The 57,671-nt window shown below is 45.4% G+C and carries 44 protein-coding genes and 1 pseudogene (1 of these 45 running past the window's edge); 17 read left to right on the top strand and 28 right to left on the bottom strand.

From position 1 onward, the window contains the following. The 5 genes in view from MHI27_RS01570 to MHI27_RS01550 are tightly spaced (at most 28 nt apart) and all read right to left on the bottom strand, a layout consistent with a single transcriptional unit that may run on beyond the window. Positions 1-647 carry the 5' portion of an ABC transporter permease gene (locus MHI27_RS01570; RefSeq protein WP_042184207.1) on the bottom strand. The gene continues 130 nt to the left of window position 1, outside the view, so the window shows 647 of its 777 coding nt (coding positions 1-647); its start codon is at positions 645-647; the stop codon falls past the left edge of the window. A gap of 18 nt (positions 648-665) precedes the next feature. After that, positions 666-1,442: an ABC transporter ATP-binding protein gene (locus MHI27_RS01565; RefSeq protein ID WP_405175430.1), complete on the bottom strand. Its 777-nt coding sequence runs from the start codon at positions 1,440-1,442 to the stop codon at positions 666-668. Positions 1,443-1,453: 11 nt separating this feature from the next. After that, entirely contained in the window at positions 1,454-2,485 is a 1,032-nt protein-coding gene (locus tag MHI27_RS01560; protein WP_405175429.1) for an ABC transporter substrate-binding protein, read from the bottom strand. A gap of 22 nt (positions 2,486-2,507) precedes the next feature. Continuing rightward, a complete protein-coding gene (locus MHI27_RS01555) occupies positions 2,508-3,962 on the bottom strand; it encodes an aryl-sulfate sulfotransferase (protein ID WP_339244383.1) in 1,455 nt (484 codons plus the stop codon). A 28-nt stretch (positions 3,963-3,990) separates the two neighbouring features. Further along, on the bottom strand, positions 3,991-4,536 hold the full coding sequence (locus MHI27_RS01550) for a MarR family winged helix-turn-helix transcriptional regulator (protein WP_042193136.1): 546 nt from the start codon (positions 4,534-4,536) through the stop codon (positions 3,991-3,993). Positions 4,537-4,942: 406 nt separating this feature from the next. On the opposite strand from MHI27_RS01550, the gene MHI27_RS01545 reads away from it, so the two are divergent. Genes MHI27_RS01545 through MHI27_RS01535 form a run of 3 tightly spaced genes read left to right on the top strand, consistent with a single transcriptional unit; the run spans position 4,943 to position 7,438 of the window. Next, complete coding sequence (locus MHI27_RS01545) at positions 4,943-5,686, top strand: metal ABC transporter ATP-binding protein (RefSeq protein ID WP_405176682.1); 744 nt, start codon at positions 4,943-4,945, stop codon at positions 5,684-5,686. Then, a complete protein-coding gene (locus MHI27_RS01540) occupies positions 5,679-6,521 on the top strand; it encodes an iron chelate uptake ABC transporter family permease subunit (RefSeq protein ID WP_405175428.1) in 843 nt (280 codons plus the stop codon). Before MHI27_RS01545 ends, MHI27_RS01540 begins: the two co-directional genes overlap by 8 nt. Beyond that, entirely contained in the window at positions 6,518-7,438 is a 921-nt protein-coding gene (locus MHI27_RS01535) for a metal ABC transporter substrate-binding protein (protein WP_340973781.1), read from the top strand. Before MHI27_RS01540 ends, MHI27_RS01535 begins: the two co-directional genes overlap by 4 nt. Before the next feature lie 54 nt (positions 7,439-7,492). Here MHI27_RS01535 and MHI27_RS01530 read toward each other — a convergent pair whose 3' ends face one another. From MHI27_RS01530 to MHI27_RS01510, 5 genes are all read right to left on the bottom strand, one after another. Beyond that, a complete protein-coding gene (locus tag MHI27_RS01530) occupies positions 7,493-8,962 on the bottom strand; it encodes a stalk domain-containing protein (RefSeq protein WP_339799822.1) in 1,470 nt (489 codons plus the stop codon). A gap of 34 nt (positions 8,963-8,996) precedes the next feature. Next, a complete protein-coding gene (locus tag MHI27_RS01525) occupies positions 8,997-10,808 on the bottom strand; it encodes a FecR domain-containing protein (RefSeq protein WP_405175427.1) in 1,812 nt (603 codons plus the stop codon). Beyond that, positions 10,805-12,565: an adenylate/guanylate cyclase domain-containing protein gene (locus tag MHI27_RS01520; protein WP_340973779.1), complete on the bottom strand. Its 1,761-nt coding sequence runs from the start codon at positions 12,563-12,565 to the stop codon at positions 10,805-10,807. Before MHI27_RS01520 ends, MHI27_RS01525 begins: the two co-directional genes overlap by 4 nt. A 16-nt stretch (positions 12,566-12,581) precedes the next feature. After that, entirely contained in the window at positions 12,582-12,800 is a 219-nt protein-coding gene (locus tag MHI27_RS01515) for a hypothetical protein (RefSeq protein WP_340973778.1), read from the bottom strand. 178 nt (positions 12,801-12,978) lie between these two features. Next, positions 12,979-18,834: an S-layer homology domain-containing protein gene (locus MHI27_RS01510; RefSeq protein ID WP_405175426.1), complete on the bottom strand. Its 5,856-nt coding sequence runs from the start codon at positions 18,832-18,834 to the stop codon at positions 12,979-12,981. 255 nt (positions 18,835-19,089) lie between these two features. On the opposite strand from MHI27_RS01510, the gene MHI27_RS01505 reads away from it, so the two are divergent. Next, the gene (locus MHI27_RS01505) at positions 19,090-19,479 is read left to right on the top strand and encodes a hypothetical protein (RefSeq protein ID WP_076299921.1); all 390 of its coding nucleotides are present in this window, start codon (positions 19,090-19,092) and stop codon (positions 19,477-19,479) included. A gap of 122 nt (positions 19,480-19,601) precedes the next feature. Here MHI27_RS01505 and MHI27_RS01500 read toward each other — a convergent pair whose 3' ends face one another. The 3 genes from MHI27_RS01500 to MHI27_RS01490 form a co-directional block, all read right to left on the bottom strand. Beyond that, positions 19,602-20,618 (bottom strand): AI-2E family transporter, encoded by a 1,017-nt coding sequence (locus MHI27_RS01500; protein ID WP_042184192.1) that lies wholly within the window; start codon positions 20,616-20,618, stop codon positions 19,602-19,604. A 168-nt stretch (positions 20,619-20,786) separates the two neighbouring features. Then, positions 20,787-21,971 carry a polysaccharide deacetylase family protein gene (locus MHI27_RS01495; RefSeq protein ID WP_052404114.1) on the bottom strand — a complete coding sequence of 395 codons (1,185 nt, stop codon included), beginning with the start codon at positions 21,969-21,971 and terminating at the stop codon, positions 20,787-20,789. 211 nt (positions 21,972-22,182) lie between these two features. Continuing rightward, entirely contained in the window at positions 22,183-22,740 is a 558-nt protein-coding gene (locus tag MHI27_RS01490; RefSeq protein ID WP_341059012.1) for a transcriptional regulator, read from the bottom strand. A 218-nt stretch (positions 22,741-22,958) separates the two neighbouring features. Between MHI27_RS01490 and MHI27_RS01485 the strand changes: the two genes are divergently transcribed. The 6 genes from MHI27_RS01485 to MHI27_RS01460 are packed head-to-tail and all read left to right on the top strand — an operon-like array spanning position 22,959 to position 28,152. Continuing rightward, positions 22,959-23,840, top strand: a complete 882-nt coding sequence (locus MHI27_RS01485; RefSeq protein WP_076285209.1) for a carbohydrate ABC transporter permease — start codon at positions 22,959-22,961, stop codon at positions 23,838-23,840. Positions 23,841-23,865: 25 nt separating this feature from the next. After that, positions 23,866-24,711 (top strand): carbohydrate ABC transporter permease, encoded by an 846-nt coding sequence (locus MHI27_RS01480; RefSeq protein ID WP_042184188.1) that lies wholly within the window; start codon positions 23,866-23,868, stop codon positions 24,709-24,711. A 34-nt stretch (positions 24,712-24,745) separates the two neighbouring features. Further along, on the top strand, positions 24,746-26,092 hold the full coding sequence (locus tag MHI27_RS01475; protein ID WP_405176681.1) for an ABC transporter substrate-binding protein: 1,347 nt from the start codon (positions 24,746-24,748) through the stop codon (positions 26,090-26,092). A gap of 14 nt (positions 26,093-26,106) precedes the next feature. Then, positions 26,107-26,895, top strand: coding sequence for an HAD family hydrolase (locus tag MHI27_RS01470; RefSeq protein ID WP_405175425.1), 789 nt, complete (start codon positions 26,107-26,109; stop codon positions 26,893-26,895). Then, entirely contained in the window at positions 26,892-27,233 is a 342-nt protein-coding gene (locus tag MHI27_RS01465) for a DMT family transporter (protein WP_405175424.1), read from the top strand. The genes MHI27_RS01470 and MHI27_RS01465 overlap by 4 nt, the downstream gene beginning before the upstream one ends. Before the next feature lie 52 nt (positions 27,234-27,285). Continuing rightward, the gene (locus MHI27_RS01460) at positions 27,286-28,152 is read left to right on the top strand and encodes a metallophosphoesterase (protein ID WP_042184182.1); all 867 of its coding nucleotides are present in this window, start codon (positions 27,286-27,288) and stop codon (positions 28,150-28,152) included. Positions 28,153-28,234: 82 nt separating this feature from the next. Here MHI27_RS01460 and MHI27_RS01455 read toward each other — a convergent pair whose 3' ends face one another. Then, complete coding sequence (locus tag MHI27_RS01455) at positions 28,235-28,831, bottom strand: TetR/AcrR family transcriptional regulator (protein WP_405175423.1); 597 nt, start codon at positions 28,829-28,831, stop codon at positions 28,235-28,237. 225 nt (positions 28,832-29,056) lie between these two features. Here MHI27_RS01455 and MHI27_RS01450 point away from each other — a divergent pair, with 225 nt between their 5' ends. Next, positions 29,057-29,890 (top strand): hypothetical protein, encoded by an 834-nt coding sequence (locus tag MHI27_RS01450; protein ID WP_042184178.1) that lies wholly within the window; start codon positions 29,057-29,059, stop codon positions 29,888-29,890. Positions 29,891-29,965: 75 nt separating this feature from the next. Here the strand turns inward: MHI27_RS01450 and MHI27_RS01445 are convergent, their stop codons facing one another. The 6 genes from MHI27_RS01445 to MHI27_RS01420 all read right to left on the bottom strand — a co-directional run bounded on the left by MHI27_RS01445 (position 29,966) and on the right by MHI27_RS01420 (position 35,887). Next, entirely contained in the window at positions 29,966-30,421 is a 456-nt protein-coding gene (locus MHI27_RS01445) for a hypothetical protein (RefSeq protein ID WP_405175422.1), read from the bottom strand. Positions 30,422-30,455: 34 nt separating this feature from the next. Further along, positions 30,456-31,376, bottom strand: a complete 921-nt coding sequence (locus MHI27_RS01440; RefSeq protein ID WP_143759515.1) for an ABC transporter ATP-binding protein — start codon at positions 31,374-31,376, stop codon at positions 30,456-30,458. Beyond that, positions 31,366-32,385 carry an ABC transporter ATP-binding protein gene (locus MHI27_RS01435; protein ID WP_405175421.1) on the bottom strand — a complete coding sequence of 340 codons (1,020 nt, stop codon included), beginning with the start codon at positions 32,383-32,385 and terminating at the stop codon, positions 31,366-31,368. The genes MHI27_RS01440 and MHI27_RS01435 overlap by 11 nt, the downstream gene beginning before the upstream one ends. 15 nt (positions 32,386-32,400) lie before the next feature. After that, a complete protein-coding gene (locus MHI27_RS01430; protein WP_042184173.1) occupies positions 32,401-33,246 on the bottom strand; it encodes an ABC transporter permease in 846 nt (281 codons plus the stop codon). Between the two features lie 4 nt (positions 33,247-33,250). Next, positions 33,251-34,201 carry an ABC transporter permease gene (locus tag MHI27_RS01425; RefSeq protein WP_042123467.1) on the bottom strand — a complete coding sequence of 317 codons (951 nt, stop codon included), beginning with the start codon at positions 34,199-34,201 and terminating at the stop codon, positions 33,251-33,253. A gap of 69 nt (positions 34,202-34,270) precedes the next feature. Further along, complete coding sequence (locus tag MHI27_RS01420) at positions 34,271-35,887, bottom strand: ABC transporter substrate-binding protein (RefSeq protein ID WP_405175420.1); 1,617 nt, start codon at positions 35,885-35,887, stop codon at positions 34,271-34,273. 329 nt (positions 35,888-36,216) lie between these two features. On the opposite strand from MHI27_RS01420, the gene MHI27_RS01415 reads away from it, so the two are divergent. After that, on the top strand, positions 36,217-37,857 hold the full coding sequence (locus MHI27_RS01415) for a glycosyltransferase family 2 protein (RefSeq protein ID WP_405175419.1): 1,641 nt from the start codon (positions 36,217-36,219) through the stop codon (positions 37,855-37,857). Between the two features lie 92 nt (positions 37,858-37,949). On the opposite strand, the gene clpB is transcribed toward MHI27_RS01415, so the two are convergent. The 4 genes from clpB to MHI27_RS01395 all read right to left on the bottom strand — a co-directional run bounded on the left by clpB (position 37,950) and on the right by MHI27_RS01395 (position 43,179). After that, positions 37,950-40,592, bottom strand: coding sequence for an ATP-dependent chaperone ClpB (gene clpB, locus MHI27_RS01410; protein WP_405175418.1), 2,643 nt, complete (start codon positions 40,590-40,592; stop codon positions 37,950-37,952). A gap of 149 nt (positions 40,593-40,741) precedes the next feature. Then, positions 40,742-41,089: a hypothetical protein gene (locus MHI27_RS01405; protein WP_405175417.1), complete on the bottom strand. Its 348-nt coding sequence runs from the start codon at positions 41,087-41,089 to the stop codon at positions 40,742-40,744. A 439-nt stretch (positions 41,090-41,528) separates the two neighbouring features. Next, complete coding sequence (locus tag MHI27_RS01400) at positions 41,529-42,536, bottom strand: DnaJ C-terminal domain-containing protein (protein WP_405175416.1); 1,008 nt, start codon at positions 42,534-42,536, stop codon at positions 41,529-41,531. A 175-nt stretch (positions 42,537-42,711) separates the two neighbouring features. Next, positions 42,712-43,179, bottom strand: a complete 468-nt coding sequence (locus MHI27_RS01395) for an Hsp20/alpha crystallin family protein (RefSeq protein WP_405175415.1) — start codon at positions 43,177-43,179, stop codon at positions 42,712-42,714. 342 nt (positions 43,180-43,521) lie between these two features. Between MHI27_RS01395 and MHI27_RS01390 the strand changes: the two genes are divergently transcribed. The 3 genes and pseudogenes from MHI27_RS01390 (at position 43,522) to MHI27_RS01380 (ending at position 48,181) form a co-directional block, all read left to right on the top strand. Beyond that, positions 43,522-45,165 (top strand): SWIM zinc finger domain-containing protein, encoded by a 1,644-nt coding sequence (locus MHI27_RS01390; protein WP_405175414.1) that lies wholly within the window; start codon positions 43,522-43,524, stop codon positions 45,163-45,165. After that, positions 45,162-46,178 (top strand): annotated as a pseudogene (locus MHI27_RS01385) (ATP-dependent helicase); the annotation flags it as partial. The gene MHI27_RS01390 and the pseudogene MHI27_RS01385, both read left to right, overlap by 4 nt. Then, positions 46,154-48,181, top strand: a complete 2,028-nt coding sequence (locus MHI27_RS01380; RefSeq protein ID WP_405175413.1) for a DEAD/DEAH box helicase — start codon at positions 46,154-46,156, stop codon at positions 48,179-48,181. The pseudogene MHI27_RS01385 and the gene MHI27_RS01380, both read left to right, overlap by 25 nt. Positions 48,182-48,283: 102 nt before the next feature. On the opposite strand, the gene MHI27_RS01375 is transcribed toward MHI27_RS01380, so the two are convergent. Further along, complete coding sequence (locus MHI27_RS01375) at positions 48,284-49,087, bottom strand: hypothetical protein (RefSeq protein WP_405175412.1); 804 nt, start codon at positions 49,085-49,087, stop codon at positions 48,284-48,286. 492 nt (positions 49,088-49,579) lie between these two features. Here MHI27_RS01375 and hflX point away from each other — a divergent pair, with 492 nt between their 5' ends. Further along, on the top strand, positions 49,580-50,845 hold the full coding sequence (gene hflX / locus MHI27_RS01370) for a GTPase HflX (protein WP_405175411.1): 1,266 nt from the start codon (positions 49,580-49,582) through the stop codon (positions 50,843-50,845). 111 nt (positions 50,846-50,956) lie between these two features. Here hflX and MHI27_RS01365 read toward each other — a convergent pair whose 3' ends face one another. The 3 genes from MHI27_RS01365 to MHI27_RS01355 form a co-directional block, all read right to left on the bottom strand. Continuing rightward, positions 50,957-54,739 (bottom strand): S-layer homology domain-containing protein, encoded by a 3,783-nt coding sequence (locus tag MHI27_RS01365; RefSeq protein ID WP_405175410.1) that lies wholly within the window; start codon positions 54,737-54,739, stop codon positions 50,957-50,959. A gap of 391 nt (positions 54,740-55,130) precedes the next feature. Beyond that, a complete protein-coding gene (locus MHI27_RS01360) occupies positions 55,131-55,859 on the bottom strand; it encodes a protein-glutamine gamma-glutamyltransferase (RefSeq protein ID WP_405175409.1) in 729 nt (242 codons plus the stop codon). A gap of 78 nt (positions 55,860-55,937) precedes the next feature. Further along, on the bottom strand, positions 55,938-57,197 hold the full coding sequence (locus tag MHI27_RS01355) for a CdaR family transcriptional regulator (RefSeq protein WP_283909837.1): 1,260 nt from the start codon (positions 57,195-57,197) through the stop codon (positions 55,938-55,940). A gap of 154 nt (positions 57,198-57,351) precedes the next feature. On the opposite strand from MHI27_RS01355, the gene MHI27_RS01350 reads away from it, so the two are divergent. After that, positions 57,352-57,492, top strand: coding sequence for a hypothetical protein (locus tag MHI27_RS01350; RefSeq protein ID WP_405175408.1), 141 nt, complete (start codon positions 57,352-57,354; stop codon positions 57,490-57,492). Positions 57,493-57,671 lie beyond the last annotated feature (179 nt).

Here is a 57,671-nt window from a genome sequence, read left to right as displayed (position 1 = left end):
GTCCGGAAAAACAATCTGGAATTCCAAATCAGATAACCTACACCTTCGTTCGAAGCAATCATTTCCGCACCGATAATCGCCATATACGAGGTTCCCATCGCTAACCGGATGCCTGTAAAAATATACGGTATCGTCGCCGGGACGATCACATGAATCAGAATTTGCCACTCACTGGCGCCCATACTACGGGCTGAGCGGATTTTATCCTCCTCTACGGACATCACACCGGTCAAGGTATTCAGCACCACAATAAAAAAGGTAGCGTACATAATCAATGCAATCTTCGACTGCTCCCCAATGCCAAACCACACTAAAAACAATGTAATGAATGCAATCGGCGGGATAAAACGAATAAAGTTCAGAAAAGGCTCTGCAAAGATACGAATTACATTCACCTTTCCAATAATCAGACCTACGGGAATCGCCATTAAACTGCCGAGTACCCAGCCAATTAGCACCCGGTAAAAGCTAATCCCGATATATTGCATCAAAGTTCCGTCTTCCAGAAGTTCCCGTCCACCCTTAAGCGTACTCCACGGTCCAGGGATCACATCAGGACCGTAGATCACTGCCCCAAGCTGCCAGACGCAGAGTGCGGCAATCCATAGTATGGATACAGAAACCCATTTCTTTTCCACCCATTTCATCATCTGTCCCACCCTATCCTATTCTTCGAAATGGCTCTGAATCTGGTTGTATAGCGAGTAAAATTCCGCTGAGGCTACGTCCCGTGGATAAGGCAGCGTATTGTCATAAATGTCCGTGATGTTAGAGGAAGGGCCTACAGACATAATGCCGATCCGTTCCCCCAACAGCAAGGCTTCCTGAATATCATGGGTTACAAAAATCACCGTCTTATGCGTCTGTTGCCAGATGTTGACCAGTTCGTTCTGCATCGTCCTCCGGGTCATCGCATCAAGTGCACCAAAGGGTTCATCCATCAGCAGGATCGCTGGATCATTGGCAAGCACCCGTGCCAGCTGAACACGCTGCTTCATGCCTCCCGATAGCTCCTTCGGGAACTTCTCCTCATGCCCGTTCAGTCCTACAAGTCCGATGAACCTATCCGATATCGTGCGCCGTTCAGCCTTTGCGATTTTCTTCATTCGCAGTCCAAACTCCACATTCTCTCGAACCGTTAGCCAAGGGAATAAAGAGGAATCTGCTTGCTGAAATACAACTGCCCGATCTCTGCCAGGCTTATTCACCTCTTCGTTATCCACCCGAAGGTTACCGCCAGATTTGGAAACAAATCCGGCGATCATATTCAGCAGCGTCGACTTTCCGCAGCCACTTGGACCGAGTAGAACGAAGAACTCTCCGCCTTTGATTACGAGATCCACATCTTTAATAATATAATGAACATCTCCAGCGGCTGGCTCACTGTAGCTCTTGCGTAGCCGCTCAATATGAATGGTGTGCTGCTTAGCAGGTAATGACATGCTGAACCCTCCTATTTCTTATACGTGACTTCTTCCGGCAAAGCTTTGGTAAGCGGTTCAAGATTCAGCTTGCTATCCAGATCGAAATCCTTCTCAATGATTCCAGTGTCGACCATATATTTCTTCTGCTTCGTCAGACTGTCATACGCCGCCTGTGTGAATCCGAGCGCCCATGGATTGTTCGGAAGATCTTTGATCGTCGATTCCTTAGGCTGCTTCACTTCCTCGTACATCAAATCAGCAACCTCATCTGGATGGGCCTGGGCATAGCCCCCTGCTTCATCCACTGCTGCGAGAAAGTTCGAGATCCCCTCTGGATTTTTTGTTACAAAATCATTCCCTGCTACAATGCCCATCCCTAACCGTACGGTTGTTTTGGACATATCCGTCAGCTCATGTACGCCTGAAAGGGCACCCAGCTTATCATTAAGAACTGAACCATAGAACCATGCACCATCCACAGCCCCCTGCTTCAAAGCGATATAAGATTCGTCAAAGGCTCCCTGCCCTATCAATTCCACATCACTGAGCGCGATGTTATGCTCTTTTAAATATTCATCCCAAAGGTACGGAATGAAGGTTCCACGAATAAAGCTCAGCTTCTTGCTTTTCAATTCCTCAGCTGTCTTGATATCATCCTGTACGAACAGCTTCCATTCTGTAGAAGCTTCATCTGTCGCCAGACCCGCAGAGGCGATGATAGCGTAATCTCCTTTCGACACTGCGTTCAACAAGGGAAAATCGGCCCCGAAAGCAACATCTACCTGTTTAATGAAGAGTGCATTTACACCTTCTGCCGGGGAACCAAAGTTGACTAGTTCGGTGTCTATCCCGTGTTTGGCGAAGATACCTTTATCTAATGCCACACGAAAGGTTGGATTCGTATTGATGTCAGCGATTTTAATCTTCAATGTCTCTTTTTTGCCGTTCAATGCTCCATCTTTAGAGGACGACGCATCACCTTTGGAGCTGCAACCTGATAATAGGATAACAACGGATAAGGATAAGAGCAGAAAGCTTGAGCTGATCCATGACTTTTTCACAACGACATCCCCCTCAAATGTATTAGTTGGCTTTGCGGCTACTACCTTCATCAGTCGTCGCCACACAAGCAGCCCCCTCAACAAACGGCAGGGTTGTTGCCACGTTCACTACCGAATCCGATCCCTTAGGTGCAGCTCCTGGTACTCTGAACTGCGTGACATCTATCGGCTCAATCGCTTGTTCTTCCGGCTTCTCCAGCTGCGGTACCCACGCATAAGGCACACGATAGGAACGGTAAACCATGTTTGTATTTCTGGAATCGTTATACGGCGAGATGTATTCCCAGACCAGTTCATGCTCTGGCGTAACCTCGAAAAGTCTACCGTTAGATCCTTCTGTAATTAAGGTGTTGCCATTCGGTAACCGCTGGGCTGAGCTAATATAAGGACTATAGAATTTATAAGAATCCGTCGGAACAGAGAATCCTGCTTCTGCCGCGGTATACTGCCATTCAATTTCGAGTGTCACTGGATTAATCTCTAGAATTCGAGAGTAGTCGCGAAGTGCATTTTTTTGCCCAAAGGGTGAAGATGGATTGGGAAGACCATAACCGCCCCAACCTCCGTTATCAAATACAAGCAGGTTTCCTTCTCCCGGCAAGCCCTTCGGAATGATGTGCGCATGATGCTGGCCAATGATCCAATCGATATGCTTCAATTCTGGCAGTGAGTAGTCTGGACCAATTCTCCACACGATGGCCCCGGTACGCTTATCTGTAATTGCGATAATATTCGCTTCCCGTGCATCCCAGATCACGTTATCTGGATGGAAACGCTCATCGCCTGCATCGTAAAACTTATTAGGTCCTACATACGAAGCTGAATTGATATGCAACCAGTCACCGACACCGCCCCCCAGATTCCCGAAGGAGCGTGAGTTAGGATCACGGAATAAGACGTTTTTCGCCGCTTCATCAAACCCTAGCTCTGCAAAATGTTCATTCGGGGCCCACTCCCAAACGATATTCCCTTCCCAATCCACTTCGATAATCGTGTCATCCAGCAGCTGCTTGTCGGAGATTTGGTGGTTGTAGATATTTTTGTGAGCGAGGATTAGGGTTTTGCCACCGTCTACCTTAGGCTCTAGCCCTGGTGCAAAATAACCCACCGGATTGCCTTCACGCTGATAGTCATGATGCTGGCGGGCATACCAGAGCGGTTCATAACCCGGATCTTCTATATGTTCATAGCTGTTATATTTCCATACGATGTTACCGTCCCAATCGACCTGCACCAGATCTACATTATCCTGAATGCCAAATTTGGGATCTCTCCTTCCTGTACTGCCTAGCACATAACCACCAGGGAAGATTTTAGCCGGAAACCCGAGCAGTCCCTTCCACAGATGCACTTCTTTACCGTTCATATCAATCAGTACAACACCTTCTTCACCCGCTTGAAATACGGTATAGCCACTCCACGCTTTGCTCGGATTAAATACGGTTGCTCCAGTTGGAAATATGGTTGAATGTCCCATCGTTCATCTCTCCTACATTTAATTTATTTTAATAGCTAAGATAATTACTTTTCTTTGTGACTGCTCGTGGCTTCTGTTCAAGGTTTGGAGAAGCTTCAGCCTCAGCATTCTCCTTCACCAGCTTCAGCAAGATGTCTGAGAATCCTTCGAGATTACTAATGATCCGCTGATAAAAGTGACTTTGCTGCACCAATTCCTCTTCCGTGAACCCCTCAAACAGAAGCGAAATACATCGTTCCCCAATGTTGCTGTTAAGCTCTGCCATCTTCCGGCCTTTGTCTGTGATGTCCAGCATCACCGTCCTGCGGTCCCCTTCCTTACGTCTGCGTACAGTAAATCCGCCTGCCTCAAGCTTATCGCTCAAAGCTGTGATCGCACCTGACGTAAAGTCCAGTTCATCTGCTAAATCCCCAAGCCGCTGTTCACCCTCGCGAATGATTTTATGTAGAATCAGCATGCCGGGTAAAGAGATGCCTGCTACTGCAACCTTATCCCGTTCCTTTACAAATCTGCGGACCATCTTGCGGAATACCCAGTCCGTCTCCTCCAGCTGTCTCCAATACGTATCGCTCATTCTTACCTCATCTCTCTCCATAGCCAACAAAAAAAGACTCCCAGCACAACTCCCAGGCAAGGGAAAAGTGCGGGAGCCTTTGGCGGTCCAATCGGCTCAGATAAATTATTTCACTGTTCATTTAATTAGTGTTTAAGTATTGCTGATATCATATAACCCTTTATTCCTACCTGTCAAGTATGTATTTTTAATTCTAAAAAAATTACCCCGATACCGGTGCAGATTGCATGCTTGTACTAATTCAAAATCAAATAAATTTTAAGCTTTTTCATTGACATTTTGCCCATTGTTAAATATATTGTACCTAAGAATAAATGTTTACCTAGGGAAACAAATTAGATAATTAAAATAAATGTTTCCAATAGGAAACAAATCAATAAATTTCAAGACGAGGAGCTTTTTAATGATTGAAATTAGAAACCTAAACGTGGATTATTTCGGTAATTCAGCGCTAGAAAATGTAAATATCGATATTCCCTTTGGGTATACCATCGGAATTATCGGGCCAAATGGTGCAGGAAAATCGACATTCATTAAGTCATTGTTAGAAGTAATCAAGAAAAGAAGCGGAACGGTGAGGGTAGAGGGAAAAGACATTTCTGAGTATAAACGGAAGATCGCATATGTACCGCAAAAAAATGATATTGACCTTACTTTTCCAATCACAGTGAACGATACAGTGCTAACTGGAACCTATCCAAACTTAAGAATCTTCCAGCGCCCCGGGAAAAAAGAGCGGCAACGCGTCGAGGAATGTATGGCCATGGTAGATATAAGTGATCTTGCAAATAAACAAATTAGTAATTTGTCTGGAGGGCAACTACAAAGAGTTTTTATTGCCAGAGCGCTTGCCCAAAAAGCGGATGTATTTTTTTTAGACGAACCTTTTGTCGGCATAGATCTAGTCAGTGAAAAAATTATTGTAAAACTGCTTAAACAGCTTCGCGAAGAAGGGAAAACCATATTGATCGTTCATCATGATTTACATGAAGTCGAAGAATACTTTGACAAAGTAATCATTCTCAATAAAAAGCTTATTGCTTTTGGCGATGTGAAAGACACCTTTACAGCCGACAATATCCTCAATGCTTACGGTGCTTCCTTAGGTAATCTTGTAATCAAAGGAATGGGGGACGCCGAAAATGATTGATTATTTCTCATCATTATTAAACATTCCGATCTATGCGCTTAACGCCGGATTGTCTGCTATCATTCTCGGCATTGTTTCAGGGGTTTTAGGAAGTTTTATTGTACTTAGAAAAATGTCATTAATGGGAGATGCTTTGTCTCATGCTGTATTACCAGGTGTGGCGTTATCTTATATTTTAGGGATCAACATTCTTGTAGGAGCTTCATTGTTTGGACTTTTAGCGGCCATCCTCATTCAATTCATAACAAGTCGCAGCAATATCAAAAGTGATACCTCGATCGGAATTATTCTCAGCTCATTTTTCGCTCTAGGAATTGTCTTAATCACTTTCGCCAAGAGCGGGCTTGATCTAACTCATATTTTATTCGGTAACATCTTAGCCGTCCCGCAGTCCGAGTTAATGCAATCATTTATTATCATGCTTGTTGTTATAGCCATCATTTCATTGTTGTATAAAGAGCTGTTAATTAGTTCGTTTGATCCTGTCGTCTCTAAGGCATTTGGTTTAAAAACGGGATTCTATCATTATTTATTGATGATGCTGTTATCCGTGGTTACTGTGTCCTCATTATCTCAAGTTGGAATTGTGCTTGTTATTGCAATGCTAGTTATTCCAGCAGCTACATCATATCTTTGGACAAATAAGCTGATCCATATGATTATCCTGGCTTCCACCATCGGCGCTGTATCTGGAATTATAGGTGTGATCATTAGCTTCAGATTCAATTTACCTACAAGTGCCACCATTGTTCTAGTAGGGGTAAGTTTGTTCGCTATATCATTTATTATCTCGCCCAAAAATAATTTTCTAAGAAAAGGGGTTAAAGAAGGATGAAAAAAACAATAAAGATGCTCTCTTTGACAATGTTCATCTTACTATTTACCGCATGTTCAAACGTTAGTGAGGGAGAAGCAGACCATGACAAGTTGAAGATTGTTGCAACCTACTCCATTATCGCGGATATGACCGAAAACATTGTAGGGGAAAAAGCTGAGGTCTATAGCATGGTTCCCATCGGAACAGACCCGCATATGTACGATCCATTACCTAAGGATACAAGTAAAGTATCTAGTGCAGATTTAGTTTTTTATAACGGATTGAACCTGGAAACAGGTAAGGGGTGGTTCCAAGACCTTCTTGATGTCACTAATAAAAAGGATGTCGCTTTTGCCGTCTCAGATGAAGTAACTCCAATGTACCTAACAGAAAAAGGCAAAGAAACTCAAGAAGATCCTCATGCCTGGCTTGATGTTCAGAATGCTATTAAATATGTAGATATCATCACTAAACATGTAATCGAAAAAGATCCGGACAACAAAGAATTTTATCTGAATAACCAATCAGAATATGTTAAGAAACTTAATGAATTGGATCAATATGCAAAAGAATCGGTAGAAAAAGTCCCGCAGGAGAAACGCATTTTAGTTACAAGCGAAGGGGCATTTAAATATTTTTCAAAAGCCTACGGATTTGAATCCGCATTTATTTGGGAAATCAATACCGATAGTCAAGGAACGCCAGAACAAATGAAAAATATAATTAAAATCATTGATGAAAATCAAGTGCCGGCTTTATTTTTGGAAACGAGCGTTAATCCGAAAACAATGGAAACCATCTCCAATGAAACGGGTGTACCGATACATTCTAAGATTTTCACCGATTCTTTAGCTAAGAAAGGCGAAGAAGGCGACACATACATTAAGATGATTAAATGGAATATTGATAAAGTCGTTGAAGGATTGTCGTCATAAAAAAAGGCTGTCGAGATTTTTCTCGACAGCCTTAACTTTTATAATAACGAACCATTATTGGCCACTTTCTAGCACAATTGCATGACTGTCCTCATCATAAACCTGCATAAAAGCTGAAACCGTCGGCAAATATTCAGCTGCCACATATAAAGTGCCCTTTATGTTTTGCACATTAAGGCTTGCATCTGGCTTTAGGGAAAGTGTCCACTCCCCTTTGCTAATCATCGTCTCTTTGCTTGCCGAATCCCAACGAATGTCCGCTCCCCATGCGCTAAATAGCGCTCTAACCGGTAAATAAATTTTGCCGGATTGCTCAAGTGATAGATTGTTAGTATTCAATTTCACCTGTACTCCGTCCAACCATACTTGCATGTCCTTACCCGCTGGTAGTAACGAGACTGCATCGAGCAGATCACCCTCGCTACGCAGTGGCTTAAGGGCTTGCAAATCGAGACTCAATACCTTCAGCTTGTTATTCAGCGTATCCGTCACATACAATTTCCCGGAAGCAAACGCAACACCGGAAGGCTGATTAAACATCACTTTATCCAATGCTCCAACTTGATCTCCCAAGGTGCCCTGCCCTGCAACTGTGATGACTCTTCCATCTTTCTGAATGGCCCGAACCCTATGGTTCAGACTATCAGCAATCAGCAAGACTCCATCGGCATAGGCCAGTCCACGAGGACGATTGAACAGCGCAGACAGACGATCTCCATTGTGGAACCCTCCAGCCATATATCCAGTCACTGGATCAACTGTCGTTGCTTTGCCCGCAAAGGTCTCAACCATATTGCCTTTAATCAATCGAATCATCTGATTCCCACTGTCAGCCACATAGAGATTACCGGTTTCATCGAACACAAGACCCACGGGCTCATTAAATTTGGCCGAAGCTACCGAACCATCTAAATAAGCACCAATATTACCCTGCTGACCTGCAAAAGTTGTCACAATACCTTCCGGTGTAACTTTGCGAATCACATGATTCAGCGTATCGGCTACATATACATTGTCATTACTGTCTATTGCCAATCCACCCGGCGCGTTAAACTGCGCGGTATTGGGTTGTCCATCTTTATAGCCAGCCGCTCCCGTTCCTGCGAAGGTATATACTTCTCCATTCTTAATTTTACGGATGACATGATTGTCGGTATCACTGATATAGATAATGCCTTTACTGTCAGCAGCGGTATACGTCGGATGATTAAACAAGGCCTTTGCACTCTTCCCATCGATATGTCCTTCTGCACCTTGTCCAGCCACTGTCTGCAGCTTACCATTACTCCACTTGCTGATAGTACTGCTTCCGGACTGTACGATAATGAGGTCATTGCTGCCAGATACAGCAGTCAATCCCCATGGCTGTTTAAGAGAGAGTACAGCGTTAGAAGAGATATTCTGATTTATACTCCCTTGAACGTTGCCGCTTACGGGTTGTACTGCCTCTGCGGTAACGATGCTAGATTGTACTGCGCTTATGAGCATAAATCCACAAACGATGGAGATGAGTTCCTTTTTCATTATGTTTGTTCTCCTCTCGAAGGTTATTGCGCCTTTAAAATAACAAAGATAATCTAATCTGGAGGTTGTCTACTACTACCTCTACAGGGCCGTTTTCTGTATCTTCAATCCTCACGAGAGGAATAGTAACGATATAAGGTTCGGGAAATAATCCATTCAAGAACTCCGGAGTAAGTTTAAGCACAAAAGTATTCTCACCGTTCCGCTCCAGTACATAATCTGTATCTTCTAGTGGAGATGGATCTCCTAGATCATATTCATAACGATATCTAATCTCCCCTACATCATAACCCAGCGAATGGATGATAAATTCTGGTGCTTCACCTTCACCTATAGGGCCAGTATGGTTAAAATAACTCGGAGTGATCATTCCCTTGTAGGTAAAACCGCCATCTGCTATCAGTTGATCCTCTTCCTGTACTTCACCCCCGGAAAGAGCATTCTTTAACAAACCGCCGTTTATCTTGATTTGAACGAAAGAGCTATAAGGAAGTGATTCACGCAGCTGAATGTGAAGCTTATTCTCTCGAATATATACCTCACCTAAATCGAGCTTGTCCTCACTTTGATTCAAAGTAACACTCACCCCATCCCTCGCAGCATTAGGATTAGAGTCATCTGCGATATTAAAGACTAACGGTGCTGTAAACGGCAAAACAATCTCATTATCACGGACGAGATAGTCATAGATATGTTCTCTAAATTCCTGCTGGTCTAGCTCAGGCGCACCTAGCGGATTAGGTGTTGGCTCCGGTGTTGGTACCGGCGATGGTGTTGGTGTTGGTGTTGGTGTTGGTGTTGGTGTTGGTGTTGGTGTTGGTGTTGGTGTTGGTGTTGGTGTTGGTGTTGGTGTTGGTGTTGGTGTTGGTGTTGGTGTTGGTGTTGGCTTTGGTGTTGGTGTTGGTGTTGGTTCCAGCGTCGGCGTTGCTGTTGGCTCCGGCGTCGGTGTTGACGTCGGTTCCGGTGTCGGCGTTGGTGTAGGTCTCGTCGGCGATGTTGGTCTCGTCATATCTAAGGGAGCTGAACTAGATAGATCATAGTGAATCTGAGGTGGAATTGTTGGAATAGGCGGACTTGAGTGAACGGGCATAGCGGCTTTTATTTGCTCGAGTAGTTGCTCGATTTTTTTCTTAGCCGATTCGAATTCTAATACCTCTTCTTCGTTCAGATATTTCAAATGCTGCTCTAGCGCAAATTGTGGTAATGCATTTAGGGACAACTGCGACTCTATCCATTGTTGATTCTCCATAATTAACTGCTGGGAGGCTGTTATCATACGCTCAATTAGCGTGGGATCAATAGTCGAAACTACATGAACTGTTCCTTCCAGAACTCCCAGATAATCGCCGTTATTCCCTATCCCATTATTAAGGACTACGTTACCTTGGCTATTAACGCTAACAAAAAACTCTGTACCCATAACACCCATAATAGCTGTTGGTGTCTCAATCTCAAAGCGAGAATCGCCATCCAGTTTCTTTTTCACCTTGATCAGGACTTGCCCGTTTTGCAGCTTCAGGCTTGTTTTCCCACCCAATGCCTTTGCGCTTTCTACTAATTGGCTAATGGTAAGCGTAGTACTAGCTCCGATCGTAACTTCTTTGTTAGCATCAAGATCGAGGCTAATTTGCCCATCATTGCCTGTTATAATCGTATCACCTTGGGTAATCGCCATTCCTTTAAAAGCGTTGAATTTCTTCGTTCCACCGCTCTTTTTCACTTCAGACTTGCCTGAGACCGCAGTTATTTTCCCAATTTTTACGCTATCCTTCGCCTCTGTGACAACTGCTGGCCAAAGAATACTGAACAATAGCATAAACGACAGTGTAAGCTTTAACGACCTCATCTCAATCCCTCCAGTTCATAGACACTGATTCCTTGTTCCTTGCCCTTTACCTTGATCTCTCCTAATGAAACGGCTGATACTCTATCTTTTACAAAAGCGTAGGTAGCCTCACTGATGAGGATTTGTCCAGGCTTCGCATTGCTTTCCAGACGGGCTGCCGTGTTGACGGTGTCGCCAATCGCTGTATAATCCATCCGGGTCTTGGAGCCGATATTCCCGAATACAGCTGGACCAGTATGCACCCCGATACCGAATTTCACTACAAGACCAAACCGTTCGAACAGCTTTTGTTCCACCGCAGCCGAGCCTTCCTTCATCGCCCACGCCGCCTTCACCGCTTGCATTGGATGATCCTCCAGCAGCAATGGAGCATTAAAGATCGCCATCGTGGCATCCCCGATAAACTTGTCCAGCGTGCCATCATACTTAAAAATACAACCCGCAGTCAGATCCAGATACTCATTCAGAATCTCAACAATCTCCTCTGGTTCAGCAGCCTCCGATAACGGAGTGAACCCGCGAATATCAACGAATAACAGGGTTAGCTCTCTGCGGCTTCCTCCCAGCTTCAGCCCTTCTTGACCGTTCTTGAGAATTTGATCGACAACCTGCGGAGCAACATATCGACCAAAAATATCCGTAACTCTACGTTTCTCCATCAGTTCTTCTAAATATTGAAAAGCTATTACGATAATACAACTAACGATTAGAAAGGGAATCACATAACCCAGTGAAATTACTATCCCTTGGTCATAGAAAAAACGACCTGCAAAGATAAGAAGTGCAATGATGACCACAATGACCGCGTAGGAATATAGCATCTTCACTTTACGGAATAGTAGATAGGCTAGGAGCGCAACAAAAAGCAACACTACCTCGTTCCACTTCCAATCCAGTACCCGCTTATAATTATCGTCCAGTAGAGATTGAATGATATTTGCATGAATTTCCACACCATATAACGTATTTTTTCCGCTAATTGGTGTTAGGAAGTCATCCTTAAACCCTGTAGCATAGGGCCCTATAAGCACAATTCTATTCTCAAAATAAGATGGTGGAACCTCTCCGCTAAGAACCGCCGAATAAGGAATCTCCTCAAAGTCGCCATTGCCACCTGAATAAGGGATATAAAAGCGCCCAAAGTCATCCAGTGGGAGTTTCTGCGGATCAGCAGTGCCCCCCATCGCCTCTCGATATTTCTGGTAGACCGTCCATGACAAGCTGTGAATAGACTCCCCTTCATAGTCAAAAGAATAAAGAGCCTTACGCACCACTCGATCAGTATCGGTAATAGTATTGATATGGGCGGTTGCAGCCGCGGCCTTCCGCAAAGCCTCAAACGGCTGGGATAGCTCCAGCGCTTCGATCTTTCCCTGCTCGGTATTTGGCGCAAATGTGCCATATACCGGCAAAACTACATTCCCCGCACGGGCCACAGCCGCAGCGAATTCTGTATCCGCCTCCGGGTCCTCCGAGCCTACAGGGAACGTAAGGTCAAAACCGATCACTGCTGGATGTCCCTCGGAGAGCGTATCTAACAGCTGTGCATGAACATTTCTGCTCCACGGCCAGCTGCCAAAGTCCTCCAAGCTCTGGTCGTCTATCCCGATGATAGCAATCGTTGTATCCACAGACCTCTCGTGCTGCATCACGCGGTCTTGTAACAGATGATCAATGGAGTCAAGACTCCCTCTATACAGTACAACCGCAAAAATTACCGTAAGTAGAAGCAAAATATGTGCTAACTTTACTCTCAAGGTTCGTTTCTCCAATCTATGTATTATGCAATGAGTCCGAGCCAGCGCTATAATAAGCGTTCAAATACGTTGGTAATTGATAAGCAAAGAAGAAGGGGGCAGTGGATAACAGAATAAGGAATACAAGCAATCGTGGATGAATACCCATTCCTGCGCCAATTGGAAGAAGTGCCGTAACAAGGAGAATAACTGCCGGATCATCGTGAATAACTAGTGTAACAACGAAAGATATCATTATGACTGCCAGCAGGAAGCTAGATTATGTCTATTAAAAATTTATTCAAAAATATTATATATGAAAAATCATATGAATAGTAAGAATTTCCTGCTTTGCTAGAAGAAAAGGAATATAGAGTGCAAAAAATGACAAAGGCAGGCCAGAGTTACCTCTGCCTGCCTTTGCCATACTATTCTTATAAATTGATTATTCCATATAACAGTTTTGCAATTTCAGCACGGGTTACTTTGCCACGAGGATCGAAATGATTGTCGCCCTTACCGTCAAGGATTCCCTTAGCTTGCAATTCACTTACCGCTTGCTTCGCCCACTCTGATACGCTGTTTATATCCTTAAAGCTTGCAGTAGCAGCAATGGAAGACTGCACTCCAGCTTTGTATTGTATCAATTTCTGCAGGACAACAGCCGCTTCTTCACGTGTAATTGCATCTTTAGGACGGAACTTGCCATCACTGCCTTGGATGAGTCCAAGCTGGACAGCTTTGTCTATTGATGATGCGTAATAAGCATCTTTTGATACATCTGCAAAAGCACCATTCCCCGTAGTTTCACTTGTCTCATTCAATCCGAGTGAACGAATGGCTAGTGTAACAAAATCTGCACGGGTTACATTCGCTTGTGGACCATAGTGCGTATCGTCGATACCCTTAATCACATGCTTAGCCGTCAGCTTGGAAATGTACAGCTCTGCCCAGTGACCAGCGGTATCACTAAATTGCTTATGGTATTCCAGTACCGCGAAGGAAGAGAAATGATCTGTTGTAAAAGTAACGGTATTGCCTTTAAACACTCCACCCAAATATTCCAAGGTACTGCCATTTACATAATAGACACCCGCAAAATCTGTATCAAGCTTAGCAAGCTGTTCCTTCGTCAGCGTCAGGGTAATCGTAACAGCACCTTTAAACTGATGAATAGCCGTTTCTTTGCCGCCTGCTGTGGTACTGAGGTTCAGCGTCACGGTTGCCTTGGATGGACTTATTCCAGCGACATTGCTTTGTACAGCTGTCGTAGTTGTATCAACGCTCAGCAGCAGCATTTCACTGCCGGCCGGGATCGCTGGTAAAGAGCTTGTTGGTACGCTTAATGTAACGCTGGAAGATACAATATTCAGATTCAGCTTCTTGTCGGCAGCCTGTTGGATGCTCGTTGCATCAAGTGCAATTCTAATCTGATCTTGAGCCGAGGTTGCCCCGCCTACGCTAATCTTTAGGCTTCCCCCTGTAGCAGCTTCCTCTATCAGCTTCTTCAAGGCTGACGGATCAGCTGTATACGTTCCATTACTTCCTAATGCCAGTTCAATGTTTCCTTTTCCCGCTCCAGGTGTGGCTGTAGGCGTTGGAGTCACTGTTGGCACTGGCAAAACTACTGGAGGTGCCGATGTCACCTCTGGTGCTGGTGTCGGCGTTACTTCTGGCGATGGCGATACCTCTGGTGTTGGTGTCGGTGTTACATTCTCTTTCCCAGTGTAGAAGCCCCAAATGTCTGAAAGCACACTACCAGAGTTATCATCCTCGACTTTTGTATACCACTGGTAGTAGCTTTCTGGATTTAGCTTACTCCAAGTGACCTGAGTCTCCGTACCGCTCTCTACTTGCTGCTGGGTCGCAATTGTCTGATCACTGTAAACCTTAACTCCAATGTAATCGGTAGCTACACGTTTGGTTACAGGCTGCAGATCGAGATCTAGTACGAACTCATCTTTGCCAGGGAACTCATTTTCATCATAATAATTATAATCATCCAAGTAAGGCGAATAAGTCTTCACACGAAGCTTGTTGTTAGCTACATCGAACTGAAGCAGACGAATATAACCAAGTCCACCCTCTTCGGCACCTTGATAATCTGCCAGCATTTGATATACACTGCGGTCCGCAATGCCATCTCCATTATCATCCAACTCATCTACCTTAAGCTCCGCATCATGATAATGACCGGATAAAGCTGCGATTACGTTCTTGTTAGGTTTTACAACCTTTTCAAAGATCGTATCGGCAATCGGTGCGCGGTTATTAGATACGAGCAGGTATTCATGAAGACAAAGAATCGCTTTACGTTCTGGATAACGAGCAACGACCTCATTCATCCATTCAATTTCCTCTTCAGCCAGTCCCCAGCCCATATATACGATAATGAAGTCATTTCCGTTCGCAGATACTAAATCATAATGGCCCCGGTTGTTGTCATAGGATCCGCCAAAGGTTGGCATGTCCTTAAATCTCCATTCCCCAAAGTATTGCCAGAATTTCGTGTAATCTCCGGTTTGATGGCCTACATCATGATTACCCGCAAGAACACCATATGGAATACCTGCATCCTCAAGTACCTTCATATCCCGATCGGCTTCTTGCCATTCATATTCCTGATAGGATTTGTCCACTACATCTCCGGTATGAATTACATATTTCAAGTTCAAATTATCCTTATTGTCGGCAATCCACTTTACATTTTTCTGATAAATGTAAGGGTAGCTTTGAGAATAATATTGCGTATCAGACATCCATACAAAAGAAAAATCATAGGTATCCTGCGTAACTGTAGGTGCAGTCTTAGTCGCGGACGCAATCTCATCCTGAACCATGACAGCAATGCTATCTCCGCTAGCGAATTCTCCAACAGTCACCGTAGATTTCAGTTCAAAATCCTCAGTACCAGCAATTAAATGATCCAGCTGTATCCACTTTTCTTCAGCAGGACTCCACGCGTAGAGACTTACTTTACGACCTGGAAGTGAATTACCCTTCCATTCAATATCCACACGATCTGAAGCCTTCACCGATTCATCCAGCTTAATTTCATAGCGCTGATATGGGAATTGCTCAACAGCATCGTTAATTAAGTACTTTCCGTCAACTGAACTTATTTTGCTGTATTCGTCACTGTTAAGGGCTTCTTCGCCCGCAGGAACGGATTGCTTCGGCGGTTCTGTATCGGATGCGTTCTTAAATCCAGTAAATCCTTGCTCTGGATGGTTACCATCGTACTTGAAGCCTCTATAGAAGGTAACATCCATCTTATCCTGGTTAGGATCTTCAACCTTAACCTTCAAGGTCGGATTCGTACCCACACCAATCTCCCAGTTCTGAGGTGAGATCAGGAGTGGTGCAAATGGATTTTCATTCGGTACATGGAATGTAATTACCTTTTCCACCTGATTACCTATCTTATCCAATGCGGTGATAGAAAGCGTATGGTCTCCACCGGACAACTTTCCGGATGTAGTAGCATAAGGCAGTTCAATAACATTGCCGTCCAGCTTCACGCTAACTTTATCTACACCTGCGTAAGTATCCTTGATCTCAGCAGTAATTACGAAATTACCACGATAAGTTTTTCCATCTTCAATCGATGCTTTAATGGATGGTGGCGTGTTGTCTACAACTACGTTTGACGATACCTTGGATCCACCTTCGGTCACTGTTACTTTATGTTCTCCGTCCGTTACTTCTGTAGTATTCCAGTTATAAGCCTTCGAACGGAACAAATCAGATTTCAGATCGAACCGGAAGCCGATGGATTCATGCTTACCTGCGCTGTCCCCCATCTTAATTTCTTTATCACGTTCTGCATAAGCAGGGTCCCAAACTTCAGTACCGTCTGCAAGTAATAGGCGCACATTCTTTACTTCAAAATCATCTTTATTCTCCTCGGGACGAGGGTCAAAAGGCGATGATTTAGAGCCCGCCCGAATGTAGATCACATTATCCTTGCCCACTTGCAAAGCGGCAGAGGAGATCGGGAAGGTCAATGTCGTATACGTAGTAATCGGGTCCATAAAGGTGTATAGAATACTCGCATCCCCTAATTCTTCTGGTCCCATGGTGATACCGTTTTTGAAATAATAATCTACATTCTTCGCATCAAATACAAAGTAAGCATCATTCTCAAGCGCGGCATATACCTCGTTATCGCCAAGCACCTTATTGTCGATGCTCAGGCCCACTTCATCAGCCTTTGCGGTAGCAGAGGTTCCTTTTACCGTCATAGAGCCATTAATGAATTGCCCATCCTTAACATTCAAACGAAGCGCTGATTGATCTGGGCCACCTGTAATTTTCACTTTCATTACCGGAGATTCAGTCTCATTTGTGCCATCGGAAACGACGAAATAATACTGTATTTCATTTCTGCCGATCAAATCAGCAGACGACAATTTATAATGATATAAGCTATCGTTAAAGTCTTGGGATAGATTATGGCTGACAAAATCAGGCTGCTTATCCGAAGCTACCCTTACTTCTACAGACGTAACGGCTTTATTGTCATCCGCGAAAGCCTTCAAATCCAGACTCATCGACTGATCAATCTCCGTTACAGCAGTCAGATCATTTACCGTCGGATTTTCGGTATCCGGATCCACATGGATCGGTGTGTTAGGAAGCAGTGCAACATCTACCTGCCCTGGTGACGGAACCGCTGATCCTGTACTAATCTTGAGCATTTTACTTTGCCCATTCACAGGATACTTGTATAGAAGGGCTTTATTTTCTTTGGTGTCGTCACCTTTAGCCCCACCATCATAGGTAAGATCAGCATCATAATACGCAGAGGAAATTTCTTTCTCGGTATTACTTTTGATTACGACGGCCCGGCGGCCAGAGTTCGCCATCCCATCGCTTTTGATTTGAAAGAGATTCGTGCCATCCATCAGATTAGTGTTGAATTCTGCGTTAAAATCACTAGCGTTGTATGTACTGTTAGCACTATTAATAACCCAAAACACTACGGACTGCTGTGCAGGAATTACAAAACTCTCTTTCGTAGAGGGCCACTTCACATCGGAAGCATTGCCTTTATCAGGATAGCGATAATAGATCTTGTAGTTTTTAAAATCAATCGGTGCATCAGTATTGTTATATACCTCAATGAATTCAAAAGCATCGCTGCTCGTTCCTTTTACATTCGTCGAATTGGGCAGCAGCTCTGTAATTAACAGCGGTGGCACATTATTCGAATCAAATGCAGGCAGGTTCACATGAACAGAATAGCTCTCTGTTACATTGTTTACACGAATGCTGTAGTGCAGTTCTGGTTCTTCCAGTGCAGCCGCAGGAATCACGGCCGTGTATTCCCCCTCACCTTTTGAGGTCATGGTGATTACCGTATCTTTCACCTGAGAAGGAGAGCCGTATTGCAACTTCACTACCGGTAGCGTTCCGTCTGGTCCAATCTCTAGGTTCGTAATCTTCGCGGTGACGGGAAGATCCGCTGGATCCACACTGCTCTGCGAGTGGTGTTCAATTACCGGTTGCTTGTCTCCAGGTACTAGCTCAGGCAGTTGCTCTGGATCTACGGTTCCTGGTGTAGCCGCAACCGTTCCCGAAATCGCCATGAGACTCATCATAGAGCTGTCGGATTGCGAATACTTATAGAAAATCCCGTTGTTTTCCTTCACCTGTTCTTTTCCATAAGAAGCAGAGACAATAAGAGCATCTCCTGCTTTACTTTTAATTTGTAAGTTGCGCGGAGAAGTGTTTGCCATACCACCGCCACCGTTAATACGGAACAGGTTTACACCTTCCTGCAGAGATGCTGAAGGATTAAAGTTTTTGATGAAATCTTCGGCAGGAACACTCAGATTATTGCCGTTCATAATCCAGAAGACGATATTTCCATGCGCCGGTATGACCGCATCGCCATTTGGTGTCCAAGTATCTTTGTCATTATAAAAGAAATAATAATCCTTAAAGTTAACCGGCTCGTCCGTATTATTGTAAACCTCAACAAATTCGTAACCATCTACAGAACTACCATCCGCGCCTTTTACATTTTTAGTATCTGGAACAACCTCTGTAATAAGTAAAGAGCCTGGATTGGTTGGTGTCGCGTATACATCTGTCATTACAGTCGGTTGACTTAAAAGCGTGTTGAGCTCAACCTGTTCATCAAAATGTGCTCCTAATTCGGAAGATGTCTGCTCTGTATCCGGCCGCTGTTCTTCCGCATATCCTGCTGGAACCATGATCCCCAACATCAAACTACTTGCAATTACGCTGGATAGAAAACGTTTAGCTTTTGCTGTTATTCTCAAAACTCCGAACACTCCCCGTAAGTTTGATTGTGACCCTTCTGCATAAATATGCAATTTAGATCATCTGGAAATTATACTAGGGGTATATTATCGCTATATCATTTCAATGTTAAATCTTTAGGTTATCTTAAATATTGTTTAAGCTTCAGCTCAGCTTTCCGGGTTATAATAGAAATAAGTTAAACCACAACCATCACAGACACTTTCAACAGAAACCATAAAACGTTATTCGTAAAATAAGAAAAGAGGACTCTAATGGATATAAAAAGAGTGATTATAGTAGGAACCGTAGTTATAGTAATGTCTTTCGGAAATGCTTGGAGTAGCCTTACTGCTAACGCAAGCTCGTCAACTCAATGGTCCACCACAAGTGTTGCGGATAAAGACGAATTATTATTGAAAGCCCTTAACCAACCCACAGATGATGATCTGTACGATGCCTTATATGACGGCAAATCACTTCAAGATATTGCAATAGAACAAAACACAGATATTGAAGATGTGATCGATCTACAGGTAACCCAGCTAACGGAACAGCTAGATTCACGACTAGCCTCTGGAAGCATTACAGCCGAGCAGTATGCAGCACACAAAGCGGAGCTGAGGGACATCGTTACGGAGAGTGTTCTCACTTCTTTCGGCTAAGAAAGATACATATAGTGGCCGTATAACATTTCTCCGCGCCAAAATAAAGAGGGTGATCCGAAAGCCATTGAATGGCTATCGGATCACCCTCTTCGTATATTCAACGCTATTTAACTGAATTCCTAAGTCTCTATCTTGTTATCTCTATTGATCTCCAGTATATCCAGGAAGAATACAAAAATTGGAATGCCGAGAATTAGACCCCATACACCCATATAGTGCTCAGAGAAGAGAAGTACGATAAAGGTGTAGAACATAGGCAGGTTCATTTTGGATGACATCAGTTTTGGATTTAAGAAGTAACCCTCGACAAAATGTAGTATGGCGATCATAACCAATACATATATCGTCATTGCTATGCCACCAATGTTGTAACCAATAATACAAAGTGGTATTAAGGAGATCACAAAACCTACAACTGGAATCAAACTAAGCAGGAAGATCATAATCGATAAGGCGAATAAATACGGAAAACCTAAGATCCAGAGTCCGATCACCGTAAAGCATGTATTAAACAGCGCGATCAGAATTTGCGCTTCGATCACTTTACCAAACGATGAGATGAATTTTCTACCGAAATACTCAAGCTCAACATAGAACCAAGAAATCTTGCTCTCTTTAAGACGGGCAGTGAAACTGACAATTCTGTTCTTCTCAAGGATAAAGACAAAGCTCAGAATGGTGGATAATACGAAGCTTGTGCCCCAATTACTTATTTTCAGGACGTATTCAAGACCATCTTTCACATAAGACTGGTAGTTCAAATCCTTAAGCTGGGCAAATAAATACTGCACGATTTCGTTCTGCGGAATGTTTGCAGGGGTTAAACTGGTCAGAAAATTAGTTAACTGCTTTATCTGTGTGAAGACCTTCGGTAAATAATTCACTAAGGTCACTACGATCAGAGCAATCAGAGCTAAATACAAAATAACAATAATGACTTTACTGTTGACCGCAACATATTTATTGATTCGCTTCGTGAGCAGCACCTGAAAGCTGTTCATTACATAAGCAATCAGAAATGTTAACAGTACTAAATTGAGCATATCTCTAATACTGAATAGCAGCAGGGCAACCAGCCCCAAAATAAAAAAACGCCGGACCGTTAAATTCGCGTAATAACGCTTAAATACTTCCATCTGTTCTCTCCATTCGCCTACCAATTAGTACTCTAATTATAGTCTACAGTAAGGAATTCACTTATAGCAACTAGTGATTCGCCCAAATTGGCGAAATTTCTCACTTTTTGTAAACTCCTAATGAACATAGGGAAAGCTGATATCCATTCCATACATTTCCTTAGCCGTTTATGAGCCTCCCGTTGTGTTCATTAACTTAACGATTCGACTCTTCTGATCGTAGTTAAGATCAATATGTAGATCCTTGCATAATTGTATAAACGGAACCATCAGGGTCCCTTTCCTCATTTCGGGCGCACTACCAATCAGAGCTACTCTTTGGTTATTCAGGGTTAATTCCATAGGCGAATCTATATGTTTAACCTGCTCAAGAGTTTGGACTGCAGTTAGACTCTGACTTCCCCCGTTGATCCGGGAGGCATTCCGGTCCGTTCTCGCATTGATCCCATCCTGGATTTTAAATGTTAGCGAAATTCCGAGTGAATCACATGCCGATAGCAATCGGTCATTGTATGATCCATAAGGAAAGGCAATCGCTGAATCGGTATTCCCCAGCTCTTCCTTCAGTCTTTGCTCCGCCTTGGCTAAATCACGAGTAACTCTGCTGTAGTACTCCGTATTCATTTCGTTTCTGTTCTCATCATCGATATATAACAAAGCACTGGCGGCTGGCCGCTCCCCACCCTCAGCATCTACGATACCATAATGGTGTAAATCGTACGTGTGACTATAGAATCCCATCCCGTCCCGCTTCATTTCCCGCATCTGCTCCCAATTGAGCTTCGGCACACTATTCGGATCTGGGTGATCAATCGTAGATACGATAACAAAATTCACTGCCGTATAGCCATATTTTTTGAGAATAGGAAAAGCCAACTCATAAAAGCTCTCATATCCATCATCAAAAGTCAGCAGCACCGCATTATCTGGAACCGTGCCGCCATTCAGCATAAATTCACGGTATTGTTCCATCGTAATCACGTGAAACCCTTCTTGCTTCAGCAGGTTCATTTGATCATCAAACCGATCGGCAGATAAGATCCAAGGAAACTGCGGCATTGGCTTCTCTGAAAGATGATGGTACATCAGCACAGCTACATGATCTCTATAGTAAATACCTTTCGGAAGTGCCCCCTGCTTCTGCCAGCCGATATGCATATTAAGGGCCTGTTCTGCTGCAGCCTTGGGAATCATTAGCTCATCAGGCGAGCCCGGATATGTAGCTACTGTCTTAATGATTTGACCGTTCACATCTATAGTAACTGCAGAAGACTCGTGTTGATTGTTGAAAATAGCAGCAAGACTTATTAGCAGAACAATGACTAAAAGTATCATATATTTTTTCGTATGCAATCTCTGAATCTCCTTAAAAAGATCTTTTATTCACTATGTAACTACATATTTGGTGACAGTTCCACCTACTTTTGGTTACATTTTCTTTTTTATTTTGTTTCTTATCATAAAAATAGGAGGCGAACCCTAAGCCTGAACTGACTTAAGGAACACCTCCCTCACATGGAGATCTATATATAATTATGTACATCTATGTGTAATTGTAGACGGTCTAGGACCTTCTCTTGTCTACAAAGTAATTATCTTCCCCTAGCTCGTCCACAAACTGCTGCAGCCAATCATAATATTGAACGGCATGCTCCAGCTTCTCCAGATCCTTCAGACAGAAGTGCCTCTCCTCCTCAGGCGTATCCACGGCATGAACCAATCCCTCCAGCTCAGGAATAACAACATCCAAGGCTTGCCTCATGACATCAATCTCCCGCTGCAGCTTCATTCCAAAAAAGTTCTTAAAGGTCTGAAAGAAATCTGTTTCCACTGCATACAGATCCTTTCGCTCCCGCTTCTCCTCCAGCTTGGTCACCATCTTGGAAGCCATCAAAGAACGAACTCCATAGCTCATATTACTCTTACTCATATTCATCACATTCTTCATCTCTTCAAGCGTCATCGGCCGGTCTTCAAAGAACATAATTCCATACAGCTGCCCGAATGAGTAATTGGCGCCATATAAGTCCATCGTCTGAGCAATTGCATCAATCATCGGACGCAGCAGCTGCTCGCGTGGAGATAAGTCTCTATTCTCTTCACCAAAGGCTACCTGTTTCATAGCTGCACCTTCATTCCACTTAGAATCTACTTTCTATTTTACACAAAATAGCAACTACTTTCTCTAATCTCTTAAATTTTTACATAATCTCGCATCGATCTTTACGCCCGCTTGACCACGCAGCTGCTCGATGAGTGTACAATTTTTTTTGAACGGAGGAGCTTTCCTCAGAATTATACCGCTAAAAACAGAAGATGGAATGGGGTATCGACAGAATAATGAAACGCACAAGATTTATAGGTGAGTTGAAACCGGTGCTCTTCACCTTGCCGGCAATGATTCCATTCGTGGTATTTTGGCTCGCGCCATTACTTTATGTATTTTATCTCAGCTTTACTGAATGGGACTTCATGAGCCCCGAGAAAACCTTTGTCGGACTAACCAACTATCTGGATCTGTTCAGCAATCCCGCCTTCTATAAAGCGCTAAGAGTAACCTTGTTATTCTGTGCGGGAAGTGTACTGCCCGTTATTCTGATCGGACTTGGACTTGCACTCCTGATGAATGGGAAGCTGAAAGGCTCCACCCTCTATCAGGTATTGCTTTTCTCCCCTTGGGTCACGCCGACCGTGGCGGTATCCATTGTCTGGTCCTGGATCTATGAACCTGAAATTGGCCTTGCTAATACTGTACTTGACCTCTTAGGTCTAGAAAAAATCGGTTGGCTTCAAGATCCTAAATGGGCACTGCTCGGCGTTCTGCTCGTGACGATATGGAAATCGGTAGGCTGGGCGATGATTTTTTACTTGGTGGCACTACGCAATGTCCCTACCGATCTGTTGGAAGCCGCTGAACTGGATGGAGCAAATGCTGTGCAAAAATTCAACCGTATTACTTTACCGCTAATCTCGCCAACGACACTGTTTCTGTTCATCGTACAGATCATTGGTGCCTTACAGGCATACGACCAGATTAACGTACTGACACAAGGTGGACCTTCGGGATCAACACGTACCTTGCTCTATATGTATTATCAGTCTGCCTTTGAAGCCTTTCAGATTGGAGAAGCCTCTAGTGTCGCAATGATTCTGGTATTTATATGTATGCTGCTCTCCGTAATCTCACTAGAGGTTAGTAAACGGACAACCCATTATCAATAACTACTGCTGTAAAGGAGAACGACTGATGAATGCAACGACCGTACGAGTGGGCAAACTGGCCCGCCATCTATTTTTTGCAGCTATTGCACTGATCATGGCCTTCCCCTTCTATTGGATGGTCACCAGCGCCTTAAAAACCAATGATGAAATCTGGCAGTCTCCGCCGACGATCTGGCCGAAAGAGCCGCTGTGGGGTAACTTTTCAGCCGCCTGGCACGAAGCCCCTTTCTTTAGATATATGGGCAATAGCGTATTTGTCGCCGTGTCGATTGTTATTTTGCAGGTGATAAATTCCGGGATGATGGCCTATGCGCTTACGCATATGAAATTCCGCTTCAGAGGGCTGTTCGCAGGTGTCATTCTTTTCGGCTATATGGTCCCTGCCACCGCCGTTTATCTTCCCGGATATCTGGTATTGTCCCAGCTTCATCTACTGGATTCATATGCCGGGTTGATTCTATCTAACTGTGTAAGTGTCTTCTCTATCTTTCTAATTCGGCAAGCCTTCCTTCAGGTTCCCCATGAGCTGGTAGAGGCTGGAGAAGTGGATGGTTCCTCGCATATGCGGATTCTCTGGACCATTCTTGTCCCCATTACACGGTCTTCCTTTGCTGTGCTAGCCCTGATCACCTTCATTGATCAGTACAATAACTATTTCTGGCCAATGCTCATCACCAAAGATCCTAATCTACAGCTGGTCTCGGCCGGTCTGCGTAGTTTCTTCACTCAAGGAGGTGCTTACGGATTGAAATGGCCGCTGATCATGGCCGCTAGCGCATTCACCATCGCCCCGTTGCTGCTAGTATTTCTACTAGCTCAGAAAACCATCATGCAAAGCGTAAACATGACCGCTGGTTCCAGCAAAGGATAAGCTAACTATTCTATTTAATAAGAGGAGAATGATGATGAACGTATTGAAGAGACTGTCCGCCCTATCTTTGGTTGCCGGATTTACAATGTTAACAGCTTGTGGAGGAAATGCGAGTACAGGTAATGTTACAGCGGCAAATGGAGCTTCTTCCTCCCCCTCCGCAGAGGCTGCGCCTACACAAAATGCACCGATAACGATTGAGTTCTGGTATGGTCTCGGCGGTAAGCTTGGTGAGAATATGGAGGCACTGATTCAGAAATTTAATGCCTCTCAGCAAGAGGTCATTGTCAAAGGTATCGCGCAGGCAGACTACACTGAAACCGAGCAGAAGCTGCAAGCGGCGATTGCTACAGGAAAAGTGCCTGCTGCTGCTCTCTCCTCAAACGTAGATTGGGCCCGCAAAGGATATTTCGCACCGATAGATGAGCTTATGGCATTGCAGCCAGATTTTAATAAAGAGGATTTTGTCCAAACCTTTCTAAATCAGGGCCAGGTTGATGGCAAGCAATACTTCCTGCCGATGTATGGAACAACACAGGTTATGTACTATCGCAAAGATGCTTTTGAGAAGAACGGAATTGATGCGAGCACATTGAAGACTTGGGAAGACCTAGCTGCCGCAGCTGCGAAAATGACCGTGAAAGACGGCGGCAAAACCACCTTCTTCGGTTGGGAGCCTATGTGGGGTTCAGGGAACATGATTGATGCCGTGCTCAGCAAAGGAGGCACTATTCTTAGCGAGGATGGGAAACAAGTCATGATCGACTCTAAAGAGTGGATCGAAACCTGGGATTTGTTCCGCAAATGGATCCACGAGGATAAGATCATGCGGATTCATTCAGGGGGGCAAGGCTGGGAATATTGGTACAAAACAATTGATGATGTAATGAAGAATCAATCCGCAGGCTACACCGGCTCCAGTGGCGATCAAGGTGACCTCGACTTTAGCATTGTTTCTGCTATGGAGCAGCCAGGCTGGGCAGGGATTGGCGAGGGCAAACCCGTAGCCCAAGCACTGATGGCCGGCATTCTATCTAAAGCTAGCGACAGTGAGAAACAAGCGGCTATGAAATGGCTAACCTACTTCACAAATGCCGAGAATACTGCCTCTTGGTCCATTAATACTGGATATATTTCGGTGCGCCAATCCGCATTGCAAGACCCGGCGTTTGTGTCATTCAGTGAAAGCAATCCACAGATTAAGGTTCCGTTGATGCAAGCTTCTCATGGCTCTGCACCATTCCAAGATCCTACTGGCGGCAAAATCAACGATGCGCTGAAAATCGCCGCTGATAAGGTGCAAATTGAGAATATTCCTGCAGCACAGGCACTTAAGGAAGCACAGGAAACGGCGCAAGCAGCGCTTGATAAACTAAAATAAAGGCGGTGGAGTTCATGTCTGAGCTCATCACGCCACAAGGCAGATACGCTGTAGCAGCTATTCTATTCGACAAGGATGGTACGCTGCTCCAGTTCGTATCCCTCTGGGGCAGCTGGGGCGAGTGTTTTTTAGAGCGATTCACAAAGGTTATGAAGCAAAGAGGACTACAGATTCCAGAAGAACAGCTCCCTGCATTAATGGGAACTATACACAATGCCCAAGGAAGCATTACCGATTATGATCGGAACGGACCCCTGGCTATGGGGACTATGAGTGATCTCTATGCCATCCTGTCATGGCAGGGTTATTTGCAAGGTTTATCGTGGGCGGAGTCCATGGAGCTTGTTCATCAGTGCCGTCTGGAAGCGGATGTTATGTTGGAAAAGAAACGCCCCGTTCACTCGTTGCCGGGTATTCATCGTTTTCTCGATGAGTGTGCGAGTGCTGGTATCCCTCTCGCCGTGGTGACCGCAGATGAAACAGATGCTGCAGAGAAACATCTCCAATGGCTCGGCATACGGCACTATTTCTCCGAGGTAATTGGAACAGACCTTGTGGATCAGGGTAAACCTTTCCCCGACATGGTGCAGCTTGCCTGCGAAAGGTTGGCCGTTGAACCCGCGCACACAGCAGTTATCGGTGATACTAATGGGGATATGCGAATGGCTAAAGCAGCGGGTGTGCAGGTAGCTATAGGTATCACTGAAAATGAAGACATTAGTGCTTCGTCGCATATTCTCCCGGATGCAGATCTCATTGTGCGATCTTACGCTGAACTTAGCATCGAGGTTACTTCCCTGTGAGAATAGAAGGAATATGGGCATGGATGTTTCTGATGCTAGCTATTGTGTTCGAACTCTCAGGGACCATCTCAATGAAAATATCTCAGGGGTTCACTCAGCTCTGGCCTTCCGTGCTCATGTTTCTGTTCTATGGAGCCAGCTTCACCTCCCTGAATTATGCCCTCACCTCTATTAAGGTAGGCGTTGCTTATGCGATATGGTCAGGGGCGGGAATCATCCTTATTTCTTTCATAGGAGCCCTGTTCTTCGAAGAAAAGCTAACCCTGTCCTCCCTACTATGGATAGCCGTTATCCTAACCGGGATCATAGGACTGAACATTAGCGGGAAGACGCATTAGTGAACAGCCACAGTATTTCATAGATTCGTAAGATGAAGGGGGATGCCTAAACATGAGCGCGAACACATTACCTGAAGAGAAGCCTGTTATTACCTTTCAGATCATCACGGATACGCATGTCACCGCTGACCGAAATCATGAGTACAATCTTAACTTTGAGCTGGCGCTCCGTGATATAGCTGCACATGGAAAAGGCAGCAGTGGGATTATGCATATCGGTGATGTCACAAACCATGGTTTTTCTGCTGAATATAAAGAAATGCTTCGTATCATTAATCAACATAAGGCTGACTTGCCCGACATTACTTTCACTTTAGGTAATCATGATGTAGGCCTCGGGATTTGGAAGTCTCGCTTAGGGATGTATACGTCACAGACTGGAATGTCTGGACCCTATCATGATCACTGGATTAATGGCTATCATTTTATTTTTCTAGGTACAGAAAAAGGATTGCCTAAATTCTGTCATCTTTCCTCTAAGCAGCTTGATTGGCTGGAGCATAAGCTTGGGGAGCAAGCTTCACCGGATCAGCCTATCTTTCTTTTCCTGCATCAACCGCTTAAAGATACAGTAGCTGGATCGTTAGAATCACAAGATTGGTATGGTGTCACTCAAGATAAGGAATTAAAAGAGATTCTTTCGAGACACCCCCAGACCTTGTTATTCACTGGTCACACCCATTGGGAGCTAGAGGTAGACAACACTATGCACCCTGGCCATGGAGAGATGGCAACGATGTTTAATGCTGCTTCTGTCGCCTACCTTTGGACAAACGAAGATAAGCATAAGACAGGCAGCCAAGGCTTCTATGTGGAAGTATATAGAGATAAAGTGCTTGTCCGGGGCAGAGACTTTAAGACAGGAACCTGGATTGAAGCTGCACAATATGAGGTTGCTTATACAGCAGTAAACGTATAATGAAACTCCCCGCAGCAAGCTGCGGGGAGTTTCATTCTGTGAATTACACGCAGAAGGATTAGCCGTACCGCCACGCTCTGTGTTATTCATCCCATGCTTCTAACAGCTTTGGAATGCCTTCTACAAGAAGCTTGTGGTATACCTCGGAAATATCTTCAATATCATCCGTATTCGCCACACCCAGCAGCGTCTGCATAACGATCCCGTCAATAGCTCCAATCAGCAATGAGGAAATGGCTTTATTGTATTTCCCGGGTTGTTTTTCGTACAAGCGTTGCAACAGCTCGTCGGTATGACCAATCCATTTCTTATACTTAACTTTCAATTGATTGGAGATTTCCTCATTCCCTAGTATCGCTTCCTGGGCAAGATAGAACTGCATTCGATTGTCATCTATTTTGTTAAAACGATCTTTCACATTCTCGCTGATTTGCTCAATAACTTCCCCGCGGCTATACTTCCCTTGCTGTACCTCCTCGGCAATTCTCGTAGATACGGATAGACTGCGATCCATCGCATCATAAAGAATCTCTTCTTTACTATTGTAATGATGATACAACGCCCCCGTGCTAAGCCCGGCTTCATCGGCAATTCTCCGCATAGTCGTACCCGCAATACCCATTCGATAGATAACACGATTCGTCGCCTCAATAATATGTAATTTTTTATCCTCAGACATAAACTCCCCGCCCAACTAAATCGCTTGTTGCGAATTATTTTTATATGAAAAGAGTACTGAATCTACTTTGTTTTTTGTGTGTTAATTAGCACAGACAGAACCAATTAATTCCTAATACAATAAAACCGAACAGTTGTTATGTTTATGAATTAACCAAGCTTTGTAGGGTTGAAGCTCAGTATCGGCAACAATTGATTACGCTTTCACAAAAAAAGGAGGTTTATCATGGATATTCCTGCATGGCAGTACGGCGTTAGTATGATCGGCTACATAGTTCTGCTTCTTATTGTTGTCAGTATCATGCGCAAGCATTATAAGTTTGCCCACTGGTTCTGGATTGCTTCTTTACTAACCTTTCCCTTATGGCTTATGGGCGGTGTCGAAGGCTGGTTTCGGTGGGCAAAGATTTTAAGTGTAATTCTTCCTACGATATTTGTTGGATTCATTCGTATTGCTAACTACGAGAAACGAAAAGGACCGTTCTGGAATGGGTTACAGAAGGATTGGGTATTGTGGTTCGTATATGGCGTTCTATTCCTTAATATCATGGAAGCGACCATTAAAGACTTTACGATGGGGAATACGTTCAATGCGCTTACCGGCCTCCTATTATGTATAACCATCCCTTTTGCGCCAAAATATTGGAAGATTTCTACAGAATCACACGGCGATCTCATTGCATATACGACAATCGGCTGGAACTTCCTCTATACAACTTGGAATGCAGCCTTCGTCTATGCCGAGAGTCCGAAGTTCTTTGCAAGCTCGCTATGCATTCTTCTCGCAGCCGAGCTCTATCCCATCATCAAACGCCGCCCAGAACTCTACATCATTGCGCGGGTCTATACATTAGCGGCACATCTACTTCTACGTGCCTGCTTCGTTAGCCTGTTCCCGACACTAATGGATGCTTCATCGTGGTACAATGCAGACGTCATGAACTATTGGGGAATCATCAACTTTATTATGATTGTTCCGTTTGTATTCTGGCATATGTGGCAGCTGCACACCGGCAAAGCAGAAATCAGCTTCCGGCGTGGCCGGATTGAAGTGAACTAACCAAGAACGCCCTTATCCTTTCCATGAGGAAAAGGTAAGGGCGTTCTTTCTTTATTTCTTCTCTGCTCGGAGAGGCTATCGTTGAATCGGCTCGATCCGGTAGCTTGCGTTAGCGCTGGCATCGTCTTCCACACCGGCTCCAGCGTGAATCTGCCAGCCGAATGACAGCACAGATTCCAGCCGGTTCTTCTCGGCTGTCGTCAATACTATTTCTATGGCTTCTCTACCCTCTTCAAGCTCCAACTCTGCCTCTTTACCAAGAACAACCCATATCCAGCTACGAATACCACGAATCGTGTTGTACTTGATCTGATAGCCTGTCTTCACCGCTTGCTCGAACAATTCTGGCTGCTCCGCTTGTAAAGTGGTCAACTGCTTATAATCAAATTCGTATTCACTCTCATCAACGGGCAAATCGCCCTCCGCCACTTTACGAAGAATATCCTCATTGGACCAGCCCAAAGCGCGAAGTGATTCTACCAGTAAAGCATCCCACTGGGATAACTTTACCCGGTTCAAACTGTCTGACATCCTGATTCCCCCCATACCTGTATATAGATTCTACTTATTCCGTGAAATCATAAGCAACATAATGACCCGGACTAACTTCCTGCAATGTAGAGGTCTCAGCCCTGCCGTACTCTGCCGAATATCCATCTAAAATAATTCTCTGATTAGCCCGCTTAGGGTCCGTTTCCAAAATCGAAGATAGCAGCGCCTTCGTATAAGGATGAATAGGGTTCTCGTATAGTTCGTCACTTTCGGCTACCTCTACGAGACGACCGCCATACATCACGCCAATCCGGTCCGAAATATGCCGTACCATCGACAGATCGTGCGCAACAAAGAGGTAGGTCAACCCAAATTCCGACTGCAAATCCTCCAGCATATTCACTACCTGAGCCTGAACAGATACATCCAGCGCTGAGATTGGTTCATCGCACACTACGAATTCAGGTTTCACAGATAATGCTCGAGCGATCGAAATCCGTTGGCGTTGCCCCCCACTGAATTCATGAGGAAAGCGATAAAGATGCTCTCTTTTTAAACCCACCTTATCCAGCAGTGCCGCAACAGCCTCTATACGCTCGTCGCCTTCGTGGATCCCGTGGATTTTCATAGGCTCACTGATCAGATCAAGTACATTCAGGCTTGGATTCAACGAGGAATATGGATCTTGAAAGATCGATTGAATCCGTCTGCGAAAAGGCTTAAGCTGCTTCTCTCCAAGCTTGCTCAGCGGCTGCCCGTCAAAAGACACTTCACCATCTGTATAGTCATACAATCGCAGCAAGCAGCGTCCAACCGTGGACTTGCCGCTCCCCGACTCTCCGACCAGTCCAAAGGTCTCCCCCTGACGAATCTGAAAGCTTACGCCATCTACCGCCTTAAGCACTGATGTATTACGTCCCCATATATCCTTGCCTTTGGAGAAATGTTTCTTCAGATTATTTACGTCCACTAGAATCTTATTATCACTCAACAGAACCGCTCCCTTCAACACCAGCTACGGCTGGAGTCTCCTGCACACCGTCTGCCAACCAGCACATCGAACGATGGCCAGGTGATAATTCGATGACTGGAGGACGTTCGCTGCAACGGGCAAAAGCATTAGGGCAACGTTCCATAAATGGACAGCCCGAAGGAGGATCTAGCAAATCCGGAGGTGTGCCTTCGATAGGGACAAGGCGTTCCCGCGACTTGCCGTCACGTTTTGGAATCGAGCGAAGCAGACCTTTCGTGTAAGGATGCTGTGGGCGATAAAAGATATCCTCTACCGCGCCCTCCTCCATCACAAGTCCACCATACATTACGATAACCCGTGTACATACCTGTGCGACCACACCCAAGTCATGGGTAATGAGCGCTACAGCTGTACTGGTATTATTTTTCAAATCTTTAAAAAGATCGAGAATTTGTGCTTGTATTGTTACATCGAGCGCAGTTGTCGGCTCATCCGCAATCAATAGCTCTGGCTTACAGGAAAGAGCCATGGCGATCATGACCCGCTGGCGCATCCCGCCGCTGAATTCATGCGGATATTGCTGCAGCCGCTGTTCAGGATTATTAATACCAACCTGACGCAAGATGCTTGCTGCCTCTTTAAGCGCTTCTTGCTTATTTAAACCCCGATGCCGACGGATGACTTCCGTAAGCTGCTGGCCGATTTTTTTTACAGGATTAAGAGAGGTCATGGGGTCCTGAAACACCATTGCTATACGATTGCCGCGTAGCTTTCTCCACTCTTTTTCCGAAAGGTTCGATAAATTCTCACCACGAAAATTAATATTTCCACCGATAATTTTACCCGGAGGTGTAATTAACGACATAATCGCCTTGGCAGTTACACTCTTCCCACTACCAGATTCTCCGACGATTCCTACCGTCTCACCAGCATCTATATGAAAGCTAACGCCGCGAACTGCTTGATTCTCTCCGTCCCTTGTATGGAACGAAACCTTCAAATCCTCGACAGACAATAGCCGTTCCGTCATGATGTCTTCACACTCCTATCTTCGGATCAGCTTCGGTTCAAAGCCTACCCGCAAAATATCACCCAAAACATTAAAGCTCAGTACCGTTAATAGTATCAATAATCCAGGGAATAAAGCCAGATATGGCGCTTGAGCGATATATCCCTGCGCATTGTTAAGCATACTGCCCCAAGTCGCATTCGGAGGCTGTACCCCGAACCCGAGGAAACTTAGGGACGACTCCATCATTATCGCCGAAGCGATATTATTCGTCGCACCTACAATGACAACAGGCACTAGCCCCGGAAGAATATGACGCCAAATAATTCCGAAATTGCTCTGTCCGGAGGCTTTTGCATAGAGTACATATTCGCGTTCCTTAATCGTCATCGTCTCTGCCCGAATGACACGGGCGATATTCATCCACATTAATAGAGCAATAATAATGATGATATTCCCAACACTCGGCTTCAGAAATACGCTAAGCAGCAGCAGAACTAAGAAAGAAGGAATGGACAGCACTACATCAAGCATCCGCATGAGAAGATTATCAACCCATCCGCCAAAGAATCCACTGATTACGCCTACCGTCACACCTATACCTGTAGCAATGATCATTGAAGCAAAGCCAACTAGCAGTGATACCCGGCCACCATACAATGCGCGGGCAAAATAATCCCGGCCATAGTCATCCGTCCCGAACCAGTGATCGGCTCCCGGCGATTTCAGACGTGCCAGAACATCCATCGCATTCGGATCATGTCCAGATAAAAAAGCAAATATAGAGCCCAGTGAGAAGATGATTAAAGTAATGAGGGCTGCGACGCCCAATTTATTCGTAAATAGCTCATCTCCAACACTTTTCCATTTACTGCGATTCATGAGGTCACCTCGTTAATTTAATTCGTGGGTCCACGAAGCTATATAGAATATCCGCGACCAGATTACCGATGATCAGCATTAAAGAGGAGAATAGAGTAATTCCCATAATCACGGGGTAATCCATCCCTTTAACTGCAGTCATCCCCAAAGAGCCAATACCTGGCCATGAAAATACTGTTTCTGTAACAATTGCGCCTGCCACCAGATCACCCATAGACATCCCGAGCAATGTAATTACAGGAAGCAACACATGCTTCATTACATGACGGAACAGAATCGTTGTCTTGTTAGATCCAAAAGCATATTGAATCTGCACGTACTCTTCTTTTAGCTGTCCAATGGTACTAGAGCGAATGTATCGCACATAACCAGCCAAGAATCCAAAAGCAAGCACGGTGCAAGGCAGGATACCATGCTTGAATACATCAAACGCCGATTCCACACCAATCGTTCGCATCCCCATAATAGGAAGCAGATGCAGCTTAATCGCGAATAAGTACATTAGTAAGATGGCAAGCCAAAACAAAGGCACGGATATTCCGACATAGGATAAGAAATTAATCAGCTTATCTACCCAGCGGTTCCGGTTTGCTCCAGCAATAAGACCGAGTGGAATCGCCAGCAAAACAGCGAGACCGATCGCAGAACCCATCAAACCTGCCGTTGCAGGAAGGCGTTCTAGAATTTGATCCAATACTGGCTGATGATTCACTAGGGAATAACCGAAATTCCCCTGTAATATTTCTTTAATCCAGATTAAATATTGAATGTAGGCTGGCTTATCCAGCCCAAGGTTATGCCGGATGCGCTCAATATCATCTGCGTGCATATTCGGCGTAACGAAGGATAATACCGGATCCCCCGGAGCCAGCTTAATCATCGCAAAGCACACAACCGAAACAAAAAACAACATCGGCAGGGTTTGCAGTAATCTTCGGACGATAAGTTGTCTCATACGTTTATTCTCCCAGTTCTGTATCGGTAAAAAAGTAAGCTGGATAACCCAGCTTACTTTTTCCCGTTTTTATTTAAGGTAGATTTTCGATAAATCTTCAAAAATAACGACAGGCTTCAAGACTGCTTCTTCTAGACCGCCGTAGTTCTTGGAGACAGCTACAATAGTCTTAGTATTAGCAATTGGATAAATCGGTGCATCGTCAGCAATGATCTCTTGGATCTTCTTATAGATCTCACCACGTTTAGTCACATCTGCTTCTCCTGCACCTTCATTGAACAACTTATCGACTTCAGCATTATTATAATGCGAGTAGTTAGAGTCAGCAGTAGAAGTATACAAAATTCTGTAAGCATCAGGATCGTAACCCATAATATAACCTGCAATCGCAAGTTCAAAATCTGTTGAATTCATATCGCTGAACTTCTGACCATATGCCGAGGCATCCATATTTTGCAGTTCAACTTCAGCGCCAATGGCCTTTAGCTTTTGCTGCACGTATAGTGAAATGGCTTCCTGAGCTTTATTACCGCTCGATACAATCAATCTCAATTTCAGATCGCTAACCCCTGCCGATTGCAGAAGCTCTTTCGCTTTTTCCACATCATTATCGAAAGAAGGTACGTCATTAGTATAGAACAATGCATCCGGAGTCAAGAATGACTTCGCCGGGTCAGCATACTCGCTAGAGGAATAAGCAGCCTGAATGATTTCATCACGGCTTAGTGCTAGAGACAAGGCTTGACGAACTTCTTTTTTAGCAAGAGCACCTCTATCGCTGTTCGCGTTGAACAACAGGTACGACAATCGGCCTTCACTATAAGGAAGAATTTCGAAATTGTTCGAAGCTTCAATCGTTCCAACATCCTGTGGATCTAGATATTTAATGTTGATCTCACCACTCTGAAGTGCGAGATTCGCAGCATTCGTATCTTTAGCAATCCGGTACGTTACAGAATCAAGATGTGGCTTGCCGCCGAAGTAGTTATCAAATCTTTCTAATGTAACATATTCGCCCGCTTTATATTCCTTAAATTTAAATGGTCCAGATCCAACAGGATTAGCATTCTTGGTGCTTTTCTCTAGATCCGTCTCATTCTCAAAAATATGCTTTGGAATTGGAAATACTTGCACTAGTGTAGCTTCAAAAGCTGGGCTGACCTGCGGAAGCTTGAACTCTACGGTCAGATCATCCACCTTAACGGCCTTAACGGGTTTATCACCGATGAATAAGTTCGCTCTCAACATGCTGTTTTGCTTCTCATCGAGGATACTATCAATCGTGAACACGACATCGTCAGCAGTAAGCTTTTCTCCGTCATGCCATGTCAGTCCGCTTTTCAGCTTCAACGTATAAGTCAGGTTATCTTCTGAAAGGGTCAGGCTGTCTGCCAAGTAGAAGGTCTTCTTACCATCATTTACTTGGAACAGTGGAGCAAATAGCGCTTGGTCAATCGTAAGACTGACACGGTCACCCGCGTAGTTCGGATTTAGAATAACAGGATCAGCAGCGACTCCAATAATCAAGTTGCCTCCATCTTTTATCTCAGTGCTTGCTGTCGTTCCATCATTAGTAGCAGGTGTCTGATTTGTATTTGTAGAAGTGGCGGTGTTCCCTCCGGAGCACGCACTAATCAAAAATGTTAACAAAATCAAAGTAATAACTCCAGATAATCCTTTACGCATAAGTTTCTCCCCCGTATTCTATGTTCTGCGTTGCTTGTGTTTTTTTATATTGTATATCGGAATACTAGGAATTACAATGGATAGCATTTCACATTAATGTAATATTGAGGGAATCGATTGATGGTTTATCCATAGCGCTCATCCTTTGCTGTTCATATTGTCATCTAATTATTCGGTTATTGTACAGCAGATCGTTACGAATTAATACATCTAATACTCATTTACTTTACAGAACTTTGAAAAATAAGGATTATTGCCGCTCTCCTGTAAATATATTGAGAACATAAGGATCATCCAAGGAAAGAGGGGCGTTCCCCAAGGAGGCGGCAATGACGGAAAACAAGGTTCGCGTATTGATTGGCAGTCCAATCCACCAGAAGCCTATGGTTTTAAAAGAATTTCTGAATTCCCTGCTTCGTCTGAATATTGCCGATATTGAGCTGGATTACCATCTAGTTGATGATAATGATGATGAGGAGTCAAGTCGGCTGCTCCAGGAATTCCAAAGCATGGGTGATCATATTTATCTTCAGAGCTCCGGCTTTCACGATGCGTATATTCGCAATGATACTACCCACTTTTGGAATACCAACTTAGTCTGGAAAGTAGCCAATTTTAAGAATCTCATGATCAACCGCGCCCAAACCTTGAACTATGATTATTTATTCCTTATTGACTCTGATCTCATTCTCCATCCCGATACCCTCAGACATCTAATAGGTACGAACAAGGATATTATTTCAGAGGTATTCTGGACGCAGTGGCAGCCCGAGACTATGTTTCAGCCGCAGGTATGGATGCACGACGAATACAATCAGTGGGAGCTACTGCCCGGTGAAAAACTGCAACCAGAGGAGATTAATCGCAGATTTCATGAATTCATAGCAAAGATGCGGATTCCCGGAATCTATGAGGTGGGCGGACTCGGGGCTTGTACATTGATTAGTCAGCATGCGATAAAAGCTGGAGTTAGCTATAATCAAATTCGCAACATTTCATACTGGGGAGAAGACCGTCATTTCTGCATTCGTGCCGCAGCCCTTGGTATTCCCTTGTTCGTCGATACCCATTATCCGGCGCTACACTTGTATAGAGACAGTGATTTGAGTAAAGTAGAGGATTTCATCAAAGAAACTACGGAGACCAAAGCTGAAGCCACTGATACTGAGAACAGTTCATCTACGGACGAAGTACCTGCATCAGTAATGCCGACACCCACCACAGACAACCCAGACAACGAAAGCTCCAAGGAGACAGTCCCCCCAGCCAGAAAGCGGCCCAAGCTAACCCTCACCATGGTTGTGAAAAATGAAAGTGGACGCTTTCTGCGACAGGTTCTGGAAGAGCATCGCAAATACATCGACGAGGCCGTCATTATTGATGATGGCAGCACCGATAATTCAGCAGCTATCTGCCTGGAGGTGCTTGAAGGCATTCCCGTTCATCTCGTGCACAATACCATATCCAAATTCAGCAATGAAATTGAGCTGCGAAAGCAGCAATGGGAAGAGGTTCTGAAGACGAAGCCCGAGTGGATTCTGAGTCTGGACGCAGACGAAATCTTTGAAGCGAGCTTCGCGGCAAATATCGAACCCCTGCTGTACGCTGACGAGGTCGATTTATTCTGTTTCCGTCTCTATGATTTATGGAACGACACCCATTACAGAGAAGATATTTACTGGCGCTCTCATTTGAATTACCGTCCGTTTTTGCTTCGTTATAAAGAAGACTTCAACTATGTATGGAATGAATCTCCACAGCATTGTGGGCGATTCCCGGAGAATGTCTTCGAGCTTCCCCACCAGCTAAGCAACTTGCGACTCAAGCATCTAGGCTGGTCGAAGGCAGAATTCCGCTTAGAAAAATATCTGCGTTACATGCTCCTTGATCCCGATGGCCAATACGGCTGGAAGGAGCAATACCTGTCCATTCTGGATGAACACCCTCATTTAATACCTTGGGTGGAATGAGTGTAATCATAAAAAGGACGTTCACAAAACCTTAATGGCTTTGTGGACGCCTTTTATTTTTACATAGTACGATTCGTTTTGCTAACTTCTTCTTATTCAGTACGCTGTGGTTCATCGAGATCTGGTTTCATAATGCTCACCGTCAGGCCGCCGCCGAATTCGTCTACTTGAATCACCGTACCTTCTGTGGCTTCACCAGCAATGATCGCACGTGCCACACGGGTCTCCAGACTTCGCTGGATGAAGCGTTTCAGCGGTCTCGCCCCATACACTGGATCAAAACCTTCCTTAGCGATAAAACGTACCGCGGGCTCAGTTAACTCAAGACCAATCTCCCGGTCAGCAAGACGCAAACGTAATCCGTCCACCAGTTTGTCCACGATTTTTTCGATCTCACCCAGGGTCAACGGCTTGAACATCACAATATCGTCAACCCGGTTCAGGAACTCTGGACGAAAATGACCAGTTAGTTCCTTCATTACGCTATCCTTGGCAGCCTCCGTAAGCTGACCCTTCTCATCGGTGCCTTGAATCAGATGTGGTGAACCGATATTTGAGGTCATGATAATGATCGTGTTCTTGAAGTCGACCATCCGGCCCTGCGAATCGGTCAGACGTCCATCATCAAGCAGCTGCAGTAGAATATTAAATACATCGGGATGCGCCTTCTCCACTTCATCGAGCAGCACTACTGTGTAAGGCTGACGCCGTACAGCTTCTGTAAGTTGGCCGCCCTCCTCATATCCAACGTATCCCGGAGGTGCACCGACTAGGCGAGAAACACTGTGCTTCTCCATATACTCCGACATATCGATACGGATCATGCCATCTTCGCGATCAAAGAGAGAGACCGCGAGCGATTTGGCCAGCTCCGTCTTCCCTACCCCAGTCGGACCGAGGAACAGGAAGGAACCGATCGGCCGATTCGGATCTTTGATCCCGGCTCTTGCCCGAAGCACGGCATCGGCCACCAAGCTGACAGCTTCATCTTGGCCCACAACTCGTTCATGCAGCGTTTCTTCCAGACGCAGCAGCTTATCCCGTTCGCCTTCAACCAGTCGGCTAACCGGCACACCCGTCCAACGTGACACAATATCTGCGATCTCCTCCTCGGTTACAGCTTCACGCAATAATCTTGTATCCTGATCCTGCTGTGCCGCTTCTTCCGCTGCCTTCAATTGACGCTCCAGATCAGGAATGATGCCATAGCTCAATTCGGCTGATTTATTAAGATCGTATTCCTCCTGTGCATCGACCAGATCCTTGCGGGCTTGCTCCAGCCGTTTTTTGAGGTCGCGGATGCCTTGAATCGCTGACTTTTCCTTCTCCCAACGCGCCGTCATCCCAAGCTGCTTCTCCTTGAGATCGGCGAGTTCACGTTGTAAGATCTCCAGACGGCGTTTGCTGGCGTCATCGGTTTCTTTTTTGAGCGCTGCTTCTTCAATCTCCATCTGCATCAGACGGCGGGTCACTTCATCCATCTCACCCGGCATGGAATCAATCTCTGTACGGATCATGGCACAAGCTTCATCTACTAAGTCGATCGCTTTATCCGGCAAAAAACGGTCCGTAATGTAGCGGTTAGACAGAACGCCTGCAGCGACGAGGGCGCTGTCATGGATTTTGACTCCATGATGGACTTCGAACCGTTCCTTCAGACCGCGTAGAATGGAGATCGTATCCTCTACATCCGGCTCGCTGACCAGTACCTGTTGGAAACGGCGCTCCAGCGCAGGGTCCTTCTCTATATACTTGCGGTATTCATCGAGCGTTGTGGCACCGATACAGTGCAGTTCGCCGCGAGCCAGCATCGGCTTCAGCATATTGCCCGCATCCATCGAGCCTTCAGTTTTCCCTGCACCTACAATCGTGTGCAGCTCATCAATAAAAAGAATAATACGGCCGTTACTTTCACGAACTTCCCTCAGTACCGCCTGCAGGCGTTCCTCGAATTCACCTCGGAACTTCGCGCCTGCTACAAGGGAACTCATATCCAGCGAGAAAATCGTCTTGTCCTTCAGCCCCTCCGGTACGTCTTTGCGTACAATCCGGTGAGCCAAGCCTTCCACAATCGCTGTTTTACCTACACCTGGCTCTCCGATCAGCACAGGGTTATTCTTCGTTTTACGGGACAGAATTCGGATCACACGACGTATCTCAGCGTCACGTCCGATGACTGGATCGATCTTACCCGCGCGAACCTCTGCTACAAGATCACGTCCGTATTTCTCCAGCACCTCATAAGTAGCCTCCGGCTCCCGACTCGTTACACGCTGATGCCCACGAATCTCAGCAAGTATAGACATCAGCTTCTCGCGTGTTAATCCACGACTGACAAAAAGATCACGCAGCTCACGATTATCCCTGCTCGAATCCGACACCATGGCCAGCACGGCATGCTCCACCGAAACAAACTCGTCTTGCATCTTCGCCGCTTCTTTCTCCGCCTGTTCCAGCAGATGAATCAGCGATTGCGAGGCATAACGCCGTACTGTGCTTGCCCCTGATCCGCTTATGCTCGGCTTGCGCCCAAGCAGTTCATCCGTGCTGCGCAGCAGCTCAGCTATGGGGACGTTCATCTTTTGCAGCAATCTTGGCAGCAAGCCTTCTTGCTGCTGGAGTAACGCTTTTAAAAGATGGAGATTATCGATCTCCTGATGTCCGCTTTCTGAAGCCAGCGACTGCGCCGCAGCCACTGCTTCCTGCAGCTTTTGAGTAAGTTTATTGAAATCCATAGCTCTCTCACCTTTCTATTTAGGACTGATATATAGGATCGGCCGTTTTGGCCGGGATAGATTAATTTAGCGGGATTAATACCGCTGAATTGGGCGGATGGGCCGTATTTGGCGTTATCTGCGGGATTAATACCGTACATTTCGGGTGATCAGCCACATTTGGCGTAATCTACGGGATTAATACCGCACATTTGGACGGATGAGCCGCATTTGGCGCTATCTACGGGATTAATACCGTACATTTGGACGGATGAGCCACATTTGGCGCTATCTACGGGATTAATACCGCACATTTGGACGGATGAGCCGCATTTGGCGCTATCTACGGGATTAATACCGTACATTTGGACGGATGAGCCACATTTGGCGCTATCTACGGGATTAATACCGTACATTTGGACGGATGAGCCGCATTTGGTGCTATCTGCGGGATTAATACCGTTCATTTGGACGGATGAGCCGCATTTGGCGCTATCTGCGGGATTAATACCGTACATTTCGAGTGATCAGCCAAATTCGGCCCATTCTGGGGTATTTTTACCCCTCTTTTCACTCATCGAGCCCAATACGACTCATTCTGGGGCATTTTTACCCCTCTTTTCGCTCATCGAGCCCAATACGACTCATTCTGGGGCATTTTTACCCCTCTTTTCGCTCATCGAGCCGAAATCGGCGCATTCTGGGGTACTTTTACCCCTCTTTTCGCTCATCGAGCCGAAATCGGCGCATTCTGGGGTATTTTTACCCCTCTTTTCGCTCATCGAGCCGAAATCGGCACCTTTAGAACACTTTTACCCTTCCTTTTCCCGACACTTCTCACAGTTCTCTACTATAGTTAGTTTCTAATTAAGTTACTTTTCTACTACTAGCACTCTATTCACCATATTCACCAGCCAAAATCGATCACGAACATACAAAGTTACCTCTACCTACCTATTAATTACCCACTTTTGCCTTCGGGCGCTGCGCACTAGCGCTTTGACGTTTAGCTCTAGCCTCGAAATGGCTGGATTCAGCCAGTTTACGGTACAAATTCTTCTCCGCTTCGCTGGTTGGCTCAGGGACAACAATCTCAATACCAAATAAAATATCACCGTTCGCACCATTCTCACGCTTCAAACCTTTGCCTGGGATGCGCAGCGTTTTACCACTTTGAATTCCTGCAGGAATCTTCAATTTCACAGCACCGCCACCCGGTAATGGAACCTTCACCTCACCACCCAATACCGCTTGCCATGGAGCAACTTCAACTACACCGTATAAATCGCCAGCTTGAAGCTCGTATATATCATGAGGAAGAATATGAAGTGCCAGCAGTATATCGCCACCCTGAGCTATGCCACTCTGAGTGGTTCCTGCGATTTTTAAAATCGTGCCTTCACTAGATCCCGGCGGAACTTGAACGTCCACAGTTTTATCACCGATCTGCACTCTTACAGTTGCTCCCTTATAGGCCTGCTCCAACGTAATATCCAGCTGCGCCTGCGTCGTACTGCGCGCCTCACCCCATGGATTGCCGTTCGCACGCCCACTACTACTACTAGAAAAGAAATCAAAGCCAGCGCGATCCGCCGATCCCCGATTCCCAAAAAACATTCCGAACAAATCTTCCTCCGAAATGCCAGAACCTCCTGCAGAATAAGTCCCACCGTTCCAGCTTCCACCATAGTTTGAATCCCACGAAGAGGCTCCGCTCGACGCACCTCCACCAGCTCTACCACGCTGAGCCCCATAAAGCAGCTCCTCATCGTAAAGCTTGCGTTTCTCCTCATTGCCCAGCACTTCATAGGCTTCAGCCGCTTCTTTGAATTTCGCCTCTGCCTCAGAAGCTTTGTTGACATCGGGATGCCACTTCTTGGCCAGCTTTTGATAAGCCTTTTTAATTTCCTGTTTAGTTGCTGTTTTGCTCACGCCTAAAGCATCATAATAGCTTTTGTTAGCCATTCGGATTCCTCCTTTCAACGCTTTATTAAATACAACTCATCGTACGATTCCGAGAAAAGACGCACCATAGCCGGAATCCTCCACTACAATGCGCCTTTTATTCATAACACTATATTAAAAGCTCGCTGCCAATCTCTAAGATGCTGAGCGGAAACTATTACCGCCTAAATTATGCTTATTCAGACTGCGATGCGCTAAAATCTCCGTCTTGAATCTCAATGCGTTTCCCTTGTGGTTTTTGCTGTTTTGGAACTTCCAGCTTCAGTAATCCGTCTTTCAAAGACGCGCGAATCTCTTCCACTGCAATATCCTGAACATAGAATCTGCGAACATATTCACCATATCGACGTTCTCTACGTACAATTTGATGATCCTTGTTCTCCTCCGCATTCTCTTCCTTCCGCACCGCTTTAATCGTCAAGTAAGGGCTGGCATAATCAATGTCGATTTCTTCTTTTTTAAAGCCAGGAAGTTCAGCTTCAATCAGGTAAGCCTGCTCACTCTCGCGAATATCCGTTCTGAAGGACATCGTCGAGCTCTTGATCGGTACAAAAAAATCATCATTAAAAACATCATTCAAAGACTTAGCCAGCATACCAAAAGCATCATCTCTACGTTTACCAAAAGGAACCAAATCAAACATTATCCATTCTCCTCTCATTGACTTTGACTTTATTTGACCTATGACCTTATTATAGTCCCCTATCAGAGGAATAACAAAATCGATTTAAGCCAATTTTCAGTCAAATTCAGGCAAATCAGCTGATTTAATGCTACAAATTTTAATGTTTTTAATGTTTTGACCTTTTTTGACCTTTATTTGATCTATCCTTCAAATTTCAGCACGATTAGTATATGTTTAGGCCCCACGTTCCATACAAGCCAGCATTTTCGCTTTCATTACAACGCCAAAACATCCTACTCAAAAAGAAATGATATAATGAAGGTCAAATAACGACCATTTTTCTTACGGGAGACCAATTGTATGCAACCAACCTATACTATGGATGATACGCAGTGGAGTAAGCTCATCCAGAATGTCGCCTATTATTTCGATGACCTCACCCTCAAACGAGGGTTCCAATATTATAAGCAAAGCCGTATTCGTTCGTTCACTATGACGGAGCCATCTAAGATCAATGCCCTTGTTGAAGGTAGAGAGGATTACCGCGTTACTATTGATCTGGACAGCTTCACGCGGTGCCATTGCAACTGCCCAGTTTCAGGACATTGCAAGCATATGGCCGCCGTGCTGCTCAGTTTTGCTGAACAACAGAATAGGTCTGTACAAGTTCTAGCTAACGCCAAAGCCGCATCTTTTCTCCCAAAAACATCTAGTAGTTCACCTGTCGGAACCGATGGAAAGCACCAGCAGCAGCTAAAAGAACATGCCAGCCGGATCGCTGACGGAGGCATCACGGAGTGGCGCGAGTATTTTGCGTTCTGCATCACGCCTCTGGCACATACCACTCGGAATCCTGAATATGTGGATCGGGCATTGTCTTCCATTACTAAATTTAAGCCGAAGTTATCACCGGAAATAGACAAGTTATTTACCCTGCATGCCCATCTTTTTCTTCTAGAAAAGCTGGCTAAGCCTTCCGCCAATCTACCCGGTCAGGTCGCCTTTACCTCATCACTCGGCTATTACACGCAAGTAGCGGTCTCTGAACTACAGGAAGCAATCACACGTCTGTTAAAAAGCACACTCCCGCTGTCTCCCGAGCAAGAGCAGGAATACGATCTGTGGCCGCATATCGTCGAGACCCTCTCCTACTTGCGCCGTGAGATGTTGACGGAGTCGCGCGATCGCTTGCGGGATCAACCCTCTTTTTCACTGTGCTATGACCTGCTGTGGAGAAACTGGATTTATCCGAATACAGGCGGAACTAAGCTTTATCTGGATGAAATCAAACAGCTTCAGCAGGCAGAAAGTGAATTAGGCGCTTCCCTGTCACGCCATGCGTGGCTATTAGCCCAGAGCCGCATGTATTTTTATCTGAAGGATGACCCAAAGGCTTGGGAATTACTGAATAAGGCTGCCGAGCGCCCAGGTCTCCATCCTGATGAGCTTATGAGCTTCACCTCCCCGCTTCTGGATGCAGGTGAATGGTCACGCTTGGTGGGCTGGCTTGCTCAGATCGGTCCACTGCTGAGTAGCAGACTCTATAATCTGAATAACTATTCGAACAGATGGGAAGAGGCCGTTCGCCACCTTCCTGAAGCTGAGCCGCAGATGTGGAATACATTAGCCACCATGTTACCTATCTCTGGAGAAGTATACGAAGAGAAATTAATTACCTATGAAAAATGGCAGACATGGATGGATTATCAACTGTCCATCGGTAAGCTGCCTTCCGAATTTCGTGTTACAGACCTCCAGCCTATGGAGAAAAACGCACCCGAAGTTCTACTCCCTTTCTACCATCAGGCCGTCGAAAGATTTGTGCTGGATAAGAATAGACATAGCTACAAGGCGGCTGTGAAACTATTGAAGCGATTATCCAAGCTGTATAAAAAAATGAAACAAGAAGAACGGTGGGAAGAGTTCCTCATTGCCTTCACCACAAAGCACAGCAGACTCCGTGCGCTGCAAGAGGAGCTTCGGAAAGGAAAGCTAATACCATGAACATGCATTTGCGCACGTTGACCATCCGGCTTACATTAAGCCAGTATGGCGACGCTTTAATATATGGAATGAATGAAAGAGAAGATCTCGTGCCCGGCTTGCAGCTTAAGCAGCGGTTATTCGCCTGGCATGAGGCGTCTTTTTATGGAACCGAGTTAACAGTTCAACCAGCTGGCGAAGGTGTAGAGCTAGTGATTCTACCTGCGGAGCAGGTCATCCCTTTCTTTGCAGAGCAGAAGCTGCTGGCGCATATCGAATGGAACTGGGAGGGCGATGCGGCCCATCTCACTGAACTGGTGCCACTACTGGCTATATGTCTGGAGAACAAACAGTATATTCCCGATATCTCCGCTTATCGTGCCGGGAGGTTGCAATGGACCTGGGATGAGGGCGCTTTGGCGCAGGTGGCAGTGGAGAATGACACTGCCAAAGGGGCCCTTGAGGCGCTAAATGGCGGCAGCGAATTTAGCCGCGGGTTACGCGCGGCGTTCTCCGCCGCCGTATCGCAGAGGTATTACAGCACGGAGGCCGAGGCAGGCGACCTCCGGAGCGAATTCCCGCTTCTATTCGATAGAAGCGGGGCCCTTGCAGCGGGCATGGATACCGCTGCATGGCTTATCGCCATTGGCTGGAAGGCGGATACCGCGCCTTTCCGGCCTGCACTTCAGCTGCTGGAGCCGGAAGGGGATGAATCCCCTTGGCGGCTGCAGCTGATCCTTCAGGACAAGCGCGATGAATCCGCGCTTGTTCACATCAGGCTCGCCGATGATGGCGAGCCGCACGGCTTGTGGCCGACAGCATGGTCGGCCCACGTGCACGAACGCGCCGCGGGATGGCTGGAGCGCCTCCGCGGCAGCCTGCCGCCCGAGCGCTTCGCGGCGGGCGGCGACGTGCTGACCGAACCGCTCAGCGATGGCATCGCTTGGCGGTTCTTAACCACCGAGAGCCAGCGGCTGCTGGAAGCAGGCTGGCAAGTGCTGCTGCCGGCGTGGTGGGAAGCCGCCAGCCGGAAAAACCGCGCCTGCGCGCCAAGATCAGCTCCGGCGAGGACAAACGCAGCGGCGGCGAGTCGCTGTTCGGCCTCGATTCGATCATCGATTTCGATTGGCGAATCTCCATCGGCGACGTCGACCTCACCGAAGCTGAATTTGCCGAGCTGGTCGCAAGAGGGGAACGACTCGTCCGCTTCAAAGGCAAATGGGTCTCGCTCGATCCCGCACTGCTGGCGCAAATCCAAAGAGCCATGGCAGGTATGGACAAGTCGCAAGGCTTGTCTTTCCAAGATGTGCTTCAGCTTCATTTGCTGCAAGCGAGTGAGGAAGCTGAGGCTGAGGCTACAGAAGAGCAGCTTCAAGAGGATGCGGCGCGCCTGCGGCTCGAGGTAGAGCTAAACGAGCATTTGATCAGTCTCATTGGTCAGCTCGGCCAGCGCTCACAATGGCCGAAGCCTCCAGTGCCCGCAGGACTCCAGGCAGAGCTACGCACCTATCAGCATGAAGGATATGCTTGGCTGACTTTCCTGCGTCAATTCGGTTTGGGGGCTTGTCTAGCCGATGATATGGGGCTTGGCAAGACCGTCCAACTCATCGCATATTTACTTCATATCAAAGAAAATACCGATCCTAGCTCATCCCGTCGCCAGACCGACCCTCCGGGTTGGCCTGCTCTGATCATCTGCCCTACCTCCGTGCTGGGCAACTGGCAGAAGGAATTGCAGCGCTTCGCGCCTTCTTTGAATGTGATGCTTCACTACGGAAGTCGCCGTTTGGACGCAGGATTCTTCTATGGCGCTGCGTCGCAAGCTGACGTGGTTCTCACCTCTTATGCGACTGCAGCGCTTGATCAGGAGTTGCTGAAGGAATTCACTTGGGCGGCGATTTGTCTGGACGAAGCACAGAACATCAAGAATGCTCAAACGAAGCAGTCGGTAGCTGTGCGCAGCTTCCCCGCTTTACACCGGATTGCGCTGACAGGAACACCTATAGAGAACAGATTATCCGAGCTGTGGTCCATTTATGATTTTATAACCCCAGGTTATCTGGGTAGTGCCAAAGCCTTTAACGACCGATTCAGTAATGCCATTGAGAAGGAACGTGACGAGAAACGTACAGCGGACCTACAGAATCTCGTGAAGCCGTTCATGCTACGCCGTAAGAAAAAGGATCCTAACATTCAGCTCGATCTTCCAGATAAAAACGAGATGAAGACCTATGTCCATCTGACAGCTGAACAAGCTGCGCTCTATGACCAGACCGTAAACGGACTGCTCGACCGTATGCAGAAGTTGGAAGGTATTGAGCGTAAGGGCGCCATTCTTGGGGCTTTGACCGGACTTAAGCAGTTATGCGATCACCCGATGCTTGTGACTAAGGAGGCCCTCCCTGAAACGGATTCGGACAACAAACTGGATACCAGTCTACTCATTAACCGTTCCTCTAAACTTGAAAGACTGCTGGATATGGTTAAGGAACTGCGTGCAGAGGATGAGCGCTGTCTCATCTTTACGCAATATGTTGGGATGGGAAAAATGCTTCAGGCTGTTCTACAGCAGGAGCTTGGGGAGCCTGTCCTTTATTTGAACGGAAGCACCTCCAAACAGGCGCGTGACCGAATGATTGAGCGATTCCAGACGCCTGCACCTTCCGCGGACGAAGGGTCCAGACGTCCAGATGCACCACCGTCTGATCAGCCGAATGTATTCATCCTTTCTCTCAAAGCCGGAGGTGTCGGTCTGAACTTAACCGCAGCCAATCACGTATTCCACTTCGATCGCTGGTGGAATCCGGCCGTTGAGAATCAGGCGACAGACCGCGCCTATCGGATGGGCCAGACGCGTGATGTACAGGTGCATAAGTTCATCGCTCTCGGGACGCTCGAAGAAAAGATTGATGAGATGCTGGAGAGTAAGCAGCAGCTAAGCGATAATGTCATCTCCAGCTCCGAAGGCTGGATTACCGAGCTGTCTACCGAGGCTTTGAAAGACCTATTTACATTACGGCGAGGCTTAACAGACTAATCTTAACGCTTGCAACGACCATCAAAAGGAACATTCGCATCTACGCGGATGTTCCTTTTTTCAATCACTAGAATTTATCTTCAGTACTGGATTAAAGAACGCTCACCATTGCTCGGACATCTTAAAGGTGACTGCGAGATCATCATCACCTGAAAGTGAGTTAACCACCAAAGTAACCGGCTCATTCTGAAGCTCGTAAGAGAGTCGCTCGTTAAGCAAATTAACAGCCAAATTCGCATAAGCACCGGAGATTCCCGATCCTGTACCTTGCATAATCACCTTTCCACCCGTGACCGTAGTGCAGGTGTAATTCACCAGCAGTGCCGTGTCCGTGGCAGGAATATCCGTAGTTGGCGTTGGGAAATTTTCGAATGTCCCATCCAGAATACCACCTGCGACGACCATATATCGCACAGGTCTTTTGGATAGAATATCTAAAGCCGCCGGTCTAATCTCAGCCGCAAGACCTTGTGGAATAGTAAAGGCAGAACTCCTCATAAAGCTAATTGCCGCGAAGTCAGTCGATGTAACCGATACGTTATCACGGATTTCCGAGGTTATACGGCTTACTTGAAACACTTCCAGATTAACAGCCGTCCAGACACCGTTCACATCCACAAGAAAAACCTGAATCTTCAATTGGTCCTGTGAATACACAAAATTAAATTGGAATAAATCCTCTACAATCGTGTAGGTCTTGCTTGACGTTTCCCGATATTGCAGCTCAAATAATTCTTCAATAAAGACTGTCTGAGGACTTGCACTATTGGCTAAACCCGTTAAATAACAAGCCGCGCCAGCTGATCCATTGTTAACCACTTTGATCACAACTTGATCTATTGGACGAGTACCGTCGACAGGTAAATTAATGATGGTGTTTGTAGAGAGGACAGGCAATGTCTTCACACCTCCTATTCATATCAAATTATATATATATGGTATGCAATCATTTTTTAGAATCCTTGGATTGATATTAAAATAGAGATGTGCTCCACCGAGCATAAAATACAGATTTGCCACCAAATAAAGGATGTGGTAAACTCGACTTAACTTTTTATGAACGGAGGGTTACGTGTGATAGACTTTATCCGAGTTAGAACTTTGCGCGGCTAATTGAATAGCGCTAAAGCTCTGCCCATGTGCAGAGGACTCAGGATAGGTCTACCCATTTAACTCCATAGAAGCCAATAAACCAACTGCTGCTCGTAAGGGATTAGGTTATCATTTCCCTACGCCCCAGCCGTTGTTTAATTCGATATATCTATGGAAGACCCTAATGTCGTAACGGAGATTTCTCCTTACACATTTGTTCTGACGTCCTCTAACGAACCGTAAGCACAGGCAGATGTCCTGTGTTTTTTTGCGTTTACTATTTACTATTGGAGGATGAATAAATATATGGAACAACTACGAGAAAAAGCTATTATAGTCGGTGTTCAGCTACAAAACGAAACAAACTTCGATTATTCGATGGAAGAACTCAGTAATTTGGCAGCTGCCTGTGACCTAGAAGTTGTCGGAGAACTTAGTCAGAAGGCAAGCCGGATCAACCCTTCCCACTATATCGGCACAGGCAAAATCCAAGAAGTATCTGCGCTCTTAGAAGCGAATGATGCTCCTATTGTTATTTTTAATGATGAGCTGTCTCCTTCACAGATTCGCAATTTGGAGTCTTCTCTAGGCCGTCAGGTCATTGATCGAACGATTCTGATCTTGAATATTTTCGCAGAAAGAGCGAAAACCAAAGAAGCACAGCTGCAAGTAGAAGTAGCCAAGCTGCAGTATATGCTGCCCCGCCTGACAGGTCTCCGAGAATCCCTCGGAAGACAAGGCGGTGGTGCTGGGCTGAAGAACAGAGGCGCTGGTGAAACGAAGCTGGAGCTGGATCGCAGAAGAATAGAAGAACGCATTTCAGCGTTACAAGTTGAGCTCCAACAGCAAGTAGCAAGGCGCCAAATTCAGCGAAAGCAGCGGCATAAGAATGAGGTTCCTGTCGTCTGTCTCGTCGGCTATACAAATACCGGCAAGTCCAGCTTAATGAATGTGATCGTGGAGACGTATCATCCCGGCTCTAATAAGCAAGTGTTCGCCAAGGATATGTTATTCGCTACGCTGGAGACATCCGTTCGGAGCATTGAGCTACCGGATCACAAAACCTTTTTATTAACAGATACCGTCGGATTCGTCAGCCAGCTTCCCCATCATCTGGTCAAAGCCTTCCGCTCCACGCTCGAAGAGGTGACCGAAGCTGACTTATTGATTCACGTAGTCGATATTTCCGATCCACAGCATGAGCAGCATATGGCCGTCACTGATGAGACTTTGAAAGCGCTCGGCGCGGACCAAATTCCAACGGTTTATGCCTACAACAAGGCTGACCTAACTGACTTGCCTTACCCTCACCTTGAGGGTGACAATGTCTATCTCTCTGCCAAACAAAATAGTGGGGTAGCTGAACTTACAGATCTGATTCGCGGCCATGTGTTTACGGATTATGTTCAGTGTGAAATTCTGATTCCATTTGATCGCGGCAATGTAGTCTCCTATTTCAACGAGCATGCCCATGTTCAATCCACTAGCTATGAAGAAACAGGCACACGGCTTGCGCTAGAATGTAGAAAATCTGATTTCGAGAAATTCCGCAACGACTTTGTTGAGCTTTAGGCTATTAGACACAGCAAAGGGGCTGTCCCATAAGTCATAATGACTCAGGGACAGCCCCTTCTTTTTCTTATTGGTGGAGCTGAATCCGGTTAACTACCCGAAACATTTCACTTAGTGTGCAAGTAATTTATCCAACAAACGAATGATCATCGCAACCGACTCCGCACGGGATGCAGCATCATTTGGTTTGAACAATTCGTTGCCTTTACCAGTTACTATGCCAGCAGTTGCAAAAGCATTGATTTGTTCTGAAGCCCAGTTCGTAGCTACATCCAAAAATAGATTGGATGCGTTAGGAACATAGTTTGTCAGACGAGCAAGCATTGCAACGATCTCAGCGCGAGAAATTTCTTGATTCGGATGGAAAGAACCATCACTGTAACCCGTAATTACCCCTTTAGCTTGTAATGCTGCAATCGATTCTGAAGCCCAATGCCCTTGCGTGTCAGAGAAAGATGAACCGCTTGAATTCTGTAGACCAAAAGCTTTTGCTAGCATTGTGGCGAACTCGGCGCGAGTTACCTTTTGATTCGGATGGTAAGAACCATCACTATAACCCGTTACAATCCCCATCTTAGCTGCACGCTCCACTACAGAGGCACTCCACGATGATGCCGGAACATCCGTAAAGTTTATAGTGGGAGCAGACTTCTCTTTTTCCACGATAGCTTTAACTGCATCTACATTTACCTTGTCGTTGAATACCGGCTTCAACGCTGTTGGCTTCGATGTCGATGTTGGCGGTGTTGGCATCGCTGTTGGCTTCGGTGTTGATGTTGGTGTAAGCGTTGCTGTTGGCTTTTGTGTAGATGTTGGTGGCGTTGATGTTGAATTCGGTGTTGGTGGCGTTGGTGTTGGTGTCGGTGTCGGTGTCGGTGTCGGTGTCGGTGTCGGTGTTGGCGTTGGTGTTGGTGTTGGCGTTGGTGTCGGTGTCTCAATTTCCGTTGTTTTCTTAACAGAAAACTCATCGATTAATGCACCCGCACTTGTACGTGCCTCCACATGAATCGCATCCTCAGTAATTTTAATAGCGGAGTATACAGGAACGTCTTCATCAAAAATATAATTCAAATAATTATATTGGGTGCCATCATAGAATTTCCAGCCTGAAGCACCACCATCAAGGTATACAGTACCCTCATTGGTAGCTTTATTTGGCTTTCCATCCATCATTGGATAGGTGCGCGCATATACATGATCATGACCAACCAGAACCAAATCGACTTTTTTCTTTTCTAATATGGGTGCAAAATAGGTTTGGGTGTACTCAACAAGGGATTCTCGGCCATTCTCTGTATGATAAGCTGGACGGTGGAACATAACGACAGTCCATTTTTTATCATTTTGATCCAAATCGTCCTTTAACCATGCTGCTTGATCAACCATCTGTTCCTCTGTGCCTTCTGAGTTCAATACGACAAAATGAGTATCATCGACTTCATAAGAGTAAGCATATTGCAGTTGGGATTCTGGTCCGTTTTCCGGGAAATTCGCACCTTTGGTGAACACATCCTTCCCTTCACTCTTCACATCATGGTTGCCCAGTGTTAGTGCAGTCGGGAGTTTTGTTGCATAAACAGAAGATGCTAGCCAGAACTTTTGCCATTCTTCGAATGCGCCGCCCACATCAACCATATCTCCACCATGCATAATAAACTGTGTTGATGGATATTGTGTCAAAGCGTTAGTCATTAGCTCTTGATAGATTTGTAATCCTGGTAGTTGATTCGTATGGGAATCCGTAATAAACAAGAATGAGGTCGGTGTTGATTTATCCTGATCGACAGTAGAATATTCATGCCACTCCGACCATTGGTCTTCATAGCCTACACGATATTTGTAAGTGGTATCTGCTTTCAAGCCCTTAACCAGGACATTATGAAACCGGATTTCACCCTTCGTTCCATTTTCCTTCATACTAAGCACCTGCAGCTCACTCTCAGCTTGCTGCTGCTTTACTTTATTGTTGTCTGGGCTTGCACCTGCTCCCCATTCACCAGTTTCGATGTATTGAATATACGTAGAGGTTTGATCTGGTTTTGTTTGCCAGGCAGCACTCAGTTGTGAAGACATATCCTCTGCGACATAGGTTTGAATATATTGCGGTTCATTCATACCATACTGCTCTACAACTTCATAATTGACAACCTTACTGTTCTGATCACCGATGACTGCTTGTACCTGATAGGTTCCAAGTGCCAATGTAGTGAGGTCTGTTATTAACTGTCCTTTAGCATCTGTTTTACCAAGGCTGCCGCTCAATAACTGACTACTAACATCAGCTTCAGAGATATAACCTGTTGTTTGTCCGTCTGCGAGAATAACCTCGTAAAATCCATTCTTAGCTGCTGTTGAAGCATAGTAACGTTCACCATCATTTGCAACCATGATTACATTAGAAGATGTATCATCATCCTCATATACACTAGACGTAACAGTGTTAACTGTAACGACTGAGCTTTGCTTTAATAATCCAGTGAAAACAATATCCGCACCTTCATACGGATTGCCTCCATGGTCTAACACTGTAAAGGTAGAAGGTGTACCCAAACCAACTCCCGTCATTTTTAGCTGATAAGGGAAACCGATTGTATAATGAATAGGCGCAGCTAATGGTGTACTCGTCTGAACGCCGCCAGCAGTAAGACTCGCATTACTCATTGTTATGGTTTTGTACGCTTCACCACGCTCTAAGACGGCATGAGAGCTCACTCTGAAGTTAACAGTAACGACATTTTGAGCTGCTGCTATTACGTTATCAAGTGCTACTTGAACCATGCCGTGCTCATTATCAATATCTGAGGTTAGGGAAACTCCAGCCGCCTGAGTAATGCTTTCAACTTGAAGGGTGCTTGCATCATAATTCAAGGTGAATTTTGCCTGCTCTGCTTTCAAGTAATCTTTGATATTAATATGAACAGGATAGATTTCATTACTTATGGCTTCTTCGTCTGCAGTCATGAACAAACGCTCTCCTGCATTTATTGTGAAGGTGAGTTTTTTGGTTGCCGGGTTACCATTTTTGTCCTTCACTTCAATCACAAGCTCATGATAACCGCCATCTACATATTCTCCTGGGTAAGTTAATAAATTTGTATCTGGAGAATAGTGCACTTCATCCGTGATATCCGTTCCATCTAACTGAACAGATAAGGTACCCAAATCCAGACCTGATCCGTTATCGGTCAGCTCAACCTTCAATTCATCAAGTGGAGTGTTTAAGACTTCATTTTCAACAGGGGCTTTAGGTTTAATGGCAGGAACGTCCTTATCCTCATCAACTTCATCATAGATAAAGGTAATATCATCTACCCAAATAGAGCCCTTGTTTTTCTTGCTCATATTCGATTGTTTCAATTGGAAAAACAATTCAAGAACAATCGGACCCGGTTTACCCTCCGGAATATCTGCCTCGATATATTTCCAGCCGGACCAGTTGATACCCACTTGATTTACATCATAAAATTCTGCCTGGAAAGAAGATCCGCCTATATCTCTAAATTTTGTCGTCAGCAAATGTCCTTCATTGTTTGCATAAACCCACATGCCTACTTTAGTAGGGTAACCTGTAACTGGGATATTTCCCGTTTTATACCCGACTTCAATTTGAGAGGGGTTATCTACTATGCCGATCATATCGTAATCAATTCTAGCCGAATATTGCCCATTTCTTACAAGCTTCTTGTTATCTTCCAAATGCAGCGTAGCATTATACATACGTTTAGGATTAAATTTCACATCATTGATTCCATCTTCAAAATCTTCGACCAGGATGGATGGCGTAGTATCATCTGCTGCGTAGACATAATTATTTTGACTAAAGCCTGTATTAAACCCTCCTCCTAGCAACGTTATCGCTGATGCAATCACTATTGTCTTACGTAATGTATTCATGCGCTTATCCTTCCCCCCTGTTAGTAAAGTATTGATCAATGAGTACTATAACAGTTCAATGTAAAATTAAACCTTTGCTATTATTAAAGATTTAAATTGTATGCATGACGTAATATGCAAGAGTCACAAAGAGGTGCAATACAGCTGCTCAAGCTTTAATGACTACGAACTAGAACTATTGAATCCACACGAAAAAAAGACACCCTAGATGGTGTCTTTACTGAAACTACGTATGACGGACAAACGGATGGTGAAGTGATTCCAGAACACCACCTCGTTCGTGTTATGGACAACTGAAGAATAACCGGGGCTGTTTCTTTTGTAGAACATCTACTTATGAGACAGCCCCTTTTTTTCAGGAAGATTACTCTTCTTGGTACCCTCTTAGCTGTTAAATCTTATAAATGTAGCTTCTAGTCCCTATTCTTGAAAACACAGTGCACTCAGAGCCTCTATTTTCCGCCATGGGTAAGATAGAGCCTGTAGATAGTCGCTGTAAATAATTAAAATCAGGATGTATCGACTCATTCGTAAGAAAAGCTGAGGTATTGCTTCCGGGCGATCTTTCCTCATTAAGAGAGGCTATGATGACTTCTGCAGTGGTTATCCCAATGCCGTGGCCATAATACAGGTCTTCTTCAAGCTTAACAGCATTTTCACCCTGCCATTCTGGCTTGCTAGGCGCATGATCTGGATTCCTGAAATACACAATATCTCCCCGCAGCATCTGATCCTTATTATAGTTCGTAATTAAGCGCAGATTCTCGTCGTAGTTCCAATCCCATAAGAATAAATCCGTAAAATACCTATTAAAGGCTTCTTCACCTATAGCTTCAATTGTCGCCCTGTACATAACAATGACCATCGCTGTCGCACATTCGAAGGCATATAAATGTCCGTTCTGAAAAATGTCTTTAATCCCCACCGAAGGCGCCACACCAGCGTTTAGCTGTAGTCCTCCAATATCTGTACGCGTCCAAAACTGCGGGTTGCAGCGCGACTCATCAAATGTTGCAAAATCCGCTCCACTGTTATTTAAAGCTTCCGCCGATTCCACGATGCTGTCTCTCATTTTCCGTTCAAAGTCAAGGGCATCGGGTGAACGAACTTCCTTCACCATGCTTAGTCCCTCCAATATTATAGGTTCTAAATATAGGTTATTGTACGTGTTCGCTGCCCAGTTGGTGCTTAATTCATTTTATTCCCCTGACTCAACAAACCACTGATTGAGCTGCCTGGTCTCTTCCGTCAAAATATCCAAATATATAGAAGTGCGGTATCCCGTATCCTTTAAGCTTTTTCCCGTAATCTCTGCTATGCGATTTAATCTGTACAGCAATGTGTTGGTATGAATATGTAAAAAAGCGGCGGATTCCTTCAAGTTTCCACTGAGTGATAAATAAACGGCAATCGTTTTTAGAAAATCACTTTTATGCTCGCGATCATGCTCTTTTAGCGGATACAGTAAAGGACTTTTACGGGTCCGACTACGTTTTTGCTCTATAATAGCCGGAACATACGCCCAAAATCCAATATCCTCATACAATAGTAACTCTCGGCCATGAAAAGGCAGCAGCTTCTTGATTTCCAGAATGGAACCCGCTTCCCAGTACGCAATGGCTGCCGACATATATTCAGTGTAATCCAGGCTACAGCCTGCAGCCAGCATACAGTTCTCACTCTTACGCATATCCTCGATAATTTTGTGCATGAACGAATACAGACCACCCGTCCCTTCCATGCGAAAGCTGAATGAAAACAATATAATTAACCGATTGTGCTCAGCAGTCAGAAACAATAATTTCAGCCCCGGATAGGAGGTCATAGTTTGCCGAAACCGAAGTACGAAGTGGTCATTGATGACCTTGTCACTCTCAAACACGCTAATATAAAATTTGTCCGGCAAAAGAATCGACCAAACTTCCGCATCCTGCTTGATATTCGCTTCATTGTCGTAATGGGAGGTGAGCAGCTTCCAGAAAAAATCCTCCTGCGTTTTCTCCTGCTTCGTCTTCCAACCCCGTTGCTTCAATATATAACGACCAACAATGGCCGCCGCTTTCTCTACAATATTCTCTGCGTGTCCTTCAACTAGATTGCCTGCATCCACTACCCATATGTACCCGAGTATTTCCTTCTGATGTTTGATGCAAATAGCGAGTCGGGGGCCAAGACCTACCTCCATGACCGCAGGAATCCGAATCGGACGTGTAGCGCTCTCAAGCTGCTGCATAATCCCCTTCTTGCGCAAGCCAATAATGACAGCGTTAGGCACGCGCTTTCCAATAATGGTCGAAATTCTCGCGGAATCACTCTCAAATTGATGGGAGCTGTATCCGATCACATGATGATTGCTGTCCTCAATCGTAACTTGGGATTGAAGAGATTCACTAATCGCATCCGCCAACGATTCCATACTATCGAAGAAACGATCAAACAATGGATCCTTTTCCGTCACTAGCCCCACCCCTGCCTGAAAAAATAGCCGAACCTTGTACTCTAGAGTGATTTTATTATAGTATGCGTGCTCCTAGCTGACTATAAGATAATGGGATGGGGCGAGATGGCGGGACCTTGAGATCGCCGGGTGGAGGAGTTACGAGGTTATAGAGTTGCGTGGGGGCGTATTTGCTGAGTACAGGTTACGTTGGTTGCGAAATGGCGGGGTTATGGAGTGGCGTGGGACGGAGTTGCAGGTTACGTTGATGCGGATTACGGGAAGCGAGGTGACGGAGTGGCGCGACAACACTTAAACCGCTACTTGAGAGAGCCCCCTTATAGTTTTTAGGGAATTCCTCCCTGTAATTGTGTCTCTTTAGCTTTGACTGCTACTAATCAGGGAAAACCTCCCTATAATTCCTCCAATTCAGGCACAATCGGGCACATTCTTCGTATTTTTAGGGAGAAATTCCCTAATTATAGCGTTTCAAGC

It is taken from the genome of Paenibacillus sp. FSL H8-0261 (genome assembly GCF_045040645.1).
GTDB lineage: Bacteria > Bacillota > Bacilli > Paenibacillales > Paenibacillaceae > Paenibacillus_AQ.
Note: the sequence above shows the minus strand (reverse complement) of the source record. Positions and strands in the feature narration are given on the sequence as shown.

What these genes read in the sequence shown, in the direction of transcription:
- MHI27_RS01415 (WP_405175419.1), top strand. Translation starts at nt 36,217, where the DNA reads ATGACGGAAAACAAGGTTCGCGTATTGATTGGCAGTCCAATCCACCAG.
- MHI27_RS01365 (WP_405175410.1), bottom strand. Translation starts at nt 54,739, where the DNA reads ATGAATACATTACGTAAGACAATAGTGATTGCATCAGCGATAACGTTG.
- MHI27_RS01485 (WP_076285209.1), top strand. Translation starts at nt 22,959, where the DNA reads ATGAAACGCACAAGATTTATAGGTGAGTTGAAACCGGTGCTCTTCACC.
- MHI27_RS01470 (WP_405175425.1), top strand. Translation starts at nt 26,107, where the DNA reads ATGTCTGAGCTCATCACGCCACAAGGCAGATACGCTGTAGCAGCTATT.
- MHI27_RS01400 (WP_405175416.1), bottom strand. Translation starts at nt 42,536, where the DNA reads ATGGCTAACAAAAGCTATTATGATGCTTTAGGCGTGAGCAAAACAGCA.
- MHI27_RS01405 (WP_405175417.1), bottom strand. Translation starts at nt 41,089, where the DNA reads ATGTACGGTATTAATCCCGCAGATAGCGCCAAATGCGGCTCATCCGTC.
- MHI27_RS01500 (WP_042184192.1), bottom strand. Translation starts at nt 20,618, where the DNA reads ATGGAAGTATTTAAGCGTTATTACGCGAATTTAACGGTCCGGCGTTTT.
- MHI27_RS01455 (WP_405175423.1), bottom strand. Translation starts at nt 28,831, where the DNA reads ATGTCTGAGGATAAAAAATTACATATTATTGAGGCGACGAATCGTGTT.
- clpB (WP_405175418.1), bottom strand. Translation starts at nt 40,592, where the DNA reads ATGGATTTCAATAAACTTACTCAAAAGCTGCAGGAAGCAGTGGCTGCG.
- MHI27_RS01390 (WP_405175414.1), top strand. Translation starts at nt 43,522, where the DNA reads ATGCAACCAACCTATACTATGGATGATACGCAGTGGAGTAAGCTCATC.
- MHI27_RS01530 (WP_339799822.1), bottom strand. Translation starts at nt 8,962, where the DNA reads ATGAAAAAGGAACTCATCTCCATCGTTTGTGGATTTATGCTCATAAGC.
- MHI27_RS01450 (WP_042184178.1), top strand. Translation starts at nt 29,057, where the DNA reads ATGGATATTCCTGCATGGCAGTACGGCGTTAGTATGATCGGCTACATA.
- MHI27_RS01555 (WP_339244383.1), bottom strand. Translation starts at nt 3,962, where the DNA reads ATGGGACATTCAACCATATTTCCAACTGGAGCAACCGTATTTAATCCG.
- MHI27_RS01480 (WP_042184188.1), top strand. Translation starts at nt 23,866, where the DNA reads ATGAATGCAACGACCGTACGAGTGGGCAAACTGGCCCGCCATCTATTT.
- MHI27_RS01515 (WP_340973778.1), bottom strand. Translation starts at nt 12,800, where the DNA reads ATGATATCTTTCGTTGTTACACTAGTTATTCACGATGATCCGGCAGTT.
- MHI27_RS01445 (WP_405175422.1), bottom strand. Translation starts at nt 30,421, where the DNA reads ATGTCAGACAGTTTGAACCGGGTAAAGTTATCCCAGTGGGATGCTTTA.
- MHI27_RS01540 (WP_405175428.1), top strand. Translation starts at nt 5,679, where the DNA reads ATGATTGATTATTTCTCATCATTATTAAACATTCCGATCTATGCGCTT.
- MHI27_RS01360 (WP_405175409.1), bottom strand. Translation starts at nt 55,859, where the DNA reads ATGGTGAAGGAAGTTCGTTCACCCGATGCCCTTGACTTTGAACGGAAA.
- MHI27_RS01460 (WP_042184182.1), top strand. Translation starts at nt 27,286, where the DNA reads ATGAGCGCGAACACATTACCTGAAGAGAAGCCTGTTATTACCTTTCAG.
- MHI27_RS01565 (WP_405175430.1), bottom strand. Translation starts at nt 1,442, where the DNA reads ATGTCATTACCTGCTAAGCAGCACACCATTCATATTGAGCGGCTACGC.
- MHI27_RS01550 (WP_042193136.1), bottom strand. Translation starts at nt 4,536, where the DNA reads ATGAGCGATACGTATTGGAGACAGCTGGAGGAGACGGACTGGGTATTC.
- MHI27_RS01420 (WP_405175420.1), bottom strand. Translation starts at nt 35,887, where the DNA reads ATGCGTAAAGGATTATCTGGAGTTATTACTTTGATTTTGTTAACATTT.
- MHI27_RS01475 (WP_405176681.1), top strand. Translation starts at nt 24,746, where the DNA reads ATGAACGTATTGAAGAGACTGTCCGCCCTATCTTTGGTTGCCGGATTT.
- hflX (WP_405175411.1), top strand. Translation starts at nt 49,580, where the DNA reads ATGGAACAACTACGAGAAAAAGCTATTATAGTCGGTGTTCAGCTACAA.
- MHI27_RS01395 (WP_405175415.1), bottom strand. Translation starts at nt 43,179, where the DNA reads ATGTTTGATTTGGTTCCTTTTGGTAAACGTAGAGATGATGCTTTTGGT.
- MHI27_RS01425 (WP_042123467.1), bottom strand. Translation starts at nt 34,201, where the DNA reads ATGAGACAACTTATCGTCCGAAGATTACTGCAAACCCTGCCGATGTTG.
- MHI27_RS01535 (WP_340973781.1), top strand. Translation starts at nt 6,518, where the DNA reads ATGAAAAAAACAATAAAGATGCTCTCTTTGACAATGTTCATCTTACTA.
- MHI27_RS01505 (WP_076299921.1), top strand. Translation starts at nt 19,090, where the DNA reads ATGGATATAAAAAGAGTGATTATAGTAGGAACCGTAGTTATAGTAATG.
- MHI27_RS01490 (WP_341059012.1), bottom strand. Translation starts at nt 22,740, where the DNA reads ATGAAACAGGTAGCCTTTGGTGAAGAGAATAGAGACTTATCTCCACGC.
- MHI27_RS01525 (WP_405175427.1), bottom strand. Translation starts at nt 10,808, where the DNA reads ATGAGGTCGTTAAAGCTTACACTGTCGTTTATGCTATTGTTCAGTATT.
- MHI27_RS01435 (WP_405175421.1), bottom strand. Translation starts at nt 32,385, where the DNA reads ATGACGGAACGGCTATTGTCTGTCGAGGATTTGAAGGTTTCGTTCCAT.
- MHI27_RS01430 (WP_042184173.1), bottom strand. Translation starts at nt 33,246, where the DNA reads ATGAATCGCAGTAAATGGAAAAGTGTTGGAGATGAGCTATTTACGAAT.